The following is a 41198-nucleotide window of genomic DNA, read 5'->3' on the forward strand; positions in this document are numbered from 1 at the left end:
CAAGCGCCCGGGCCGGAAGACGGCCGCACCGGGCACCAACGGCCGGAAGGCCGGGCCGAACAGCCACCGGGGCGCGTCGTCGCGGCACGCCCGTACACCCGGCGCGCACCACCGCGCGCCGGAGAACAAACCGCACCTCAGGGGGCGTACCGCCGACGGCGAAGGGCAGAGGTGACACTTCCGGGCGGGCATGCGCTGTAGCAAGTGAACCGACTGGTCATCGGTTCGGCGGACCCCGGTTCTCCCCGTATTGGGGTCCGCGTCCAGAGCGCGGCCGGGCGCATTTCCCCCTGCCCGGCCGCGCTCGCCCGCGTCCGGAGCGCCACCCCGCGCACGATCCGCGCACGATCCGGCGCCGGGCCGCGTGGCGCGAGCCGACTACCGCGTGGCGCGAGCCGACTACCGCGTGGCGTACGCCAGTACCCGCTCGCCGAGCAGACCCTCCACCGTGTCCAGCAGCGCCAGCGCGGCCGTCGCGATCGCCGCCGGGGGCTGCCCGGCACGCGTGCGCTCGCCGATCTCCCGGAAGACCTGCTCCTGCGCCCAGCTGAGCTGGGAGGCGACCAGTCGCGGCAGCGGGTCGCCCGGCGCGGCGCCGGTCTCGGCGGCCAGCACGGCCGCCAGCGCCTCCACCATCTCGCGCCGTATCGAGGCCAGCCGGGCGGCCAGCGTCGGTTCGGCGCGGACCATCTCCAGGAAGCGGCCGAAGCCGCGGCTGAGCCCCACCATCCGCTCGCCGTGCCGCAGTTCGGCGCGCAGCGCGGCCAGCACCCCGGCCGCCGCGGAGCGCCCGTGCGGCCGGTCGGCGACCATCTGCACCATGCGCTGGGCGGAAGCCTCCTCCGGGTAGAAGACCAGGTCTTCCTTGGAGGGGAAGTAGGTGTAGACGGTGTTGACGGACACTTCGGCCGTTCGTGCCACCTCGGCGATCGTCACCCGGCCGAAGCCGTGGTCCAGGAACAACCCGGTGGCGACTTCGGCGATGTGCTGCCTGGTCTGCCGTCTCTTCTCGTCACGCAGCCCGAGGGCGACGATCTCCTGAGCGCGGGTCGGCTCACGCACAGCGCCGCGGGTGATTTCGCTCACCCCCACATCGTAAAGCAGCGGCGGGTGACGGCCCGAGGACCGCCACCCGCCGCTGTCCGGCCCGCTCGGTTGTCCCGGGCGGGCTCGGTTGTCCCGGGGCGGTTATCCCAGGGTGGCCTTCTTGAAGGCACGGGCGCGGCGGGCCACCCGGCGGACCGTCCGGTTGCGCGGCACGAACGCCAGCCGGCCGGGGACCGCGCCGGGCAGGCCGAGCGAGGTGAGCCGGCGGCGCTTGAAGTAGGGCCAGGTGCCGGCGTTCAGCCGGTCCGTCAGCCAGGTCACGGCTTCCTCCCGCAGATGCGGGTACGCCTGCGCCTGCATGCAGTAGCCCACCGCGTACAGCAGCGGCGTCAGTTCGGCGGCCACCTGCTGCGGGGACGGCGGGGCCCAGGCCCGTACCCCGCCGGTGTCCGCCAGGTCGGGCAGCAGCGCGTGCACGATGGTGACCGGGATCCGGTTGCTGTTCTGGTACGGCGCGAGCCGCTCCAGCAGCAGCTTGGTGCCGGTGCGGGCGACCGGGATGCCGTAGAACACCGAGGCGGTCAGCAGCGCGGTGGAGAAGCAGCCGACGACCAGCGCCGGGCGCGCCTTGAGGTAGACGACCTCGGCCAGGATCGGCGAGTTGAGCACCGTCAGCCGGGTGCCGAGGCGCTGTGCCTCGGCCTTGAGCGGCTCGGTCCACTCGGCGGGGGCCGTCGGGTGCGGCTTGAAGACGATCTCGTTGTGCCCGAGGGCGGCGGCCCCCCGCACCATCGACAGGTGCAGCTCCTCCTCCTCGGCCGGCGTGATCAGGCCCAGCGCCGACAGGTACTGGCCGAGCAGCAGCGCGGCCCCCTCGGGTACACCCGCCAGGTCGTCGCCGCCGGCGTCCATCGATGCCTCGGCGACCTCGGCGAGCACCTTGGTGAACTCCGCGGAGGGCACCACCTCGGAGGGCACGCCGTGCTCGCTGAGCAGCAGCGGGCGCAGCCCCGGCACCAGATCGAGATGCAGCAGCCGGTCGATGCGGGTGTCCACCAGCGCGCCCAGCTTGTTGCGGGTCGGGCCGTAGGACATCAGGCCGTCGGCGTAGACGGTGATCGGCGCGCCCTGGAAGACCGCGGCCACCGCGAGGGCCGGCTCGACCTGGATGGACTCCACGATCAGTTCGATCTTGTCGTCGCCGAGGTTCCACAGCATCCGTACATAGCGTTCCCAGAGGGGGACGTCGTCGGCGCGCGGCGCCCAGCCGCCCGGGTGCAGCGGGTGGATCGTCTCGTTCCACGACACCAGGCCGTCGAAGCGGGAGCGCAGCGCCGCGAAGCCGGGGGCCTGGTCGAGCGGCGGGGTGATCTCCGGGATCGCCGCGTTGTTGCACACCACCAGCAGGCGGCGGTCGGCGGCGGCGAAGGAGCCGGCGTCCAGACCGGCGGCCAAGGTGGCCGCGCCGTACAGCGTGGAGGCGAGGAAGAGCTGGGTGCGGGCCATCACGCCACCGCCCCTTCGTTGTCGCGGGCGTCGAGGTCGTCGCCGGTGCCGGCTTCGGCGACCGCGCGCTTCGATCCCGGGGCGGGCGGGGGCGGTGCGGCGGCCGCCGCACCCGGGTCCTCGTTGCGGGCCGGCAGCCGCCAGCGCAGCCGGCGGATCTTGGAACTGCGCTCCAGGTCCATCGAGTCCAGCGCTTCGGTGAGCACGTCCTGCGGCAGCTGGCGGAGCGCGGCGGCGCTCATCGACTTCAGCTTGCGGGCCACCGCCGGCTCGAACCGGTCGATGTTCCCCAGGTGGTGGGCGATGATCGCGCAGTAGGTACGGACCGCCTTGGGCAGGAACAGCTCCGCGTCGGGGTCCTTGGAGACCTCGGCGATCACCTGGTCGAAGCTGCGGATGAAGTCGAGTTGGCGGACATCGCCGATCTGCGTCAGCGAGGTGGCCACCCCGCGCCGGTAGAAGATGCCCATCAGGCCGGCGGCCACCGCGAAGGTGTCGGCCTGCAGGTGCAGCCGCCAGATCCACGGCCGGTCCTCGGCGGTGCGCAGCCCGTCCTGGAAGTGCAGCAGCCCGCGGTCCACCAGCCGGCGGTGGTAGATCCCGGCCCAGGCGTACGGGTAGTCCACCGAGGTCGAGCGGTCGGCGGGCAGGATCGCGTCGCGGCCCTTGAGGCTGACCCCGCGGCGGCCGTGCGGCACCCGGATGACGTTGCGGACCCGGCCCGTGCACTGGACGTGGTCGACGCGGACGAAGTCGGTGTCCAACTCCTCGATGGCCGACACCAGCTGCGGCAGGTAGCCGGGGCCGTACCAGTCGTCGCCGTCGAGGAAGGTGAGGTACTGGCCGCGGGCCGCGTCTATCCCGGTGTTGCGCGCGGTGGCCAGCCCCCCGTTCTTCTCGTGCCGGACGAGCCGGGCGCCGGGCAGCGTGTCCAGCGCCTGCTCCAGGATCACCGGGGTCCGGTCGGTCGACGAGTCGTCCACCAGCACGAACTCGTAATCCGGATCGGCGTTCGCCCGGAGGCTGCGCAGGGTGTCCGCGGCATACTGCTGGACATTGAAAAAGGGCACGACAACGGAGAGCTTGACCACTCCCGTACATTAGGCCGTTCAGCCCCCCTTGTGCTTTGCATCGAACATACATCTAGGTAAACGAACCATGTCAGAACGGTAACGGTGCGTGTCCGGGGTGACCCGGGTCACCCCTGGCGCCCGCTGGACCGTCGCCTCCGATCCGAAGCATGTTGTTTACCTCCCGTTGGCCGATGGTTAGCGTGTTGAGTCCAAGTGCTTCCTACTGTCAGGGTGTGGAACGTATGCCCGGCCCACTGAGGGTCACTGTGATCGCCGATTCGGACACCCGGTGGAAGTGGGGTGCGCTGACCGCGCGACGCATCGACCCCGATGCCCGACTCGACGCGCGCCTGTTGCGCGGCCGTGCCACGCCCACCCCGCGCCAGCTCGCTGAACTGGGCATTCCCGCCGACTCGATGGTGGAGGCGACCGCGGCCGAGATCCTGGCCGACACCAACGCGGACAGCTGCGACGTCGTGGTCATCTCCTGCGTCGGCGGCACCGTGCAGGCCCTTCTGCACGGTCTCAACCGTGCCTGGGAGGGCCGCTCCTCACGCCCGGTGGTCGTCACCGGATACGTCGGTGTCGTCTACGAGAAGCTCGCCGACGGACTGCTGCTGCGGGCCGGCGCCGACGTGGTCCTGGCCAACAGCGCCGATGACGCAGAGCGATTCCGGGCCGTGTACGACGGTGTGGGATATCCCACAGGCGCGATCGCCGAAACCGCGCTGCCGTTCCTCGGCGGCGAGCGCTACCGGCCGGACCCGGGGCGGCGGTTCACCGTCACCTTCGCCGTCCAGCCGTCGGTGCCCGAAGGCCGCGCCGACCGGCTGCACTTGCTGCGGCGGACCGTCGAGCACGCCCGCCGCCACCCCGAGCGCGATGTGCTGGTCAAGCTCCGCAGCAAACCCGGCGAGCACACCACGCACATCGAGGAGAACCCGTACCAGAAACTGGTCGCCTCCCTGGACCCGCCGCGCAATGTGGAGTTGGTCTACGGCAACATGGGGGAGGTGCTGGACCGAACCGACCTCCTGGTGACGGTCAGCTCCACCGCGGCACTGGAGTCGCTGTACCGCCGGATACCGACCGCGATCCTCACCGACCTCGGCATCCGCGAGTCCCTCGGCAACCACCACTTCCTCGGTTCGGGCTGCTTCGCGTCCTGGGACGAACTCGACGACGGACACCTGCCGCAGGCCGACCCCGACTGGACCGCCGCGCACGGGGTGGGCGACGGCGACGCCTACGCGGGCCTGCGCGCCCGGGTCCGCGTCCTGCTGGACATGCCCGAACTGCCGCGACTGGCCCCCTACTACACCCAGCGCACCGCCCCCGGATACCTCCCCGGCATCCTCGCCCGGCAGGGCCTGGACCCCAAGGGCGAGCCCATCGGCGGCTTCTCCCCGCGCGAGCCGGGCCCGGTTCGCAAGGCGGTCCACGACCTGGTGCGCAACTCCGCCCGCACCGCTTACCGTCAGGGCGTACAGCGCGTCGCCCCCGTCATCCGCCGCTGGGGCCAGCTGTGACACCGCGCACACGTACGGCCGAAGACCAGGCACCGCCGGAGCCGCCGGTGCCCGCACTGACAGGAGCCACCCCGATGACCACCGAACCGGCCCAAGCCGCCCCCCGCGTGCTCGCGGTCATACCCGCCCGCGGCGGGTCCAAGGGCGTACCCGGCAAGAACCTCGCGGCGGTCGGCGGTGTCCCGCTGGTCGCCCGGGCGGTACTGGCCTGCACCGGGGCCCGCCGGGTCAGTGACGTCGTGGTGTCCACCGACGACCCCTCCATCGCCGAGGTCGCGCGGTCGGCCGGCGCCGAGGTCGTGCTGCGGCCGGTCGCCATCGCCGGCGACACCGCCACCAGCGAGGCCGCCGTGCTGCACGCCATGGACAGTCACGAGGCGGCCATCGGCGCGACCACCGACGTGGTGCTGCTGGTCCAGTGCACCAGCCCCTTCATCACCAGCGACGAGATCGACGGCGTGGTCGCCGCGGTCACCGAGGGCGGCGCCGACACCGCGCACACCGTGGCGCCCTTCCACGGCTTCGTCTGGCGCGACGGCGACGCGGCCGACGAGGGCTCCTTCGGCGTCAACCACGACAAGGCCACCCGGCCGCGCCGCCAGGACCGCCCGCAGGACCTGCTGGAGACCGGCGCCGCGTACGGCATGCGCGCCGACGGCTTCCGCGCCGCGAAGCACCGCTTCTTCGGCCGGACCGCGCTGGTGCGCACCGACCCCGCCCGGGTGCTGGAGATCGACGAGCCCGCCGATCTCGAACGCGCCCGCGCGCTGGCCCCGCTGCTCGACCCGCGGGCCGGCATCCCGACCCGCGACGACGTCGACGCGGTCGTACTCGACTTCGACGGCACCCAGACCGATGACCGGGTGCTGATCGATTCGGACGGACACGAGGCCGTCACCGTGCACCGCGGTGACGGACTCGGGATCGCGGCACTGCGCCGCGCGGGCGTGCCCGTACTGATCCTGTCCACCGAGACCAACCCGGTCGTCGCCGCCCGGGCCAGGAAGCTCAACGTCCCGGTCCTGCACGGCATCGACCGTAAGGACCTCGCGCTCAAGCAGTGGTGCGAGGAGAACGGCATCGCGCCGGAGCGGGTGCTCTACGCGGGCAACGACGTCAACGACCTGGGCTGTTTCGCCCTGGTCGGCTGGCCCGTCGCCGTCGCCGGAGCGCATGACGTGGTCCGGGCCGCCGCCCGGGCCGTCACCACCGCCCACGGCGGCCACGGGGCGATCCGCGAGATCGCCGCATGGCTGCTCGGTCCCACTCTCGCTCGCTGACGACGTTTCACGAAGTCCAGAACACCCCCTGAAAACCGAAGGAACACCCCCGTGGCCTCTATCCCGGCAATTCTCCCCGCCAACCTTCGCCCCGTCGGCTCCCGCCACATCGGCAACGGTCAGCCCGTGTACATCACCGGCGAGATCGGCATCAACCACAACGGCGAGCTGGAGAACGCGTTCGCTCTGATCGACGCCGCCGTCGCCGCAGGGTGTGACGCGGTCAAGTTCCAAAAGCGCACCCCGGAGATCTGCACCCCGCGCGACCAGTGGGACATCGAGCGCGACACCCCCTGGGGCCGGATGACGTACATCGACTACCGCCACCGTGTGGAGTTCGACGAGGACGGCTACCGCGCCATCGACGAGTACTGCCGCAAGCGCGGCATCGACTGGTTCGCCTCCCCGTGGGACGTCCCGTCGGTCGAGTTCCTCGAGAAGTTCGACGTCCCGGTCTACAAGGTGGCCTCGGCCAGCCTCACCGACGACGAGCTGCTGCAGGCGATGCGCGCCACCGGCCGTACCGTCGTGCTGTCCACCGGCATGTCGACGCCGAAGCAGATACGGCACGCGGTCGAGGTGCTCGGCAGCGAGAACATCGTCATCTGCCACGCCACGTCGACGTACCCGGCGAAGAACGAAGAGCTCAACCTGCGGATGATCAAGACCCTCCAGTCCGAGTTCCCGAACGTGCCGGTCGGCTACTCGGGCCACGAGGTCGGCCTGCAGACCACGCTCGCCGCGGTCGCGCTCGGCGCGGTCTTCGTGGAGCGCCACATCACCCTCGACCGCGCGATGTGGGGCTCCGACCAGGCCGCGTCCGTCGAGTCGCAGGGCCTGGACCGGCTGGTGCGCGACATCCGCATCATCGAGACCGCGCTCGGCGACGGCGTCAAGAAGGTCTACGAGGGCGAGCTCGGCCCGATGAAGAAGCTGCGCCGCGTCCCCGGCGTGATCGCCGAGGCCGAGGCCGCCGCCTCCTCCTCCGAGGCCACCTCGGTCTGATTCGGTCTGACCCGCCCGCGGCGGGGATCGGGCTTCCAGGACACGTGAACAAGAAGGACGAGGACGAGGCAATGACCGCAAGGCTCGCGCTCCGCAAGAGCCGGCCGCCCGCATCGGGTTCCGGCCCCGTGGCGCTGGTCGAGTCACCTGTCCAGCTTTTGAACGTCCTGGAGTGGGCGCACGTGCGCCCGCCGGCCATACCGCCGATCCCCGCCCCGCGCGACGGCCGCGCCACCGAGGAGACCCCCTCGGTGGCGCAGCCGCTGACCGTAGTGGTGCTCTCGCCCGCCGACCCGATCAGCCGCGGGCAGCTGCGCCGGATGGCCGAACTCGCCCGCGAGGAGGGCGTGATCGTCCGCTGGTACGAGGCCCGGGGCGGTGAGGGCCGCCGCAACGGCCTGCTGCACACCGCCTTCGCCGTGGCCCCGCTGCTGCTGCGGGCCCGGCGGCTGGTCATCGGCGACCCGTTCTCCCGGCTGGTGCAGGTGCTGCTGCCGCTGTGCCGCGCCAAGGAGCTGACGGTCGTCGACGACGGCACGGCCACCATGGAGTTCACCGAGATCCTGTCCCGCGGCGGCCGCCTGGTGCGCTGGCACCGCAGCGGGCACCGCAGGTCGCCGGCCGATGCCGCGTTCGGCCTGTTCGCCTCGGCCGCCCGGCGCCGGCTCACCCCCGGCAAGCGGCGCAGCATCGAGCTGTTCAGCGCGATGCCCGCCACCCCGCCGGCCGGGATGGCGCTGCGCACCAACCGGTTCGCCTGGACCCGCAGCCGGTTCGGGCCGCCGCACATCCTGGACGGCACCGACCTGATCGGCACCTCGCTGGTCGAGACCGGGGTGGTGGATCCCGAGAGCTATCTCACGGTGGTCCGCTCGCTGGCCGAACAGCACGGCGCCCGCCGGTACTTCGCGCACCGGCGGGAGGCCGTCGACAAACTGCACCGGCTCGCCCAGGAGACCGGCCTGGAGATCGTCCGGCCGGACCTGCCGCTGGAACTGGTGGCCCGGCGCGGGCCGATCGGCAAGGCGATCTTGTCCTTCCCGTCCACCGTCGTGCACACGCTGCCGCTGGCGCTGGCCGGCACCGGGGTGGACATCCTGGTCGTGGACATCGACCAGGAATGGCTGTCCTCGGCGGCCTCGCCGCGGGCGCACACCTTCCTCACCGGGATCACGCACACGGCCCGCGACCTGCACGGGCTGCCGGCCGCCGACTCACCGAGCCCGGCGCAGCCGTAGCCGCCGCCGGACCGGGCCGGGCCGTTCGGGGCGGCCCGGCCCGGCGGCGGGGTGCCGGTTCGGGGCGCCGGTTCGGGCAGCGCGCACAAATCTCGTTCGCCCCCCGGCAAGGCGCACGTAACCCATAGATCATCCAGATGGGGTTGGGTGCGGGGATGGCGGGGAGTTTACGCGGATCAGCGCGCGTGGCAGTCGTGTCGGGCGGTGGTCTCGACGGTGACTCGCGCGCCCTCAGAGTGGCCGGCGCCGCCCGCGCGGCCGGATATCACGTCACCCTGATCGGCCGGGCACCGGCCACCGTCGCGCTGCCGGGTGTCGAGGTACGGCAGGTGACCGTGCGCGATGTGCTGCGCACCCACCGGGTGCTGCGGCCCCGCCCCGGCCTGCGCTGGCCGCTGGCCTACCGGAGCGCGGCCGCGCACGACCACCGCACCACCCTGCTCACCGCCCAGCGCTCGCTGCTGGCCACCCGCGGCGCCGAACTCGTCATCGTGCACCGGCCGTTGCCGCTGCTCGCCGTCGCCCGCTGCTGCCACGCACTGGCCTGGCTCCGGCACGGCGCCCGGGTCGGCTGGACCCGCACCCGCGCCGCCCAGTACCGGGCCGCCGTACGCCGCCGCAAGCGCCCGGACGGCCGGCTGGACAACCTGGTCACCGAACTGGCCCGGCTGCTGCTCGGCCGCCGTGCCTGGCGCCGCCTCGACCCCGGACTGCTGGACGAGGAAATCGCCTACGGGCCGGTCCTCGACGCGGTCCGCCCGCACCTCATCCACGCCCTCGGCCACCGCGCACTGGGCCTGGCGATCCGCGCCGCGCTGCGGGCCGAGGGCTCCGGCCACCGTATCGAGGTGGTCTGGGACGCGCCGCCGCGCGTCCCCGCGCAGACCCGGCGGGCCACGGTGGCCGGCGACGCGCTGCTGCGGACCTTCGCCCGCGAGGCCGACGGCGTGGTCACCGTCGGCGACCGGCTGGCCGGTGAACTCCGGCTCCGCCACGGCCTGTCCGCCACTCCCGCCGTGGTCCGCAACGCGCCGCCGCTGTCCGGCACCGGCCTCGACCATCCGCACGGCGTGCGCGACCGCTGCCATCTCGCCGCCGACGTACCGCTGCTAGTGCACACCGGCCCGATCACCCCCGACCGCGGCCCGGCCACCGTCATCGAGGCGCTCCCCAAGCTCTACGACCTGCACGCCGCCTTCGTCGTGCCCGACCCGGAGGCGTCCGAGGTCGGCGACTTGCGCGACCGGGCGGTCCAACTCGGCGTCCAGGGACGGCTCCACGTGCTGCCGTACGTCCCGGTCGACGAGATCCCCGCCTTCCTCTCCTCGGCGGACATCGGCGTCCTGCCGGTCCACCAACTCCCGCATCACCAGGCAGTGCTGGCGTCCCGTTACCTCGAATACGCCCACGCCCGGCTGCCGGTGGTCGTCAGTGACGTGCGCGCCATGGCCGCGGCCACCCTCGAACTCGGCAACGGCGAGGTCTTCCGGGCCCGCGACACCGCCGACTTCGTCCGCGCGGTCGGCGCGATCCTCACCAACCCGCGCCGCTACCGCAAGGCGTACGACCGCGTGGACGTCCTGCGCCAGTGGTCCTGGCAGACCGAGTCCACCGCGCTGCTGGACCTGTACGCCCGGCTGCTGGGACCCCGGGTCTGAGCCCCTGGCTCCGCGCTCCGGGCCGGCGGCTTCGCGGCGGCCGGAGCCGCGGCGACCCCCCTGGGGCGGGACCCGTCGCCGGCCCCGGAATGCAATCGCACTCCGGGGGGCCCAATAACCTTACCGTGGGACCGCCGCTGCAATGCGGCACGACACGCGGTAATTTCCGAGAAGGCCGAGATCGCACCGGATTCGTGACACGGCGTATGCGCGTACGGGTGCATAGGGTTTCGGCCGAATAAACGGCGGCGTGGCAAACGGACTAACCGAATGCCACGCCGTTCACCCGATTGCTGCGTCCCGGCCCAAACCCGGAGTCGTTGAACGTGGTGTGAATACGCCTTCCGGCCAGCCCCATTCAGCGGACACGGACCTGCGACGTGCCGGCTCGGTTCCGCGACCGCAGACGTTCGCTCCCGGGAACAGCCACGGGGAGGCGGCGCACGGCGCGGAATTCGGCCGCGCGCCGTCCGTCGGCCCGCCGTCGTGCGGCGTCCTGCTGGGCGAATTCCTCGCCCTGATGGGACGTATCGAAGCCGACTTCACACGCCGCTGGGACGCCGCGCATCTCGGCGCCCCGAGCGGCACCCACCAGCACGGCTCGCGACCGGGGCGGCGCCACCATGTATGAATACGACGAGTACCCGACGATCGCCCCCGAGATTTTCGTCCCCGAGCCGGGCCAGGCACCGGACTTCCCGCCCGCGGAGCAGGCGGACGACACCTTGAGCCAGTGGGACGTGGACGTCGAGTTCGAGCAGCTGTTCCGGCAGCCGGCCCGGGAGGAGCCGCCGGCCGCCACCCAGCGGTCCACCGCGCCCCGGGTGGACCGGCGGCGCCGGCGCCAGCGCACGGTCCCGCTGCGCTGGCCGCTGCTGCTCGGCGTCGCCATCGCCGGCACCACCGCGATCGTCTCCAGCACCGTCAGCGTGCTCGGCGCGCTGGTCTCCTACAACCCGCTGCGCGAACTGGCGTCCCCCACCGCCCACGACCTGGCCTCCGCGTGGCCGCTGCTGATCTACGGCCCGTGGTTCGTCGGCTGTCTGTCCATCCTGCACGCGGCCGCGCACCGGCGTCAGGTGCGGGCCGCCTGGATCACGGTGATCGTCTTCTCGCTGATCGCCATGGCCCTGTGCATCGACCACGCGCCCAGAACGCTGACCGCGATCGCCACCGCGGGCCTGCCGCCCGTCTCGGCCCTGGTCAGCTTCCATCTCCTCTTCCGCCAGATCACCCTCCTGCATCCCCGGCACGCCAAGATCCCGCACCAGCGCAAGCACTGACCTCCGGGGAAGAGGCCCACCATGCTCCTGAAAGAGAACGACCAGGTAATGATCGAAAGAAGCCAGCACGCAGAGGACTGGTTCGTGTGGGGAATGTACTGCGCCGACTCGCCCCACAGCCCCGGAGGGTCGCATTTCGTGGTCGAACTGCCCGCCGTGATGGAGATGATCGAGATGGTCGCGCAGGGGCACGTCACCGGAGGGGAACTCCGGCAGGCACTGGATGATTTCGCGCGGCGATTCCACGCCCCGGAGCAGCAGACCGGTTCCTTCGGACCGCTCGGCCGCTCCGCGTCTTTCGACGGCCGGACGATCGGCGAGGACTGCCCGCACGGCTGCCCGGTGTGCGCGGGCGCCCAGGCGGAGTTCGACGCGATCGCCGCCGAATCCCTCACCCACAAGGTGCGGCTCTCGGACCCGGACCAGCACCCGTACGCGGCCGGCAAACACACCCTGCACCGCAGCACCTGCCCCAAGGTGGCCCGCTTCGTCGGCCGCGTCGAACCCGTCGGCTCCCCCCGCTTCCTGGCCGGCCTGCCCGCGTTCGCCCACCAGGGCGTCTGCAGCACCGCCTGGGCGGCGGGCATGCAGGTCCTCACCACCGAGGAGGCCGCCGTCTGGATCCACCACCACTCGGGCCCCCAGGACGGCGACCCCGGTTACAAGATCTGCTGCCAGTGCCTCCCCCCACTCCCCGGCACCACCACGGCCCCACCCGCGGCGAGCACGTTCGGGGCGGGTTACTGGGGCTGGGAGACGCAAAGCGCGGTCACCTGGGGCTAGGCCGTGTCTGACAAATCCCGCCTGCCCCGCGACGTCTGGCACGCGCGCTCGCTGCGTTGTCGGGATCGTCCGAGTAGCCCACTACGAGGACGACCCTCCGCCTTGCGATCGCACGCACCAGACGCCGCGGGGCCCCGCCCTGCGGGCGGACGGCGCTATTTGTCAGACGCGGCCTAGCCCCGCCGACGAGTTCGCGTTCTCTCCATGTCAAGGACCGGGGCAGGCGGCGCCACCGCGCGCTTCCCCCGGTCCTTGTGGGGTGTCGGCCAGGGGCCGCCGCACCCGCACACACGGTTGTAACAACGTCACCGTAAGCTGTGACTCCTCGCCCGGCGGGCATCCGCATCGGTGAACCGAACAGACGTTGCCCCGTGGCGGGGGGCTCGTTGAGCGATCAGTTGCGCATCGACGAGCGACTATGGGTGTCATCCGGCCCGGACCCCAAAAGGGTGGGCATACCCCCGAGGAAGATCCGGTATGCGCCGATCGGGCGACTTCCCCTCCTCCCGCAGGACCGTAAATTCGCCGATCATGTAAGAGGAGCCGGTTGTGGGGCATACCCTGGCTGAGGTGAACGACGACTCACCCGGAGAGACATCCGTAGGGACGACCGCCGCGTTGTCGGGCCTGGTGTCCGAGGATCTGCGTGCCGAGCTGATCGCCTTCCGCCGCGATCTGCACCGTCATCCCGAGCTGGCGCGGCAGGAGGTCCGGACCACCGAGAAGGTGCGGGCCCGGCTGGCGCAGGCGGGCTTGGCGCCGAAGGTGCTGCCGAACGGCACCGGGGTGGTCTGCGACATCGGCCCGGCGGACCCGGCCCGCCCGCGGATCGCGTTCCGGGCGGATCTGGACGCGCTGCCGGTGCCGGACACCAAGGACGTGCCCTACCGCTCCACCGTGGACGGACGCGCGCACGCCTGCGGCCACGACGTGCACACCAGCGTCGTACTCGGCGCCGGCCTGGTGCTCGCGGCGATGAACGAACGCGGCCGGCTGCCGCGCCCGGTGCGGCTGGTGTTCCAGGCGGCCGAGGAAATCATGCCCGGCGGCGCGCTGGACGCGGTGAAGGCCGGCGTGCTGGACGGCGTGGAACGCATCCTGGCCGTGCACTGCGACCCCCGGGTGGAGGTCGGCCGGATCGGGCTGCGCCAGGGGCCGATCACCTCGGCCGCCGACAAGGTGAAGATCACCCTGGACGGCCCCGGCGGCCACAGCGCCCGGCCGCATCTGACCACCGACCTGGTGATGGCCGCCGCCAAGCTGGCCACCGAGCTGCCCGCGGCGCTGGGCCGCCGGGTCGACCCCCGCTCCGGGCTGAGCGTGGTGTGGGGCCGCATCGAGTCCGGGCACGCGGCGAACGTCATCCCGCAGCACGCCGAACTCGAAGGCACCCTGCGCTGCCTGGAGCTGGCCGCCTGGCACGACGCCCCGGACCTGGTGCACGAGGTGATCGACCAGATCGCGGCGATCTACCGGGCCAAGTGTGAGATCACCTACGTGCGCGGCGTCCCGCCGGTGGTCAACGAGGCCGCCTCGGTGGAGTTGCTGCGCGAGGCGATGACCGGGCGGTACGGCCTGTCGGCCGTCGAGGACACCGAGCAGAGCCTGGGCGGCGAGGACTTCTCCTGGTATCTGGAGCACGTCCACGGCGCGCTCGCCCGGCTCGGCACCCGGCCGGTCGGCGACACCACCAAGCGGGACCTGCACCAGGGCGACTTCGACGTGGACGAGGGCGCCATCGCGGTCGGCGTGGAACTCTTCACGGCGGCCGCGCTGCTGTCCTGAGGACCGGGCCCGGGGGGCCGCGCCGCGGGCCCGGCGCCGGACTCCCCGGGCCCGAAGACAGCCTCGCCGAGCCGGTGTCCTGCACTTCTGACAGGGGGTGAAGAATCCACTACGGGTGCTTCACCTGGCTGAAATGCGTCGATCCGATAACAGGTCTTCATTCGGTCTTTACCTGACATCTACGCGCGTTAAGCTCCGGCTTAGCCAGCGCCGGACGGGGCGCTTCCAACTGAAGGGGACCCTCTTGCGCCGGGTATCCAAGATCGCTGCCGCGGGTGTGGTTTCCGCGGCGCTCGCGCTGACCGCGACCGCGTGTGGCAGCAGTTCCACCTCGGACAGTGGCAAGGACAAGGGCGTCGGCATGGCCTACGACGTCGGCGGTCGTGGCGACCACTCCTTCAACGACTCCGCCGCCCGCGGTATGGACAAGGCTAACGCGGAATTCAAGCTCGGCACCAAGGAGCTGACCGCCAGTAATGGCGAGACCGAGTCGGACCGCGAGCAGCGGCTGGACTCGCTGGCCGCGGCCGGCTACAACCCCGTGGTCGCGGTGGGCTTCACCTACGGCGACGCGGTGACCGCGATATCCAAGAAGTACCCCAAGACCACCTTCGGCCTGGTCGACTCCGTGGTGAACTCGCCCAACGTCGACAGCATGGTGTTCTCCACCGAGCAGAGCTCCTACCTCGCCGGTGTCGCCGCGGCCCTGAAGACCAAGACCGGCAAGGTCGGCTTCATCGGCGGCGTGCACAACACCCTGATCGGCACCTTCGACGCCGGCTTCGCGCAGGGCGTCAAGGACACCAAGCCGTCGGTGACGGTGACCCGCCAGTACCTGTACGAGACCGACACCAAGGGCTTCGCCGACCCGACGTCGGCGCAGGGCAAGGCCCAGGGCATGCTCGACAGCGGCGTGGACGTCATCTACACCGCGGCCGGCCTGTCCGGTGACGGCTCCATCCAGGCGGTGGCCGCCAAGTCCGGTGCGTGGGCGATCGGTGTCGACTCCGACCAGTACCAGGACCCGGCGCTGGCCAAGTACAAGAACAGCATCCTCACCTCGGCCATCAAGAACGTCGACGTGGCGGTGTACGACCTCATCAAGTCGGTCCACGACGGCAAGCCGAAGACCGGCACCAACTCGTACAACCTCGCCAACAACGGTGTGTCGCTCGCGACGTCCGGCGGCTTCATCGGCGACATCCAGTCGCAGTTGGACACCGCCAAGCAGAAGATCGTCTCGGGTGCGATCAAGGTCAGCAGCACTCCGTGACCGCGAACCGATGACAGGTGCTTGACGACGAGGCTCGGCGGGGGTTGCTGAAGCGCCCCCGCCGGGCCTCGCTCACTGTCCGGCTCCTGTGCACGGGCCCGCGAACGGCCCTGCGGACGGTCCCGGCCGCCCCTGCCGGGTGACCGTCTGTGAATGCCCGGGGCTACGCGCGTAGTTTCATGTTCACGCGATACGTTCACCCCCCACCGCCAACACCGCCCCGGCTTTCCCCCGAGGAGAGTGCGTCATCAACGCGTCCACGAGTCCACCCACGCCGCCCGCGTCCGCGCCCCCGCCCGCGCCCGCCGCCGTCGAACTGCGCGGGATCACCAAGCGCTTCCCCGGCGTCGTCGCCAATCACGACATCGACATCACCGTGCGGGCCGGCACCGTGCACGCCCTGGTGGGCGAGAACGGCGCCGGCAAGTCCACCTTGATGAAGATCCTCTACGGCATGCAGAAGCCGGACGAGGGCACCATCGCCATCGACGGACAGCAGGTGGCCTTCGGCGACCCGGGCGACGCCATAGCCCGCGGGATCGGCATGGTGCACCAGCACTTCATGCTGGCCGACAACCTCACCGTGCTGGAGAACGTCGTCCTGGGCAGCGAGAAGCTGCACGGCATCGGCGGCCGGGCCCGGCAGCGGATCCGGGAGATCTCCGACGCGTACGGGCTCGGCGTCAAGCCGGACGCGCTGGTCGAGGACCTCGGCGTGGCCGACCGGCAGCGGGTGGAGATCCTCAAGGTGCTCTACCGGGGCGCCCGCATCCTCATCCTGGACGAGCCCACCGCGGTCCTGGTCCCGCAGGAGGTCGACGCGCTGTTCGACAACCTGCGCGGGCTGAAGTCCGAGGGCCTGACCGTCATCTTCATCTCGCACAAGCTGGGCGAGGTGCTGTCGGTGGCCGACGCGATCACCGTCGTCCGCCGCGGTACGACGGTCGGTGACGTGGACCCGGCGAACACCAGCACCAAGCAGCTCGCCGAGCTGATGGTGGGCAGCGAACTGCCGTCGCCGGAGACCCGCGACTCCACCGTCACCACCGAGCCGATGCTGACCGTCGACGGGCTGCGGCTGGCCGCGGTCGACCCGGACGGCATCGAGCGGATCGTGCTGGACGGCATCGGCTTCACCATCCACAAGGGCGAAGTACTGGGTATCGCGGGCGTGGAGGGCAACGGCCAGGCCGAACTGGTCGAGGCCATCATGGGGATGCGCATCCCGGACGGCGGCTCGCTGGTCCTGGACGGCAACGACATCTCGGTGGCGCCGACCCGCAAGCGGCGCGAGGACGGCATCGGCTACATCCCCGAGGACCGGCACCGGCACGGCCTGCTGCTGGAGGCGCCGCTGTGGGAGAACCGCATCCTCGGCCATGTCACCGAGCGCCCCAACAGCAGCGGCTTCCTGATCGAGCCCGGCGCGGCCCGCCGGGACACCGAGCGGATCGTGCGTGAATACGACGTGCGCACGCCCGGCATCGAGGTCACCGCGGCGTCGCTGTCCGGCGGCAACCAGCAGAAGCTGATCGTCGGCCGGGAGATGAGCCATCTGCCGAAGCTGCTGATCGCCGCGCACCCCACCCGGGGCGTGGACGTCGGCGCGCAGGCCCAGATCTGGGAGCAGATCAGCCAGGCGCGGCGCGAGGGACTGGCCGTGCTGCTGATCTCGGCGGACCTGGACGAGCTGATCGGGCTGTCCGACACGCTGCGGGTGATGTACCGGGGCCGGCTGGTCGCCGACGCCGACCCGGCGACCATCACCCCGGAGGAGCTGGGTTCCGCGATGACCGGCGCCGCGTCCGGCCACCTGGCCCGCGAGGAGGCCGCCGGCCGCGTTCCCGCGCCCCGCGCGGCCGATGAGCTTGATGAGCCTCGTGAGACCGATGGGCCTGACGAGGCCGAAGAGACCGGGGCGACCGAGCGGACCGCCGAGGGCGCCGGGACCGCCGAGGCCCGAGACGGGGGAGAGGACCGATGAAGAAGTTCGACAAGGACCGGCTGATCCTCGGGATCGCCGCGCCCGTGCTGGCCGTGGTCGGCGCGCTGATCGTCACCGCGCTGGTGCTGCTGGCCACCGGCAAGGAGCCGTTCCACGCGTTCAACGTGATGGTGAGTTACGGCAGCAAGTCCGACAGCCAGGTCTACATCCTCAACAAGGCCACCACGTACTACCTGGCCGGCCTGGCGGTCGCCGTCGGCTTCCGGATGAACCTGTTCAACATCGGTGTGGACGGCCAGTACCGGCTCGCGGCCTTCTTCGCCGCCGCGGTCGGCGGCGCGCTGTCCATCCCGGGCATCGTCGAGATCCCGGTCATCATCCTCACCGCGATGGTGGTGGGCGCGGTCTGGGCCGCGATCGCCGGCGTCCTGAAGGTCACCCGGGGCGTCAGCGAGGTCATCTCCACCATCATGCTCAACTCGATCGCGGGCATCGTGATCGGCTACTTCCTGCAGGACGGGCGGCTCGGCGTTCTCGACAAGAACGCCAACATGGTGTCCACCAAGCCGCTGCCGTCCTCCAGCCACCTGTTCAACTTCTCCACCGCCACCGGCCCGGTGGTCGGCTTCATCGTCTTCGCGGTGCTGGCCGGCGTCCTGTACTGGTTCGGGCTGTCCCGCACCCGCTTCGGCTTCGACCTGCGGGCGGTGGGCCGCTCCGAGTCGGCCGCGCAGGCCAGCGGCGTCAACGTCAAGCGGATGGTCATCACCAGCATGCTGATCTCCGGCGCCATGGCCGGCCTGGTCGGCATGCCCACCCTGCTCAACCAGTCCTACGACTACGGCACCGACTTCCCGACCGGCATCGGCTTCACCGGCATCGCGGTCGCCCTGCTCGGGCGCAACAACCCGATCGGCATCGGCATCGGCGCCCTGCTCTGGGCGTTCCTCGAACGCGCCTCCAACGGGCTGGAGTTCGAGGGATACGACAAGGAGATCGTCGGTGTCATCCAGGGCGTCATCGTGCTCGCGGTGGTCATCGCCTACGAACTCGTACGCCGCTACGGGCTGACCCGGCAGCAGCGCCAGGTCGGCGCGGAGCTCGCCGCGGCCGGCCGTCCCGCCGGCGACTCCGGCTCCGACGACAAGCTGGAGGTGCCGGCGTGACTGCCACCACAACCCAGACACCGCCGCCCGTCGCGCCCCGCGTGGGCGGTGGCCGCAGCGGACGCTTCAAGCTCACCCTGCCGGTGATCCTGCTGATCGTCGCCGCCGCGCTGATCCTGGTCTCGGCGGTGCGGGCCATCACCGGCGCCGAGGACGTGACCTCGGCCGGGCAGGTGGCCGGCGCGCTGTCCGGCGCGGTGCCGATCGGTCTGGCCGGACTGGCCGGCCTGTGGTCGGAGCGGGCCGGCGTGGTCAACATCGGCCTCGAAGGCATGATGATCCTGGGCACCTTCTTCGGCGCCTGGGCGGGCTGGCAGACCAACCCGTGGCTCGGCGTGCTGGCCGGCGTGGTCGGCGGCGCGCTCGGCGGCCTGGTGCACGCGATCGTCACCGTCACCTTCGGCGTCGACCACATCATCGCCGGTGTCGCCATGAACATCCTGGCCGCCGGAGTCACCGCCTACCTGGCCAAGCGCCTGTTCAACGTCGGCGAGGCGGCCCAGAAGGGCGGCACGCCCAAGCAGTCGCCACCGATCGCGGACATCAAGCACTTCACCGTGCCCGGGCTCTCGCACTGGCTGAGCACGCTGGAGAAACACCACTGGTTCCTGCTCTCCGACCTGGCCGGGATCCTCGGCGGGCTGGTCACCAACGTCTCCTCGCTGACGCTGATCGCGCTGGTGCTGTTCGTGGCCACCTTCTTCGTGCTGTGGCGCACGCCGTTCGGGCTGCGGCTGCGGTCCTGCGGCGAGAACCCGGTCGCGGCCGAGTCGCTGGGCGTGAACGTGTACACGTACAAGTACGTGGCGGTGATCATCTCCGGCGCGCTGGCCGGCCTGGGCGGTGTGTTCCTGGCCATCGGCACCCACTTCTACCTGGAGGGGCAGACCGGCGGGCGCGGCTACATCGGTCTGGCCGCGATGATCTTCGGCAACTGGCGGCCGGGCGGCCTGGCCATGGGCGCCGGGCTGTTCGGCTACGCGGACAGCCTCCAGCTGCGCAACGGCGGCCCCTCGGTGCACGCGCTGCTGCTCCTGCTGGCGCTGCTGCTGCTGGCCATGGCGGTGTGGAAGTTCTACCGCCGGGCGCGGCTCGGCGCGGCGATAGCGCTGGGCTTCGCGGTGCTGCTGGCACTGTGGTACATGCTGACCGACTCCGTGCCGGACGAGGTCGTGCAGGCCACGCCGTACGTCGCCACGCTGCTCGTGATGGGCCTGTCGGCGCAGCGGCTGCGGATGCCGAAGGCGGACGGGCTGCCGTACCGGAAGGGACAGGGCGGATGACGACTTCTCCACCGTCGGTGGAGTCCCGGATCGACTGGGACGCGCTGCGGGCCGCCGCCCGGGAAGCGATGGGGCGGGCCTACGCGCCCTACTCCGGCTTCCCGGTCGGCGCGGCCGCGCTCACCGCGGACGGCCGCACCGTCGTCGGCTGCAATGTCGAGAACGCGGCGTACGGAGTGGCGCTGTGCGCCGAGTGCGGCCTGGTCTCGGCGCTGCACGCCTCCGGGGGCGGCCGGCTGGTCGCCTTCACCTGCTCGGACCTGCGGGGCGACGTGCTGATGCCCTGCGGGCGGTGCCGGCAGCTGCTGTGGGAGCACGGCGGGCCGGAACTGCTGGTCGACACGGTCCGGGGGGTGCGGACGATGCGGGACGTGCTGCCGGACGCCTTCGGGCCGGAAGACCTGGACCGCTGACCGCTCTTCACCTCTTCACCGCTCCCACCGCGGGCCGTCCCGCGGTGGGTCGTCACGCATGTCGTACCGCAGATCGTTCTAGACGCTGGGAAGTTGTTGCCGTGGACGTCATTTCCGTCATCCGTACCAAGCGCGACCGCGGTCGGCTCAGCGACGAGCAGATCGACTGGGTGATCGACGCGTACACCCGCGGCCTGGTCGCCGACGAGCAGATGTCCGCGCTCGCCATGGCCATCCTGCTCAACGGGATGGACCGGGGCGAGATCGCCCGCTGGACCGCGGCGATGATCGACTCCGGGGAGCGGATGGACTTCTCGGCGCTGGCCCGCCCCACCGCGGACAAGCACTCCACCGGCGGCGTCGGCGACAAGATCACCTTGCCGCTGGCGCCGCTGGTCGCCGCCTGCGGGGCGGCGGTGCCGCAGCTGTCCGGGCGCGGCCTCGGCCACACCGGCGGCACGCTGGACAAGCTGGAGTCCATCCCCGGCTGGCGGGCCTCGCTGTCCAACGAGGAGATGCTGGCCGTCCTCGGCGACGTGGGCGCGGTCATCTGCGCCGCCGGGGACGGGCTCGCGCCCGCCGACAAGAAGCTGTACGCGCTGCGCGATGTCACCGGCACGGTCGAGGCGATCCCGCTGATCGCCTCCTCCATCATGTCCAAGAAGATCGCCGAGGGCACCGGCTCACTGGTGCTGGACGTGAAGGTCGGCTCCGGTGCCTTCATGAAGTCCCTTGCGGACGCCCGGGAGTTGGCGTCCACCATGGTGGGCCTCGGGACGGACCACGGGGTCCGGACCGTGGCCCTGCTCACCGACATGTCGGTGCCCCTGGGGCTCACCGCGGGCAACGCGCTCGAAGTCCGCGAATCCGTCGAGGTGTTGGCCGGCGGCGGGCCCGGCGACGTTGTCGAACTCACGCTGGCGCTGGCCCGCGAGATGCTGGACGCGGCCGGTCTGCCGGACGCCGACCCCGCCAAGGCGCTGGCCGACGGCTCGGCGATGGACGTCTGGCGCCGGATGATCCGCGCCCAGGGCGGCGACCCCGAGGCGCGGTTGCCGGTGGCCCGGGAGCAGCACGTGGTGACGGCGTCCGCCTCCGGGGTGCTGACCGGTCTGGACGCCTACGCGGTCGGTGTCGCCGCATGGCGCCTCGGCGCCGGGCGGGCCCGCAAGGAGGACACCGTGCAGGCGGGCGCGGGCGTGGAGTTGCACGCCAAGCCGGGCGACCGGGTGGTGGCCGGCCAGCCGCTGCTGACGCTGCACACCGACACCCCGGACAAGTTCGACTACGCGCGGGAGGCGTTGACGGACGCGGTCGCCATCTCGGCCCAGGACGGCGCCGGTTCGGGCCGCCCGTCGATCCTGCTGGACCGCATCGCCTGAGGTGCCGCCCGGGCTGCCCCGGGCCGCCGCGGCGAACTGGGCCCGGCGGCGGGGCGGTTGCCGTGACGGTGCTCGTCGGCATGTTCGGCCGCCGCACCCCGCCGGCCCTGGTCACCCGGCTCGCGGTACCGCCCCGGCCGCCCCGGCCGCCGGGCGGGGTTCACGAACCCAGGGACTGCCCGAAGCCCGCGGCCAGGGGCATCCGCAGGCCCAGGGGCGGGGGAGCGGCCAACGCGTCCGCGATGGGGCGGGCGTAGGGACGCTCCAGCAGCGAGCCCAGTACGAAGTCCGCGGTGAGGGCGAAGACTTCGGCGCGGTGCTGGTGCAGGGCGTGGCCGGCCGAGTGGACCTCGAAGCGGCAGACCTCGCGATTGACCTTCTTGGCCCGCTCGGCGAGCCGGAAGGAGAGTTCGGGATCGGTGGACTCGTCGTTGGTGCCGTGCGCGAGCAGCACCCGGCGGCCGATGAGCTGTTTGACCGGCTCGGGTTCGGGCTCCGGCTCGTCAGGCAGCCAGGGGGCCAGGGCCACGACCGAGGTCACCGCCGGATGCCCCGCCGCGTGCAGGGCCGCCCGCGCGCCCATGTCGAAGCCGACCAGGCACACCGGCACGTCCCCGTATCGGCGCACCGCCTCGCCGACCGCCCACTCGGCGTCCTCCGCCGGGTGCGCGTGGCCGCCGTTCCAGCCGCGGAAGCGGTAGTGCACCAGATGGGCGGCGATCCCCTCGGCGGCGCCGGCCCGCACCAGGTGGCGGGCCAGCGGCCACATGAGCGCCGCAGCCACGGGGGAGCGGCGCCGGGTGCTGAGCGCGTCGCCGCCGGGCAGCGCGAGCACGACGGCGCGCACCGTCGCACCCGGGTCCTGTTCGCGCCGCCCCGCCGCCGCCGGCGACCGCGGCACGCGCCCGGGCGCGACGGCGCGCCCCAGTCGCGCGCCACGTGCCGGTAATGCTTGCGAAGCCATGGCGCAACGATCGCAGACGAGGGGGTGTGCGCTGTATGGCCAGGCGGAAAAATAGTTGCTTTCTGACGGAGATCTACGCGCGTAGGGGCTAGAGTTTCCCCATGCCGACCCCCAAACCGGGCCTCCCGACCCGGGAACAGATCCGCCACGCCCCCAAGGCGCTGCTGCACGACCACCTCGACGGCGGCCTGCGTCCGGCCACGATCGTCGACATCGCGCTGGCCACCGGCTACGACGCGCTGCCCGAGACCGACCCGGACAAGCTGGGCACCTGGTTCCGCGAGGCGGCCGACTCCGGCTCCCTGGAGCGCTATCTGGAGACGTTCGCGCACACCTGCGCCGTCATGCAGACCCGGGACGCGCTGGTCCGGGTCGCCGCCGAGTGCGCGCAGGACCTGGCGGCGGACGGCGTGGTCTACGCCGAGGTCCGCTACGCGCCGGAGCAGCACCTGGAGGGCGGCCTGACCCTCCCGGAGGTCGTCGAAGCGGTCAACGAGGGCTTCCGGGAAGGCGAGCGCCTGGCCCGCGCGGACGGGCACCGCATCCGGGTCGGCGCGCTGCTCACCGCGATGCGGCACGCCGCCCGCTCCCTGGAGATCGCCGAACTCGCCAACAGCTACCGGGACTCGGGCGTCGTCGGCTTCGACATCGCGGGCGCCGAGGCCGGTTACCCGCCCACCCGCCACCTGGACGCCTTCGAGTACCTCAAGCGGGAGAACAACCACTTCACCATCCACGCCGGCGAGGCGTTCGGCCTGCCGTCGATCTGGCAGGCACTCCAGTGGTGCGGGGCCGACCGGCTCGGGCACGGCGTGCGCATCATCGACGACATCGAGCAGGACTCCGGCGGCCGCGTCACCCTCGGCCGGCTGGCCTCCTACGTCCGCGACAAGCGGGTGCCGCTGGAGATGTGCCCGACCTCCAACCTCCAGACCGGCGCGGCCAGCTCCTACGCCGAGCACCCGATCGGGCTGCTGCGCCGCCTGCACTTCCGGGTCACCGTCAACACCGACAACCGGCTGATGTCCGGCACCAGCATGAGTGCCGAGTTCGAGCACCTGGTCGACGCGTTCGGCTACACGCTCGATGACATGCAGTGGTTCACCGTCAACGCGCTGAAATCGGCGTTCATCCCTTTTGACGAACGTCTGGCCATGATCAACGAGGTCGTCAAGCCGGGGTACGCGGAGCTGAAGGCCGAGTGGCTCTTCGCGCCGGGCGCCACCGTAGCGCCGCTGGCCTGCGGTTCCGTGACCGAAGCGGGCTGATCGGGGCGGCGTCGGCCCATGCTTCGGGCGGCGGCGGGGGCCGCGCGGCGCCGGTTGCGAGCGCCGCGACCGGCTGACTACGTTCCGTGGTTATGCAGACCCGAACCAAGAAGACCCTGACCACCGCCGCGCTCGGCCTGGTCGCCGCGGCCGCCGCAGCGGGCACCGCCTCCGCCGCCGACCTGACGAGCGGCAGCCCCCTCAGCTCGCTGCCGCTCGGCCAGGCCGGCAATCTGCTCCCCGGCACCGCGTCCTCCGCCGCTGGCACCCAGCAGGCCCTCGCGGGCGGCTCCTCCGTCCTGGCCGGCAAATCCGCGAGCCTGCTCCCGTCCGGCAACCACCTCTCCGGCAACCAGATCGGCCCGGCCGGCCAACTCCTCGGCGGTCTCCCCGTGGGCAGCAGCGTCCTCAGCGGCTGACCCCGCCCCCCACCATCTCCCCGCGCCCGCCCCCGACGCGTCCCGCAGGGCCGCGGGGAACTGCGCGCCAAGCCACCCACCGGCGGGCACACGGCTAATGGTCGAAGGGACGACGGTGCGACCCCGCAGGGGCGCGGGGAACTGCGCGCCAAGCCACCCACCGGCCGGCAGACGGCTAATGGTCGAAGGGACGACGGTGCGACCCCGCAGGGGGGCGCGGGGAACTGCGCGATCAGCCACCCACCGGCCGGCGGACGGCCCACCGCCGAAGCAACCATGGCGCGGCCCCGCCGCAGAGCCCCGGGCCGTGCCCGGCTACAGCCCCGGGCCGTGCCCGGCTACGGCGCGAGCCCCGCCGTCGCCCGCTGCCGGGGCGGCAGCCCCGTCAAGGCGTCCTCGCGGCGCCGCAACCGGCGCCGGACCGGCGGCACCACCAGCAAGTGGGCCAGCGCCGCCCCGAGCGTATTGAGCAGCAGCGCGTCCACGTCGAAGAGCTGTCCCGGCACCAGGGTCTGGGTGAACTCCAGCGAGAGCGACACCATCAGCGCCGCGAAGACCGTACGGGCGAAGGAGGCGAATCCGGAGGCGCGAATCCGGCCGCCCGCCATCGGCAGCAGCACCCCGAGCGGCGCCAGCAGCGCGAGCCCCGCGCCGATGCGCCGGGCCGCCTCGGCGGCCCCCATGCCCAGGTCCGCCCGGATCGTGCCCAGCGGGCGCAGATTGGGCGCCGGCACCCAGGCGACGTAGTGCGGCCGGAGCAGCATCCAGCCGATGAACGCCAGATATGCGGCGGTCAGCAGCAGCCCGGCCGCGCGCACCCTGATCATGGAGCCATCGTGCCGCACGCTGTCAAGGACGCCACACCCCACCCCACGGTTCCCGCCCGAACGGAATCCACCCTTCCGCCGGGGGTCGGCTCAGCCGCCCGGCGCAATGGTTCCGCCCGCCGGGCGGTTCAGCGCACCACCGAGCCCGCGGTGTCCGCCGCTTCCGGCCGGGTGCGCAGGTCGTCGGTGCAGGTGTAGCGGCGCAGGGCGCCCGAGCCCGCCGAGCCCAGCACCACCGAGTGGTCGGGGGCGGTCGTCTTGTCGGCGGTGAGCGTGCAGACGATCTGCGCCAGCGCGAAGGAGGGCAGTTCGTCCACCGGCTCGTTGAGCCGCAACGCGCCCTTGGGGGATCCGGGCGGCGGCGGCAGCAGGTACAGACTGCCCGGCACCTCGGTGGAGAAGCCCGCCTTGGTCTCCTCGGCCGCCGGACCGATCTGCAGCTGCGCGATCAGTTCCTGCGCGAAGGTGTCCCGGCCGGCCCGCCCGTCGGGCAGTGCCACCGCGCGGGTGACCGCGGCGATCTGCGTACTGCACACCAGGTAGACCTGTTGCAGAACGGTCCCGGCCGAGGGCGCGGACGGCGCCTTGGGCGGGGCGCAGGCCACCCGGGAGGGCGCCGGCCCGGCGTCCACCGGCACGGAGGTGCTCCGGATCCCGCAGCCGCTCAGCAGCGCCGTGCCCACCAGCAGCAGCGCGACCGCCCACCGGCGCCCCGCGCGGCTCCGACCGAGCCCCGCGCCCGGGTTTCCGAGCGCCCGGCCCCTGTTTCGGCGGCCCGTGACCGTATACGGCCGCCCGGCGCCCGCTCGCCCCGTGCCACCCCCGGGTGGGCGCACCGCGGCCTTCATATCGCCTCCCCGGCCGGGCCGGCCGCCGGGTCGTCGTCGTCCGCGCCGTCGCCCTCGCTCGGCCGCACCGGCAGCCGCAGGGTGAAGACGGCGCCGCCCTCGGGAGCGTTGGCGGCGCTGATGTCACCGCCGTGGATGTGCGCGTTCTCCAGCGCGATCGACAGTCCCAGGCCGCTGCCCTCGGAGCGGGCCCGGGAGGCGTCGGCCTTGAAGAAGCGGTCGAAGACGTGGGGCAGGACGTCGTCGGGGATGCCCGGGCCGTGGTCGGAGACCGCGATGACGATCTGCCCGCCTTGCCGCTGCAGCGTGACGCGGACCGGGGAACCGCCGTGCTTGAGCGCGTTGCCGATCAGATTCGCCATGATCACATCGAGGCGGCGCGGGTCCAGGGTGGCCAGTACGCCCCGGGGCGCGTCCAGCTCCACCGAGTCCACCCAGGCCCGCGCGTCCATGCACGCGTAGATCATGTCGGCCACGTCGACCTCGTCCACCCGCAGCTTCGCGGTCCCCGCGTCGAAGCGGGTCACCTCCATCAGCGTCTCCACCAGTTCGTTCAGCCGTCGGGTCTCGCTGACCACCAGCCGTACGGCGGGCGCGATCATCGGATCGAGCGCGTCGGCCTCGTCCTCCAGCACGTCGGTGACCGCGGTGATCGCGGTCAGCGGGGTCCGCAGCTCGTGCGACATGTCGGCCACGAAGCGGCGACTGGCGGACTCGCGGGCGCTCAACTCCTCCACCCGGGACTCCAGCGCCTCGGCCGCGTTGTTGAAGGTCCGCGACATCTCGGCCAGCTCGTCGGTGCCGGACACCTTCAGCCGGGTGTCCAGATGCCCTTCGCCGAGCCGCTGCGCCGCCTCGCCCAGCCGCCGTACCGGCCGCAGCACCGCGGAGCCGGCCGCCTGCGCCAGCAGTGCCGCGCCGATCAGTGCCAGCAGTGTGGCGATCCCCAGCGACCAGGCCAGCGAGTTGAGGTCCTTGCGTTCCGCGTCGAGCGACTTGAGCATGTAGCCGGTCGCCCCGGCGCCGTTGATCCGCGCGCCCGCCACCAGGTAGGGGTGGCTCTGCAGCGAGATCCGCTCCCAGTGCAGGTGGTAGTCACCGTCCGTGTGCACGGTGTTGACCGCCCGCTGCAGCGACTTCGGCACGTCGTCGAGGGTGAACACGTCCCGGTCCGACGGCACCGCGCACTGGCCCTTGTCCGGCGTGGTGTCGATCAGCACCACCTGATACGTGTCCGGGCCGCCGATCCGGTTGGCCGCCGTGGCCAGCGACGCGCAGGTCGGCTGCACCGGCAGCGAGGCCGCGTTGCGCTGCAGCGAGTCGCTGAAGTCGGTGAGCGTGCTGTTCTGGGCCCGGGTCAGCACCGCGTCGCGGTTGAGCCAGTAGGCGATGCCCGACACCGCGACCGCGGCGGTCAGCGCCACCAGCGCGAACACCGCCACCAGCCGCAGCCGCAGGCTGGTCGTCCAGCGGAACAGCCCGGCCAGCCGGCGCAGACGATCAGCGGTCACTGAGGCGTGTCCAACCGGTATCCGACCCCGCGCACGGTCCGGATCAGGGTCGGCGACGACGGCACATCCTCGATCTTGGCGCGCAGCCGCTGCACGCAGGCGTCCACCAGCCGGGAGTCGCCCAGGTAGTCGTGCTCCCAGACCAGCCGCAGCAGCTGCTGCCGGGACAGCGCCTGGCCGGGTCGCCGGCTCAGCTCCAGCAGCAGCTTCAGCTCGGTGGGCGTCAGCTGCAGGTCTTCGCCGTCCTTCGTCACGGTCATCGCGTTGCGGTCGATGACGATCGCCCCGAACGCCGAGGAGTCGGTGCTGTCCCGCTCGCCGCGCCGCAGCACCGCGCGGATCCGGGCGTCGAGCACCCGCGGCTGCACCGGCTTGATGACGTAGTCGTCGGCGCCCGACTCCAGGCCGACCACCACGTCGATGTCGTCGCTGCGCGCGGTCAGCAGGATGATCGGCAGCTGGTCGGTGCGGCGGATGCGCCGGCACACCTCGAAGCCGTCGATGCCGGGCAGCATCACATCGAGCACGATCAGGTCGGGGCGCTGCTCCTTGAGCAGGAGCAGGCCGTCCTCGCCGGTCGCCGCCGACACCACACGGTGACCCTGACGCGACAGGCCGAGTTCAAGTCCGGTGCGGATGGCGTCGTCATCCTCGATCAGCAACAGGAAAGGCACGCTCGCCATTGTTGCCTACCCCTGGAGGCGGATGAACCCTGCGCCCGTCGCGGGTCCGTCCCGGGAGCTCACGGGCGTCCCGAGCCGGGACGCCGGTCCGCACCGGGCTGCTCTGTGACGTGTCTGTGACACTCGGCGGACAGTGCGATGAAACTGGCCCGGCAGTCTTGTGCCCATCGAAGCGCCGCCCACCGCACAACGGTTGCGACGCCGAGGAAGACGCTGAAGGTTCCATGACGGGGGCGGGAAAATGAGCACACTGCACAGCACCACCGATTCCGCGGTCCACCCCGTGCCTTCCTGCCCCCCCGGCAGGACCGCCGAGATGTCCGGTGCCGCGAGCGGACGGGGGTACGTTCGCGGCACCGGACGCACCACGACCCCGCACCTGGTGCCGCGCCAGCGGATGGCCTACATCACACCGGTGGCCACGCCGGCCGACGACACCGCGGACCGCGCGCTGCCGGCCGACGGCACCGACCTGACCGGGCGCGACCGCGAGCAGGCCGAAGCCAAGCGCGCCGAGGCCGAGGCGGCCTTCACCGCCTACGTCCAGGAGCGCCGGGCCTCTCTCTACGCGACCGCCTACCACCTGACCGGTGACCGGTTCGCGGCCGAGGACCTGCTGCAGAGCGCGCTGTTCTCCACCTACCGGGCATGGGACCGGATCAGCGACAAGGCGGCGGTCGGCGGCTACCTGCGCCGGACCATGACGAATCTGCACATCAGCGCCTGGCGTCGGCGCAAGCTCAGCGAGTACCCGACCGAGGAGCTGCCCGAGACGGTGGGGGACACCGACGAGATGGGCGGCACCGAACTGCGCGCGGTGCTCTGGCAGGCGCTGGCCCGGCTGCCCGAACAGCAGCGGACGATGCTGGTGCTGCGCTACTACGAGGGCCGTACCGACCCGGAGATCGCCGAGATACTCGGGATCAGCGTCGGCACCGTGAAGAGCAGCATCTGGCGCTCGCTGCGCCGGATGCGCGAGGACCAGGCGCTGAGCTTCGGCCGCGACGAGGAAGCGGCGTTCGGCGAGCTGGTCGCGTAACAGAGACTTTCCGGCCGGGGGTGCGAGTGGGGGAAGGGGGGAGCGGGGCCGGACGGCGAGGGGGAAACCGTCCGGCCCCGCTTTTGTGGCTTTTGTGCCCGCGGCCCCGTCGGCGCAGCCCGTTCACCACCGGCGTTCAGCGCCCGGGCGTTGAGGCCTTCAGGCGTCCACGGGCACCGGATCCGCGGCCGCCGCGCGGGCCGGCCGCGTCGTCGCCAGCGCGGCGATACGGTCCCGGGCCTCGCCCTGACCGCACGGGCGGCAGCCGAGCGCCACCTGCCGGGCCACGATGCCGCGTTCGGCCCGCAGCAGGTGCCAGCCGCGCCGGATCAGGAACGGCACCGACTTGCGGCCCTCGCGCAGATCACGCACGAAGCGGCGCCAGGCGGTGGTGGTGGGCCGGCCGCGCAGGCACAGCGCGTCGGCGAGCAGACCCAGCTCCCGGCAGCGGCCGGCGATCTCGGCGGCGAAGATGCCCTCGGCGACGAACAGCGGCGCCCCGCCCAGATCGAGGCGGGCGCGGCCGGTCGCGGCGCTGGCCGCGATGTCGTAGACCGGGGTGTCGGCGGCGCCCTGGGCGCACAGCTCGGCGAGTGCCGCGACGGCTGCCTCGGCGTTCCACGACGCGGGTGCGTCCCAGTCCACCGCGCCGGAGCCGGGCAGGGTCGGCAGCGTCGGATCGCCCGCGTCCTTGTAGAAGTCGTCGAGGACGAGCACGGGCAGACCGCAGCGCGCGGCGAGCGACGACTTACCGGAGCCGGACGGACCGGCCAGCAGGACCACGTGGGCAAAGGATGAACTCACGGAAAACCATTCTCCCGCACGACCCGCCCCCGGCACGACCCGCGGGTGCAACTACCCCACGTGATCATTACGTTACTCTGTGCTGCATGCCTTCGCTCCGTACACGCACCGCACTCGTCCTGACCGCCACCGCGGCGGTGGCCGCCCTCCCGGCCGTCGCCGCCGTCGCCGCGTCGTCCGGCCCGCTGCCCGCTGCCGCCGACGCGCTGCCGACCTCCACGGTGACCGACGCGCTGCCCGCCCAGGCGCTCCCCACCCAGTACGTCACCGGCGCCCTCGGCTACGGCATCGCCGCGGTCCGCGACCTGCGCATCGATCCCCTGTCGAACACCGGCGTCGACCCGCTGACCAACGGAGTCGGCTCCCAGATCGCGGACTTCCGCCCGGTCTCCACCACCGCGGCCACCGCCCCGATCACCAACGGCGGCTCCCTGGGCACGCTCCCGCTGGTGGGACCGCTGACGGGGCTGCTGCCGCACTGACCGGGGGCCGGTCGCCCCCGGCGGTCCGCTGTCCCCGGCGCTACACCCCGATCGGGTGCCACACCGTCTTCGTCTCCAGCCACGCCGTCAGCCGGCCCGTGCCGGGATCGGCGGTCCAGTCCTCGGCGGGGGACGGGCGGCGGACGCGTTTGAGGTTGTCCGCGGCGGCCCGCTCCAGCTCCACGGCCAGCTCGCCGGCCGCCCCCGTGAGGTCGAGGGCGTTGACGTCCTGGTGGGCGGCCAGCGGGGCGGCGAGCTCGGCGGTACGGCCGGACAGGATGTTGACCACGCCGGCCGGGACGTCGGAGGTGGCCAGTACCTCACCGAGGGACAGGGCGGGCAGCGGCGCGCGCTCGGCGGCCACCAGGACGGCGGTGTTGCCGGTGGCGATCACCGGGGCCAGCACCGAGATCAGCCCGAGGAACGACGAGTCCTGCGGGGCCAGGACGGCGACGACGCCGGTCGGCTCGGGCGTGGACAAGTTGAAGTAGGGGCCGGCCACCGGATTGGCGCCGCCCGCCACTTGGGCGATCTTGTCGGTCCAGCCCGCGTACCAGACCCAGCGGTCCACCGCCGCGTCCACCAGGGCCGACGCCTTGCCCTTGGACAGCCCCTCCGCGCCGGCGACCTCGCGGGCGAACTGCTCGCGGCGCCCCTCCAGCATCTCCGCGACCCGGTAGAGGACCTGGCCGCGGTTGTAGGCGGTGGCGCCCGACCAGCCCGGCACCGCCTTGCGGGCGGCCACCACCGCGTCCCGTGCGTCCTTGCGCGACGACAGCGGGGCGTTGGCCAGCCAGTCACCGCTCTTGGAGTCCGTCACCTCGTACACCCGGCCGCTCTCGGAGCGGGGGAACTTTCCCCCGACGTACAGCTTGTAGGTCTTGAACACGCTCAGCCGCGTGACGTCCTGCTTGGCGCCGTCGTGCTTGGCGCTGTCGTGCTTGGCGCTGTCGTGCTTGGCGTTGTCAGACATCGAGGTACCCCTCCAGGCCGTGCCGGCCGCCCTCCCGGCCGTAACCGGACTCCTTGTAACCGCCGAACGGCGAGGTCGGGTCGAACTTGTTGAACGTGTTGGCCCACACCACCCCGGCCCGCAGCTTGTTCGCCATCGACAAGATGCGCGAGCCCTTCTCCGTCCAGATGCCGGCCGACAGGCCGTACGGGGTGTTGTTGGCCTTCTCCACCGCCTCGGCCGGGGTGCGGAAGGTCAGCACCGACAGCACCGGGCCGAAGATCTCCTCGCGGGCGATCCGGTGCGCCTGGGTGACACCGGTGAACAGGGTGGGCGGGAACCAGTAGCCGGCCGACGGCAGTTCGCACGGCGGCGCCCAGCGCTCGGCGCCCTCCTCCTCGCCGGCCTGGGCCAGCGCGGTGATCCGGGCCAGTTGCTCGGCGGAGTTGATGGCGCCGATGTCGGTGTTCTTGTCCAGCGGGTCACCGACCCGGAGCGTGGCCATCCGGCGCTTGAGCGCGTCCAGCACCTCGTCGCGCACCGACTCCTGGACCAGCAGCCGGGAGCCCGCGCAGCAGACATGGCCCTGGTTGAAGAAGATGCCGTTGACGATGCCCTCGACGGCCTGGTCGATCGGGGCGTCGTCGAAGACGATGTTCGCCGCCTTGCCGCCCAGCTCCAGGGTGACCTTCTTGCCGGTGCCGGCGACCTGCCGGGCGATGGCCCGGCCGACCTCGGTCGAACCGGTGAACGCCACCTTGTCCACGTCCGGGTGCGCGACCAGCGCGGCGCCCGCGTCCCCGTACCCGGTCAGGATGTTGACGACGCCGCGGGGCAGGCCGGCCTGGCGGCACACATCGGCGAAGAACAGCGCCGACAGCGGCGTCGTCTCGGCCGGCTTCAGCACCACTGTGTTGCCCGCGGCCAGCGCGGGCGCGATCTTCCAGGAGAGCATCAGCAGCGGGAAGTTCCACGGGATGACCTGGCCGGCCACACCCAGCGGGCGCGGATCGGGGCCGTAGCCCGCGTAGGGCAGCTTGTCGGCCCAGCCCGCGTAGTAGAAGAAGTGCGCGGCCACCAGCGGCAGATCGACGTCGCGGGTCTCGCGGATCGGCTTGCCGTTGTCCAGTGACTCCAGCACGGCCAGCTCGCGGGCCCGCTCCTGCAGGATGCGGGCGATCCGGAACAGGTACTTGCCGCGTTCGGCGCCGGGCAGCGCGGACCAGGTGGCGAACGCCTTGCGGGCGGCAGCCACCGCCCGGTCCACGTCCGCCTCCCCGGCCCGGGCGACCTCGGCGAGCACTTCCTCACTGGCCGGCGAGACGGTCTTGAAAACGGTGCCGTCGGCGGCCTCGGTGAACTCGCCGTCGATGAACAGCCCGTAGGAGGGCGCGAGATCGAGGATCGCGCGGGACTCGGGCGCGGGTGCGTACTCGAAAGCCATGATCAATCCACCGTGACGTAATCGGGACCGGAGTACCGGCCGGTGCTGAGCTTCTGACGCTGCATCAGCAGATCGTTGAGCAGGCTGGAGGCGCCGAAGCGGAACCAGCCGGGGGAGAGCCAGTCGTCGCCGGCTGTCTCGTTGACCGTCACCAGGTACTTGATCGCGTCCTTCGCGGTGCGGATGCCGCCGGCCGGCTTGACCCCGACCTGCACCCCGGTCGCGTCCTGGAAGTCGCGCACCGCCTCCAGCATCAGCAAGGTGTTGGCCAAAGTGGCGTTCACGGCCACCTTGCCGGTGGAGGTCTTGATGAAGTCGGCGCCGGCCAGCATCGCCAGCCAGGAGCAGCGGCGGATGTTGTCGTACGTGGACAGCTCGCCGTTCTCGAAGATCACCTTGAGGTGGGCGCGGCTGCCGTCGGCCCGCAGGCACCCCTCCTTGATCGCCCGGATCTCCTCGAAGACGTCGAGGTAGCGGCCGGACAGGAAGGCGCCACGGTCGATCACCATGTCGATCTCGTCGGCCCCGGCGGCGACCGCGTCCGCGGTGTCGGCCAGCTTCACCCGGCGCGCGGCCCGCCCGGACGGGAAGGCGGTGGCCACCGAGGCCACCTGGACCCCGCTGCCGGCCAGCGCCTCCTTGGCCGTGGCCACCATGTCCGGGTAGACGCAGATCGCGGCGACCTGGGGCGTACCGCGGTCAGTCGGGTCGGGGCGCATGCCCTTGGCGCACAGGCCGCGCACCTTGCCGGCGGTATCCGCGCCCTCCAGCGTGGTCAGGTCGATCATGGAGATGGCCAGGTCGATGGCGTAGGCCTTCGCCGTGGTCTTGATCGACCGGGTACCGAGGCCGGCCGCCCGGGCTTCGAGCCCGACGGCGTCGACCCCGGGCAGCCCGTGCAGGAAGCGGCGCAGCGCGCTGTCGGACGCCGTGGCGTCCGCGAAGCCGGCCAGCCTGCCCGGGGCATCGGGAGCGTATGCGGGAACAACGGAGGGCATGGTCACCACATCACCATATCTACGCGCGTAGGAGTGCCGCCACCCCCGGGGTGCGGTCGGAGCCGGCGGGAGCCGGGGGCGGTGATCGCGGTCCCGGCGGTGGTCGCCGGGGCTGTGACGGACTCGTCCCGGACCTGCCCGGACCCGCTCGGGAGCGCGTCCGGCACCGGAAGATACCTGGTCGGGTGGGGTGCGCGGGCGCCGGGGGCGGAAAACGGAATGGGACCGCAACCAGGCGGGGGCGGGCACTGTCGTAGGTGTCAGGCAGAATCGAAGGCATGAGGAGCATCCAGCAGACACTCTCGGGCAAGCGGTCCGGCGCCGAGTCCGGCCGGCCGCAGTACGCCGACCGCGCCTACCGGTCGGCGGCGGGCTTCGCCGGCGGTGTGCTGCTGCTCGTGCTGGCCGGATGGCTGGGCGGGGACGCGGTCATCAGCGGCAGCGGCCACGCGCCGTGGCTGGCGCTGGCGGCGCTGCTGCTCGCCGTGCCGCTGATCGTGGCCTTCACGATCCGCCCGGTGGTCTTCGCCGGCGCCGAGCGGATCCGGATCCGCAACCCGTTCCGCACCGTCACACTGCCGTGGTCCGCGGTGGACCAGGTGCGCTCCTCGTACTCCACCGAGTTGTTCTCCGGCGACCGGAAATTCCAGCTGTGGGCGATCCCGGTGTCCATGCGGGCCCGCAAGCGGGCGGTCCGGCAGACCTCGCGGGCCGAGCGGGCGGCGGCCAACGAGCCGTTCGGCGGCGGCAGCCTGCGGCGCGGCCGGGGCTCCCGGGGTGCGGCCGGCGGCGCCGACGGCGAGCCGATACGCGCGTGGTCGGACCAGGCGGTGGCGGAATTGCGCGATCTCGCCGAGCGGCACAGCGGCGAGGAGGGCGCAGCCCGTACCGAGCCGGTCATCCGCTGGTGCTACGAGATCATCGCCCCGGCGGTGGCCGGCGCGGTGGTCCTGGTCGTCCTGCTGGCGATCGGCGGCTGAGCCCTGGCATGCGGCCGGGCGGGATGCTTTCCGCGCGGTTCCTCCTGCGGGTCCTCCACCCCGGCCACTGCGGGGCCGCACCGCCCGGGTCCGGGCCCCGCGCCCCTGCCGAAGTGCGGCTCCACCGGCCCGGGCGGCCTCCGAGCCCCAACGGGACCCGGCGCGCCTGCGGTGTCGTCGATCACGGGCAGCGCCGCCGACAACGGGAGCCTTCCGACGCGACAGCACTTCACCAGGGGCGCGGGGAACCGCGCGAACAACCCCCACCGGCCCGCAGCCCGGAGACCAGCGCAGCGACCCCCCGGCCGGCACCGCCCGCCGCCGGCACCGGCGGCGGCACCGGCGGCGGGGTCAGATGCCCGCCGCCTCGGCGATGTCCGCCTTGAGCTCGGTCAGTACCTTGGCCGCGGTCTCGCGGGCCGCGGGCAGCGCCGCCGCGTCGGCCACCGGCAGTACGACTTCGAGATAGCACTTGAGTTTCGGCTCGGTGCCGCTCGGCCGGACCACGACGCGGGCCGCGTCGACCCCGCGGACGTCGTCGCCGGACAGCCGGTAGCGCAGCCCGTCGGTCGCGGGGAGGGCCGGGGAGCCGGCCGCCAGGTCCTCGGCGGCGGTGACCGCCAGGCCCGCCAGGGCGGACGGCGGGCGCTCGCGCAGGCGGGCCATGGCGGTGGTGATCAGCGAGAGGTCGGCCACCCGGGCGGAAAGCTGGTCGGTGGCGTGCAGGCCGTGCGTGAGGGCGAGTTCGTCCAGCAGGTCCGCCAGGGTCCGGGACTGCGTTTTCAGCCCGGCCGCGAGCTCGGCGACCAGCAGGGCCGCGGTGATGCCGTCCTTGTCGCGGACACCGGCCGGGTCGACGCAGTAGCCGAGCGCCTCCTCGTAGCCGTAGCGCAGGCCCGGCACCCGGGCGATCCACTTGAAGCCGGTCAGCGTGTCCTGGTAGGCGAGTCCGGCCCGTGCGGCGATCTTCGCCAGCAGCGACGAGGAGACGATGCTCGCCGCGAAGACGTCCTGCCCCGGGCCTCCCGTGTCGCCGCCCGCACCCGCACCCGTGGCCCCGCCCGCTCCCCCGGCCGCGCCGCTGCGGACGAGGTGGGCGGCCAGCAGCGCACCCAGCTCGTCACCGCGCAGCATGCGCCAGCCGGAGGCTGCGGCCGGATCCGGTACGGCGACGGCGCAGCGGTCCGCGTCCGGGTCGTTGGCGATCACGATGTCCGGTCCGGCGCCAGGTCCACCCCGCCCGGCCGTCGCGAAGGCGAGATCCATCGCCCCCGGCTCCTCCGGGTTGGGGAAGGCGACGGTGGGGAAGTCGGGGTCGGGCGCGGCCTGTTCGGGCACGACGACGGGCGCGGGAAAACCGGCCCGGGCGAAGGCCGCCTCCAGCGTCTCCAGGCCCACGCCGTGCATCGGGGTGTACACCACGGACAACTCCCGCGCGCCGCCCGGCTGCACGACCCCGGCCGCCCGGGTCAGATACGCCTCCAGTACGTCCTCGCCCAGCAGTTCCCAGCCCTCGTCGGCCAACGGCACCCGCGCCAGCGGGCCGACCGCCGCGATCTCGGCCGAGATCTCCGCGTCGGCGGGCGGCACGATCTGCGACCCGTCGCCCAGATAGACCTTGTAGCCGTTGTCCTGCGGCGGGTTGTGGCTCGCGGTCACCATCACGCCGGCCGCGGCGCCCAGGTGCCGGATGGCGTACGCGAGTACGGGGGTCGGCAGCGGACGCGGCAGCAGCGCGGCCCGCAGCCCGGCGCCCACCATGACGGCCGCGGTGTCCCGCGCGAAGTCGTACGACTTGTGGCGCGCGTCGTAGCCGATGACCACCAACCCGCCCCGGCGCGCGCGCAGATACCCGGCCAGGCCGGCCGCGGCCCGGATCACCACGACGCGGTTCATCCGCATCGGCCCGCCGCCCAGCTCGCCGCGCAGCCCCGCGGTTCCGAACTCCAGCGTGCCGCCGAAGCGTTCGGCGAGGTCCGTCAGTGCTTCCGGGGCGCCGGCCTCCGCCGCCCGCAGCAGCGTGTCCAGTTGCCCGCGGGTGTCCGGGTCCGGGTCCTCGGCGATCCACGCCCGCACCTGGGCGAGTAGGTCGGCCATGTGTTCCTCCAGCTCTCCGTGATCGAACATGCCCGGGCGGGTGCCCTACAGCCGGCCCAGTACCTGGGCCAGCAGCGAGCCCATCCGGGTCGCCGACTCGCGGCCCGCCTCCAGGACTTCCTCGTGGTTGAGCGGCTCGCCCGTCATCCCCGCGGCCAGATTGGTGACCAGGGAGATGCCCAGCACCTCGGCGCCGGCCTCGCGGGCGGCGATCGCTTCCAGCGCGGTGGACATGCCCACCAGATCCCCGCCTATCGCCCGGACCATGCCGATCTCGGCCGGGGTCTCGTAGTGCGGGCCGGGCAGCTGGACGTAGACGCCCTCTTCCAGGGTCGGGTCCACCTCACGGCACAAGGTGCGCAGCCGCGGCGAGTACAGGTCGGTGAGGTCCACGAAGTTCGCGCCGACGATCGGGGAGGTCGCCGTCATGTTGATGTGGTCGCTGATCAGGACGGGCTGGCCCGGGCGGAAGCCGGGGCGCAGGCCGCCGCAGCCGTTGGTCAGCACGACGGTCTTGCAGCCCGCGGCGATCGCGGTCCGCACCCCGTGCACGACGGTGGCGACGCCGCGGCCCTCGTACAGGTGGGTGCGCCCCAGGAAGACGAGGGCGCGGATCGCGCCGATCCGCACCGAGCGCACGGTGCCGGCGTGGCCGGCCACCGCGGGCGCCGGGAACCCCGGCAGTTCGGTCACCGCGAACTCGTGGTCGGCGGTCCCGAGACCGTCGGCGGCGGGCACCCAGCCCGAGCCCATCACCAGGACCACGTCGTGCGTTTCGGCGCCGGTCAGCCGGCGCAGGGCCGCGGCGGCTGCGTCGGCGGCGGTATAGGGGTCGGAGTTCACGGAAGCGTTCACGCGCATGAGGGTAACCTGTCACGGCCTACGCGCGTAGACGGCCATCCGTCTCCCCGTGTTTCGCCGGACCACGGCCCTTCCGAGCACGAGCGCAGTCCCCTGCGGGGGGCTTCGGGGTGCTGCGGGGCGGGTGCCTGTGTGCGGGTTGGTGGTGGACTGGTCGCGCAGTTCCCCGCGCCCCTGCGGGGGTGCGTCGTGCTTGTTCGGGTGGCGTGGCCGTCTGCGGGTCGTGGTGGGCTGGTCGCGCAGTTCCCCGCGCCCCTGCGGGGGCGCGTCGTGCTTGGTCGGGTGGCGTTGCCGTCTGTCACCCGGTGGTGGGCTGGTCGCGCAGTTCCCCGCGCCCCTGCGGGGTCTGCGGGTCGTGGTGGGCTGGTCGCGCGGTTCCGCGCGCCCCTGCGGGGGCGGGAGGGTCGCGGCTAGCAGGGGCGCTTGCGGAGCTCCATCACGTAGTCGTACGGCGCACCCGCCGACTCCGCCGCGTCCGCCAGCTCGCCCAGGTACCGCGCCGACGGCAGCCCGCCCTCGTAATCGTTCAGCACGTAGATCCAGGCCGCCGCCTCGCCCTCCAGCGTGTGGACGCGGACCGTCGTGCGCCGGTAGATGGCCAGGGGGACGCCCTCCCACCGGTCCATCGACTCCTCGTCGATCGGTGCGACGTCGTACAGGCCGACGAACACCTGGCTGGCCGGCGCCTCGACCAGGGTGGCCAGCGCGCCCTCCCAGCCCATCTGCTCACCGCCGAAGGTCAGCCGCCAGCCGTCGAGCCACCCGGTGCCGCGCAGCGGGGAGTGCGGGGCGCGGCGCGTCATCAGCCGCGCGTCGAGGTTGCTTCCGTAGGCGGCGTAGAGCGACATGGAAATGAGGGTACGGGAGCGGGCTGCGCCCGGCGTAAGGAGCGGGTCCGCGGCCCCGGACGCGTCGGGAGCGCGACCGGCCGCCCGGGGCCGACCCGCCCCCTGGCGGGACATGCTTGGCGCGTGCGGGACAATGGGGTACGTGACTCGGATCGTGATCATTGGTGGCGGACCCGGCGGCTACGAGGCGGCGCTCGTCGCGGCGCAGCTCGGCGCCGAGGTGACCGTCGTGGACCGCGACGGCCTGGGCGGCGCGTCGGTGCTGACCGACTGCGTGCCGTCCAAGACGCTGATCGCCACCGCTGAGGTGATGACCACCTTCGACTCCTCCTACGAGGAGCTGGGCATCATCGTGGCGGACGACACCCCGCCGCTGGAGCGGTCGGCCCGGGTGGTGGGCGTGGACCTCGGCAAGGTGAACCGCCGGGTCAAGCGCCTGGCGCTGGCCCAGTCGCACGACATCGCCGCCTCCGTGACCCGGGCCGGCGCCACGGTTCTGCGCGGCCACGGGCGGCTGACCGGCCCGCAGACCGCCGAGGGCACGCGCACCGTCCGGGTGGAGGGCCCCGACGGCGTCGTCCAGGAGCTGACCGCCGACGCGGTCCTGGTCGCCACCGGCGCCCGCCCGCGCGAGCTGGAGGACGCCCTGCCCGACGGCGAGCGCATCCTCACCTGGACACAGGTCTACGACCTCGACGAGCTGCCCGAGGAACTGATCGTGGTCGGCTCCGGAGTCACCGGCGCCGAGTTCGCCGGGGCCTACCAGGCGCTCGGCTCCACCGTGACCTTGGTCTCATCGCGCGACCGGGTGCTGCCCGGCGAGGACCCGGACGCCGCGGCCGTACTGGAGGACGTCTTCCGCCGCCGCGGCATGAATGTGATGGCCCGCTCCCGCGCCCAGTCCGTCAAGCGCGTCGGTGACCGGGTGGAAGTCGCGCTCGCCGACGGCCGGGTGATCACCGGCACGCACTGCCTGATGGCGGTGGGCGCGATCCCCAACAGCTCGGGCATGGGCCTGGAGGAGAGCGGCGTCAAGCTCACCGGCTCCGGGCACATCTGGACCGACAAGGTGTCCCGCACCAGCGCCCCCGGCGTCTACGCGGCCGGTGACGTCACCGGCGTCTTCGCCCTCGCCTCGGTCGCGGCCATGCAGGGCCGGATCGCGATGTACCACTTCCTCGGCGACGCGGTGGGCCCGCTCAACCTCAAGACCGTCTCGTCCAACGTCTTCACCGACCCGGAGATCGCCACCGTCGGCTACACGCAGGCCGACGTGGACAGCAAGCGGATCGAGGCGAATGTCGTCAAGCTGCCGCTGCTGCGCAATCCGCGGGCCAAGATGCAGGGCATCAGGGACGGCTTCGTCAAGCTCTTCTGCCGTCCCGGCACGGGGATCGTGGTCGGCGGTGTCGTGGTGGCGCCCAAGGCGAGCGAGCTGATCCACCCGATCTCGATAGCGGTCGACAACAGCCTGACGGTGGAGCAGATCGCCAACGCCTTCACGGTGTACCCGTCGCTGTCCGGGTCGATCGCCGAGGTGGCCCGGCAGCTGTACAACCGCAAGACGGCCGACGGAAGCTGAGCGCGGAAACCGCGTACCGCCCTTTCCCTTTCAAACGCTTTCAAACACTTTCGGGGTGCGAACGCACGGTCGGTGCATAGCACTTCCTGGTCTGTTTGACGCACGACTTCCGTCATCCGGCGCAAAACGCTGAAACCAGACGGTCGTTGGGGTTACTGTCGGTTTCGTGTTCGCTGCAGAACGTCGCCAATTGATCCTGGAAATGGTGCGGGCCAACGGAGCGGTATCGCTCCGCGAGCTCGCCCGGGTCGTCCAGACCTCCGAAGTGACCGTGCGCCGTGACGTACGCGCGTTGGAGGCCGAAGGGCTGCTCGACCGCCGGCATGGCGGTGCCGTGCTGCCGGGTGGCTTCACCCGGGAGTCCGGCTTCCCGCAGAAATCCCATCTGGCGACCGCCGAGAAGACGGCCATCGCCGATCTCGCCGCGGGGCTGGTCGCCGAGGGTGATGCCATCGTGGTCGGCGCCGGCACCACCACGCAGGAGCTGGCCAGACGGCTGGCCCGGGTGCCCGGCCTGACGGTGGTGACCAACTCGCTGCTGGTGGCCCAGGCGCTCGCGCACGCCAACCGGGTCGAGGTGGTGATGACCGGCGGCACCCTGCGCGGCTCCAACTACGGCCTGGTGGGCAGTGGCGCCGAGCAGTCCCTGCAGGGGCTGCGGGTCTCCCGCGCCTTCCTGTCCGGGGCCGGGCTGACCGCCGAGCGCGGGCTTTCCACCTCCAACATGCTCGCCGCGAGCGTCGACCGGGCCCTGGTGCAGGCCGCCGCCGAGGTCGTGGTGCTCGCCGACCACACCAAACTCGGCGCCGACACCATGTTCCAGACCGTGCCGACCGAGGTGATCACCCATCTGGTGAGCGACGAGCCGCCCGCCGAGGACGAGCGGGCCGGCACCGAACTGCAGGCGCTGGCCGACCGGGGGGTGCAGATCGTCGTCGCTCC

At 72.4% G+C, this 41198-nt stretch carries 36 protein-coding genes; 21 read left to right on the plus strand and 15 right to left on the minus strand.

What is annotated here, in order from left to right:
* Nucleotides 1-399: 399 nt before the first annotated feature.
* The 3 genes from GA0115240_RS06460 to GA0115240_RS06470 form a co-directional block, all read right to left on the minus strand.
* Nucleotides 400-1086 (minus strand): TetR/AcrR family transcriptional regulator, encoded by a 687-nt coding sequence (locus GA0115240_RS06460; protein WP_256069580.1) that lies wholly within the window; start codon nt 1084-1086, stop codon nt 400-402.
* Nucleotides 1087-1188: 102 nt separating this feature from the next.
* Complete coding sequence (locus GA0115240_RS06465; protein ID WP_093735690.1) at nt 1189-2553, minus strand: alpha-2,8-polysialyltransferase family protein; 1365 nt, start codon at nt 2551-2553, stop codon at nt 1189-1191.
* Nucleotides 2553-3644, minus strand: a complete 1092-nt coding sequence (locus GA0115240_RS06470; protein ID WP_093735691.1) for a glycosyltransferase family 2 protein — start codon at nt 3642-3644, stop codon at nt 2553-2555. Before GA0115240_RS06470 ends, GA0115240_RS06465 begins: the two co-directional genes overlap by 1 nt.
* Nucleotides 3645-3868: 224 nt before the next feature.
* On the opposite strand from GA0115240_RS06470, the gene GA0115240_RS06475 reads away from it, so the two are divergent.
* From GA0115240_RS06475 to GA0115240_RS06540, 14 genes are all read left to right on the plus strand, one after another.
* Complete coding sequence (locus GA0115240_RS06475) at nt 3869-5155, plus strand: DUF6716 putative glycosyltransferase (protein WP_093735692.1); 1287 nt, start codon at nt 3869-3871, stop codon at nt 5153-5155.
* Nucleotides 5156-5229: 74 nt separating this feature from the next.
* Complete coding sequence (locus tag GA0115240_RS06480; protein ID WP_093735693.1) at nt 5230-6435, plus strand: acylneuraminate cytidylyltransferase; 1206 nt, start codon at nt 5230-5232, stop codon at nt 6433-6435.
* Between the two features lie 60 nt (nt 6436-6495).
* The gene (locus tag GA0115240_RS06485) at nt 6496-7440 is read left to right on the plus strand and encodes an N-acetylneuraminate synthase family protein (RefSeq protein ID WP_256069584.1); all 945 of its coding nucleotides are present in this window, start codon (nt 6496-6498) and stop codon (nt 7438-7440) included.
* 71 nt (nt 7441-7511) lie between these two features.
* Nucleotides 7512-8678, plus strand: a complete 1167-nt coding sequence (locus GA0115240_RS06490) for a hypothetical protein (protein WP_093735720.1) — start codon at nt 7512-7514, stop codon at nt 8676-8678.
* A 185-nt stretch (nt 8679-8863) separates the two neighbouring features.
* Nucleotides 8864-10336, plus strand: coding sequence for a glycosyltransferase family 4 protein (locus GA0115240_RS06495; RefSeq protein WP_256069581.1), 1473 nt, complete (start codon nt 8864-8866; stop codon nt 10334-10336).
* 623 nt (nt 10337-10959) lie between these two features.
* Entirely contained in the window at nt 10960-11619 is a 660-nt protein-coding gene (locus GA0115240_RS06500; RefSeq protein ID WP_093735695.1) for a DUF2637 domain-containing protein, read from the plus strand.
* A gap of 21 nt (nt 11620-11640) precedes the next feature.
* Nucleotides 11641-12402 carry a hypothetical protein gene (locus GA0115240_RS06505; protein ID WP_141708750.1) on the plus strand — a complete coding sequence of 254 codons (762 nt, stop codon included), beginning with the start codon at nt 11641-11643 and terminating at the stop codon, nt 12400-12402.
* A gap of 570 nt (nt 12403-12972) precedes the next feature.
* Nucleotides 12973-14187, plus strand: a complete 1215-nt coding sequence (locus tag GA0115240_RS06510; protein WP_093735697.1) for a M20 family metallopeptidase — start codon at nt 12973-12975, stop codon at nt 14185-14187.
* Nucleotides 14188-14431: 244 nt separating this feature from the next.
* Nucleotides 14432-15460, plus strand: a complete 1029-nt coding sequence (locus GA0115240_RS06515) for a BMP family lipoprotein (protein WP_093735698.1) — start codon at nt 14432-14434, stop codon at nt 15458-15460.
* Between the two features lie 190 nt (nt 15461-15650).
* The gene (locus tag GA0115240_RS06520) at nt 15651-17444 is read left to right on the plus strand and encodes an ABC transporter ATP-binding protein (RefSeq protein ID WP_176724996.1); all 1794 of its coding nucleotides are present in this window, start codon (nt 15651-15653) and stop codon (nt 17442-17444) included.
* A complete protein-coding gene (locus GA0115240_RS06525) occupies nt 17441-18571 on the plus strand; it encodes an ABC transporter permease (protein WP_093735700.1) in 1131 nt (376 codons plus the stop codon). The genes GA0115240_RS06520 and GA0115240_RS06525 overlap by 4 nt, the downstream gene beginning before the upstream one ends.
* Entirely contained in the window at nt 18568-19854 is a 1287-nt protein-coding gene (locus tag GA0115240_RS06530; protein WP_093735701.1) for an ABC transporter permease, read from the plus strand. Before GA0115240_RS06525 ends, GA0115240_RS06530 begins: the two co-directional genes overlap by 4 nt.
* Nucleotides 19851-20267, plus strand: coding sequence for a cytidine deaminase (locus GA0115240_RS06535; protein WP_093735702.1), 417 nt, complete (start codon nt 19851-19853; stop codon nt 20265-20267). The genes GA0115240_RS06530 and GA0115240_RS06535 overlap by 4 nt, the downstream gene beginning before the upstream one ends.
* Nucleotides 20268-20368: 101 nt before the next feature.
* Nucleotides 20369-21649 (plus strand): thymidine phosphorylase, encoded by a 1281-nt coding sequence (locus GA0115240_RS06540; protein ID WP_093735703.1) that lies wholly within the window; start codon nt 20369-20371, stop codon nt 21647-21649.
* A 160-nt stretch (nt 21650-21809) separates the two neighbouring features.
* On the opposite strand, the gene GA0115240_RS06545 is transcribed toward GA0115240_RS06540, so the two are convergent.
* A complete protein-coding gene (locus tag GA0115240_RS06545) occupies nt 21810-22613 on the minus strand; it encodes a dienelactone hydrolase family protein (protein WP_093735704.1) in 804 nt (267 codons plus the stop codon).
* Nucleotides 22614-22714: 101 nt separating this feature from the next.
* Here GA0115240_RS06545 and GA0115240_RS06550 point away from each other — a divergent pair, with 101 nt between their 5' ends.
* Nucleotides 22715-23881 carry an adenosine deaminase gene (locus tag GA0115240_RS06550; RefSeq protein ID WP_093735705.1) on the plus strand — a complete coding sequence of 389 codons (1167 nt, stop codon included), beginning with the start codon at nt 22715-22717 and terminating at the stop codon, nt 23879-23881.
* Between the two features lie 92 nt (nt 23882-23973).
* The gene (locus GA0115240_RS06555; RefSeq protein ID WP_093735706.1) at nt 23974-24300 is read left to right on the plus strand and encodes a hypothetical protein; all 327 of its coding nucleotides are present in this window, start codon (nt 23974-23976) and stop codon (nt 24298-24300) included.
* 338 nt (nt 24301-24638) lie between these two features.
* Here GA0115240_RS06555 and GA0115240_RS06560 read toward each other — a convergent pair whose 3' ends face one another.
* The 4 genes from GA0115240_RS06560 to GA0115240_RS06575 form a co-directional block, all read right to left on the minus strand.
* A complete protein-coding gene (locus tag GA0115240_RS06560) occupies nt 24639-25127 on the minus strand; it encodes a VanZ family protein (protein WP_093735707.1) in 489 nt (162 codons plus the stop codon).
* A gap of 128 nt (nt 25128-25255) precedes the next feature.
* Nucleotides 25256-25810 carry a hypothetical protein gene (locus GA0115240_RS06565; protein WP_256069582.1) on the minus strand — a complete coding sequence of 185 codons (555 nt, stop codon included), beginning with the start codon at nt 25808-25810 and terminating at the stop codon, nt 25256-25258.
* 161 nt (nt 25811-25971) lie between these two features.
* Nucleotides 25972-27486, minus strand: coding sequence for a sensor histidine kinase (locus GA0115240_RS06570; RefSeq protein WP_256069583.1), 1515 nt, complete (start codon nt 27484-27486; stop codon nt 25972-25974).
* Complete coding sequence (locus tag GA0115240_RS06575) at nt 27483-28160, minus strand: response regulator transcription factor (protein ID WP_176724995.1); 678 nt, start codon at nt 28158-28160, stop codon at nt 27483-27485. The genes GA0115240_RS06570 and GA0115240_RS06575 overlap by 4 nt, the downstream gene beginning before the upstream one ends.
* A 250-nt stretch (nt 28161-28410) precedes the next feature.
* Here GA0115240_RS06575 and GA0115240_RS06580 point away from each other — a divergent pair, with 250 nt between their 5' ends.
* Nucleotides 28411-29208: a SigE family RNA polymerase sigma factor gene (locus GA0115240_RS06580; protein WP_093735709.1), complete on the plus strand. Its 798-nt coding sequence runs from the start codon at nt 28411-28413 to the stop codon at nt 29206-29208.
* A gap of 159 nt (nt 29209-29367) precedes the next feature.
* Here GA0115240_RS06580 and GA0115240_RS06585 read toward each other — a convergent pair whose 3' ends face one another.
* A complete protein-coding gene (locus tag GA0115240_RS06585; RefSeq protein WP_093735710.1) occupies nt 29368-30012 on the minus strand; it encodes a hypothetical protein in 645 nt (214 codons plus the stop codon).
* 86 nt (nt 30013-30098) lie between these two features.
* On the opposite strand from GA0115240_RS06585, the gene GA0115240_RS06590 reads away from it, so the two are divergent.
* Complete coding sequence (locus tag GA0115240_RS06590; RefSeq protein ID WP_093735711.1) at nt 30099-30494, plus strand: hypothetical protein; 396 nt, start codon at nt 30099-30101, stop codon at nt 30492-30494.
* A 40-nt stretch (nt 30495-30534) separates the two neighbouring features.
* On the opposite strand, the gene GA0115240_RS06595 is transcribed toward GA0115240_RS06590, so the two are convergent.
* The 3 genes from GA0115240_RS06595 to deoC are packed head-to-tail and all read right to left on the minus strand — an operon-like array spanning nt 30535 to nt 33888.
* Nucleotides 30535-31467, minus strand: coding sequence for an aldehyde dehydrogenase family protein (locus tag GA0115240_RS06595; protein ID WP_093735712.1), 933 nt, complete (start codon nt 31465-31467; stop codon nt 30535-30537).
* Nucleotides 31460-32890, minus strand: a complete 1431-nt coding sequence (locus tag GA0115240_RS06600; protein ID WP_093735713.1) for an aldehyde dehydrogenase family protein — start codon at nt 32888-32890, stop codon at nt 31460-31462. The genes GA0115240_RS06595 and GA0115240_RS06600 overlap by 8 nt, the downstream gene beginning before the upstream one ends.
* A 2-nt stretch (nt 32891-32892) precedes the next feature.
* A complete protein-coding gene (gene deoC / locus GA0115240_RS06605) occupies nt 32893-33888 on the minus strand; it encodes a deoxyribose-phosphate aldolase (RefSeq protein WP_093735723.1) in 996 nt (331 codons plus the stop codon).
* Nucleotides 33889-34166: 278 nt separating this feature from the next.
* On the opposite strand from deoC, the gene GA0115240_RS06610 reads away from it, so the two are divergent.
* Nucleotides 34167-34868, plus strand: coding sequence for a PH domain-containing protein (locus tag GA0115240_RS06610; protein ID WP_093735714.1), 702 nt, complete (start codon nt 34167-34169; stop codon nt 34866-34868).
* 351 nt (nt 34869-35219) lie between these two features.
* Here GA0115240_RS06610 and GA0115240_RS06615 read toward each other — a convergent pair whose 3' ends face one another.
* The 3 genes from GA0115240_RS06615 to GA0115240_RS06625 all read right to left on the minus strand — a co-directional run bounded on the left by GA0115240_RS06615 (nt 35220) and on the right by GA0115240_RS06625 (nt 38674).
* The gene (locus GA0115240_RS06615; RefSeq protein WP_370673288.1) at nt 35220-36995 is read right to left on the minus strand and encodes a phospho-sugar mutase; all 1776 of its coding nucleotides are present in this window, start codon (nt 36993-36995) and stop codon (nt 35220-35222) included.
* A gap of 15 nt (nt 36996-37010) precedes the next feature.
* Nucleotides 37011-37826 (minus strand): purine-nucleoside phosphorylase, encoded by an 816-nt coding sequence (locus tag GA0115240_RS06620; RefSeq protein WP_093735715.1) that lies wholly within the window; start codon nt 37824-37826, stop codon nt 37011-37013.
* Nucleotides 37827-38236: 410 nt separating this feature from the next.
* The gene (locus GA0115240_RS06625; protein WP_093735716.1) at nt 38237-38674 is read right to left on the minus strand and encodes a gamma-glutamylcyclotransferase; all 438 of its coding nucleotides are present in this window, start codon (nt 38672-38674) and stop codon (nt 38237-38239) included.
* Between the two features lie 133 nt (nt 38675-38807).
* Here GA0115240_RS06625 and GA0115240_RS06630 point away from each other — a divergent pair, with 133 nt between their 5' ends.
* Nucleotides 38808-40256 (plus strand): NAD(P)H-quinone dehydrogenase, encoded by a 1449-nt coding sequence (locus tag GA0115240_RS06630; RefSeq protein ID WP_093735717.1) that lies wholly within the window; start codon nt 38808-38810, stop codon nt 40254-40256.
* A 202-nt stretch (nt 40257-40458) separates the two neighbouring features.
* Nucleotides 40459-41198 (plus strand): DeoR/GlpR family DNA-binding transcription regulator (locus tag GA0115240_RS06635; protein WP_237554655.1); only part of this gene is annotated, 740 nt, incomplete at its 3' end.

The organism is Streptomyces sp. DvalAA-14 (genome assembly GCF_900091855.1).
GTDB lineage: Bacteria > Actinomycetota > Actinomycetes > Streptomycetales > Streptomycetaceae > Actinacidiphila.

Excerpts from the sequence above, each read along its gene's own strand:
- GA0115240_RS06535 (WP_093735702.1), top strand. The coding sequence starts at position 19,851 with ATGACGACTTCTCCACCGTCGGTGGAGTCCCGGATCGACTGGGACGCG.
- GA0115240_RS06600 (WP_093735713.1), bottom strand. The coding sequence starts at position 32,890 with ATGGCTTTCGAGTACGCACCCGCGCCCGAGTCCCGCGCGATCCTCGAT.
- GA0115240_RS06610 (WP_093735714.1), top strand. The coding sequence starts at position 34,167 with ATGAGGAGCATCCAGCAGACACTCTCGGGCAAGCGGTCCGGCGCCGAG.
- GA0115240_RS06475 (WP_093735692.1), top strand. The coding sequence starts at position 3,869 with ATGCCCGGCCCACTGAGGGTCACTGTGATCGCCGATTCGGACACCCGG.
- GA0115240_RS06560 (WP_093735707.1), bottom strand. The coding sequence starts at position 25,127 with ATGATCAGGGTGCGCGCGGCCGGGCTGCTGCTGACCGCCGCATATCTG.
- GA0115240_RS06525 (WP_093735700.1), top strand. The coding sequence starts at position 17,441 with ATGAAGAAGTTCGACAAGGACCGGCTGATCCTCGGGATCGCCGCGCCC.
- GA0115240_RS06490 (WP_093735720.1), top strand. The coding sequence starts at position 7,512 with ATGACCGCAAGGCTCGCGCTCCGCAAGAGCCGGCCGCCCGCATCGGGT.
- deoC (WP_093735723.1), bottom strand. The coding sequence starts at position 33,888 with ATGCCCTCCGTTGTTCCCGCATACGCTCCCGATGCCCCGGGCAGGCTG.
- GA0115240_RS06580 (WP_093735709.1), top strand. The coding sequence starts at position 28,411 with ATGAGCACACTGCACAGCACCACCGATTCCGCGGTCCACCCCGTGCCT.
- GA0115240_RS06465 (WP_093735690.1), bottom strand. The coding sequence starts at position 2,553 with ATGGCCCGCACCCAGCTCTTCCTCGCCTCCACGCTGTACGGCGCGGCC.
- GA0115240_RS06545 (WP_093735704.1), bottom strand. The coding sequence starts at position 22,613 with ATGGCTTCGCAAGCATTACCGGCACGTGGCGCGCGACTGGGGCGCGCC.
- GA0115240_RS06550 (WP_093735705.1), top strand. The coding sequence starts at position 22,715 with ATGCCGACCCCCAAACCGGGCCTCCCGACCCGGGAACAGATCCGCCAC.
- GA0115240_RS06480 (WP_093735693.1), top strand. The coding sequence starts at position 5,230 with ATGACCACCGAACCGGCCCAAGCCGCCCCCCGCGTGCTCGCGGTCATA.
- GA0115240_RS06505 (WP_141708750.1), top strand. The coding sequence starts at position 11,641 with ATGCTCCTGAAAGAGAACGACCAGGTAATGATCGAAAGAAGCCAGCAC.
- GA0115240_RS06555 (WP_093735706.1), top strand. The coding sequence starts at position 23,974 with ATGCAGACCCGAACCAAGAAGACCCTGACCACCGCCGCGCTCGGCCTG.
- GA0115240_RS06590 (WP_093735711.1), top strand. The coding sequence starts at position 30,099 with ATGCCTTCGCTCCGTACACGCACCGCACTCGTCCTGACCGCCACCGCG.
- GA0115240_RS06620 (WP_093735715.1), bottom strand. The coding sequence starts at position 37,826 with ATGCGCGTGAACGCTTCCGTGAACTCCGACCCCTATACCGCCGCCGAC.
- GA0115240_RS06625 (WP_093735716.1), bottom strand. The coding sequence starts at position 38,674 with ATGTCGCTCTACGCCGCCTACGGAAGCAACCTCGACGCGCGGCTGATG.
- GA0115240_RS06615 (WP_370673288.1), bottom strand. The coding sequence starts at position 36,995 with ATGTTCGATCACGGAGAGCTGGAGGAACACATGGCCGACCTACTCGCC.
- GA0115240_RS06595 (WP_093735712.1), bottom strand. The coding sequence starts at position 31,467 with ATGTCTGACAACGCCAAGCACGACAGCGCCAAGCACGACAGCGCCAAG.
- GA0115240_RS06630 (WP_093735717.1), top strand. The coding sequence starts at position 38,808 with ATGGGGTACGTGACTCGGATCGTGATCATTGGTGGCGGACCCGGCGGC.
- GA0115240_RS06500 (WP_093735695.1), top strand. The coding sequence starts at position 10,960 with ATGTATGAATACGACGAGTACCCGACGATCGCCCCCGAGATTTTCGTC.